This is a genomic window from Bradyrhizobium sp. STM 3562 (genome assembly GCF_045571435.1).
Taxonomy (GTDB): Bacteria; Pseudomonadota; Alphaproteobacteria; order Rhizobiales; family Xanthobacteraceae; genus Bradyrhizobium.
Genome location: NZ_CP120694.1, coordinates 1,135,598 through 1,193,268 on the forward strand (window position 1 = coordinate 1,135,598; position 57,671 = coordinate 1,193,268).

Annotated in this window: 48 protein-coding genes and 3 pseudogenes (2 of these 51 running past the window's edge); 24 read left to right on the forward strand and 27 right to left on the reverse strand. The window is 60.9% G+C overall.

The genetic code is table 11. The annotated features are described in order from the left end of the window. Positions 1 to 400, forward strand: a pseudogene (locus tag P6U23_RS05340) (hypothetical protein) (it extends 37 nt beyond the left edge of the window). Positions 401 to 419: 19 nt separating this feature from the next. Here P6U23_RS05340 and ppk2 read toward each other — a convergent pair. Beyond that, positions 420 to 1,232, reverse strand: coding sequence for a polyphosphate kinase 2 (ppk2, locus tag P6U23_RS05345; RefSeq protein WP_407178530.1), 813 nt, complete (start codon positions 1,230 to 1,232; stop codon positions 420 to 422). Positions 1,233 to 1,235: 3 nt separating this feature from the next. Then, positions 1,236 to 1,688: a hypothetical protein gene (locus P6U23_RS05350; RefSeq protein ID WP_407178531.1), complete on the reverse strand. Its 453-nt coding sequence runs from the start codon at positions 1,686 to 1,688 to the stop codon at positions 1,236 to 1,238. Between the two features lie 242 nt (positions 1,689 to 1,930). On the opposite strand from P6U23_RS05350, the gene P6U23_RS05355 reads away from it, so the two are divergent. Genes P6U23_RS05355 through P6U23_RS05370 form a run of 4 tightly spaced genes read left to right on the forward strand, consistent with a single transcriptional unit; the run spans position 1,931 to position 4,520 of the window. Further along, positions 1,931 to 2,341, forward strand: coding sequence for a hypothetical protein (locus P6U23_RS05355; RefSeq protein ID WP_407178532.1), 411 nt, complete (start codon positions 1,931 to 1,933; stop codon positions 2,339 to 2,341). Positions 2,342 to 2,352: 11 nt separating this feature from the next. After that, positions 2,353 to 2,820: a hypothetical protein gene (locus P6U23_RS05360; RefSeq protein ID WP_407178533.1), complete on the forward strand. Its 468-nt coding sequence runs from the start codon at positions 2,353 to 2,355 to the stop codon at positions 2,818 to 2,820. Beyond that, positions 2,813 to 4,042, forward strand: coding sequence for an HlyD family secretion protein (locus P6U23_RS05365; RefSeq protein WP_407178534.1), 1,230 nt, complete (start codon positions 2,813 to 2,815; stop codon positions 4,040 to 4,042). Before P6U23_RS05360 ends, P6U23_RS05365 begins: the two co-directional genes overlap by 8 nt. 49 nt (positions 4,043 to 4,091) lie before the next feature. Then, positions 4,092 to 4,520, forward strand: a complete 429-nt coding sequence (locus P6U23_RS05370; RefSeq protein ID WP_407178535.1) for a hypothetical protein — start codon at positions 4,092 to 4,094, stop codon at positions 4,518 to 4,520. Between the two features lie 1,025 nt (positions 4,521 to 5,545). On the opposite strand, the gene P6U23_RS05375 is transcribed toward P6U23_RS05370, so the two are convergent. Next, positions 5,546 to 6,445, reverse strand: a complete 900-nt coding sequence (locus P6U23_RS05375; RefSeq protein ID WP_407178536.1) for a LysR family transcriptional regulator — start codon at positions 6,443 to 6,445, stop codon at positions 5,546 to 5,548. A 232-nt stretch (positions 6,446 to 6,677) separates the two neighbouring features. Between P6U23_RS05375 and P6U23_RS05380 the strand changes: the two genes are divergently transcribed. From P6U23_RS05380 to P6U23_RS05405, 6 genes and pseudogenes are all read left to right on the forward strand, one after another. Then, complete coding sequence (locus P6U23_RS05380; RefSeq protein WP_407178537.1) at positions 6,678 to 7,445, forward strand: SDR family NAD(P)-dependent oxidoreductase; 768 nt, start codon at positions 6,678 to 6,680, stop codon at positions 7,443 to 7,445. A 12-nt stretch (positions 7,446 to 7,457) separates the two neighbouring features. After that, the gene (locus P6U23_RS05385; RefSeq protein ID WP_407178538.1) at positions 7,458 to 8,660 is read left to right on the forward strand and encodes an arabinose transporter; all 1,203 of its coding nucleotides are present in this window, start codon (positions 7,458 to 7,460) and stop codon (positions 8,658 to 8,660) included. Beyond that, on the forward strand, positions 8,657 to 9,442 hold the full coding sequence (locus P6U23_RS05390) for a carboxymuconolactone decarboxylase family protein (protein WP_407178539.1): 786 nt from the start codon (positions 8,657 to 8,659) through the stop codon (positions 9,440 to 9,442). The genes P6U23_RS05385 and P6U23_RS05390 overlap by 4 nt, the downstream gene beginning before the upstream one ends. A 13-nt stretch (positions 9,443 to 9,455) precedes the next feature. Next, positions 9,456 to 9,686 (forward strand): tautomerase family protein, encoded by a 231-nt coding sequence (locus tag P6U23_RS05395; RefSeq protein ID WP_407178540.1) that lies wholly within the window; start codon positions 9,456 to 9,458, stop codon positions 9,684 to 9,686. A gap of 120 nt (positions 9,687 to 9,806) precedes the next feature. Further along, positions 9,807 to 10,202 (forward strand): cupin domain-containing protein, encoded by a 396-nt coding sequence (locus tag P6U23_RS05400; RefSeq protein ID WP_407181340.1) that lies wholly within the window; start codon positions 9,807 to 9,809, stop codon positions 10,200 to 10,202. Positions 10,203 to 10,455: 253 nt separating this feature from the next. After that, positions 10,456 to 11,169 (forward strand): annotated as a pseudogene (locus P6U23_RS05405) (dihydrofolate reductase family protein). 113 nt (positions 11,170 to 11,282) lie between these two features. Here P6U23_RS05405 and P6U23_RS05410 read toward each other — a convergent pair. Beyond that, a complete protein-coding gene (locus tag P6U23_RS05410; RefSeq protein WP_407178541.1) occupies positions 11,283 to 12,518 on the reverse strand; it encodes a YeeE/YedE family protein in 1,236 nt (411 codons plus the stop codon). Positions 12,519 to 12,954: 436 nt separating this feature from the next. Between P6U23_RS05410 and P6U23_RS05415 the strand changes: the two genes are divergently transcribed. Both P6U23_RS05415 and P6U23_RS05420 read left to right on the forward strand, forming a co-directional pair. After that, positions 12,955 to 13,899: a complex I NDUFA9 subunit family protein gene (locus P6U23_RS05415; RefSeq protein ID WP_407178542.1), complete on the forward strand. Its 945-nt coding sequence runs from the start codon at positions 12,955 to 12,957 to the stop codon at positions 13,897 to 13,899. 74 nt (positions 13,900 to 13,973) lie between these two features. Next, positions 13,974 to 15,029: an amidohydrolase family protein gene (locus tag P6U23_RS05420; RefSeq protein WP_407178543.1), complete on the forward strand. Its 1,056-nt coding sequence runs from the start codon at positions 13,974 to 13,976 to the stop codon at positions 15,027 to 15,029. On the opposite strand, the gene P6U23_RS05425 is transcribed toward P6U23_RS05420, so the two are convergent. From P6U23_RS05425 to P6U23_RS05440, 4 genes are all read right to left on the reverse strand, one after another. Then, positions 15,011 to 15,832, reverse strand: coding sequence for a phosphosulfolactate synthase (locus tag P6U23_RS05425; RefSeq protein WP_407178544.1), 822 nt, complete (start codon positions 15,830 to 15,832; stop codon positions 15,011 to 15,013). The genes P6U23_RS05420 and P6U23_RS05425 overlap by 19 nt on opposite strands. Before the next feature lie 11 nt (positions 15,833 to 15,843). Next, on the reverse strand, positions 15,844 to 17,232 hold the full coding sequence (locus tag P6U23_RS05430; protein ID WP_407178545.1) for an MmgE/PrpD family protein: 1,389 nt from the start codon (positions 17,230 to 17,232) through the stop codon (positions 15,844 to 15,846). Between the two features lie 377 nt (positions 17,233 to 17,609). Beyond that, positions 17,610 to 18,665: an acyltransferase family protein gene (locus P6U23_RS05435; protein ID WP_407178546.1), complete on the reverse strand. Its 1,056-nt coding sequence runs from the start codon at positions 18,663 to 18,665 to the stop codon at positions 17,610 to 17,612. 10 nt (positions 18,666 to 18,675) lie between these two features. After that, a complete protein-coding gene (locus tag P6U23_RS05440; RefSeq protein ID WP_407178547.1) occupies positions 18,676 to 20,190 on the reverse strand; it encodes a lipopolysaccharide biosynthesis protein in 1,515 nt (504 codons plus the stop codon). 232 nt (positions 20,191 to 20,422) lie between these two features. Between P6U23_RS05440 and P6U23_RS05445 the strand changes: the two genes are divergently transcribed. Next, positions 20,423 to 21,598, forward strand: coding sequence for a class I SAM-dependent methyltransferase (locus P6U23_RS05445; protein WP_407178548.1), 1,176 nt, complete (start codon positions 20,423 to 20,425; stop codon positions 21,596 to 21,598). A 356-nt stretch (positions 21,599 to 21,954) separates the two neighbouring features. Here the strand turns inward: P6U23_RS05445 and P6U23_RS05450 are convergent, their stop codons facing one another. Both P6U23_RS05450 and P6U23_RS05455 read right to left on the reverse strand, forming a co-directional pair. Further along, positions 21,955 to 23,298, reverse strand: coding sequence for an MFS transporter (locus P6U23_RS05450; RefSeq protein ID WP_407178549.1), 1,344 nt, complete (start codon positions 23,296 to 23,298; stop codon positions 21,955 to 21,957). 83 nt (positions 23,299 to 23,381) lie between these two features. Continuing rightward, positions 23,382 to 24,251: a phytanoyl-CoA dioxygenase family protein gene (locus P6U23_RS05455; protein ID WP_407178550.1), complete on the reverse strand. Its 870-nt coding sequence runs from the start codon at positions 24,249 to 24,251 to the stop codon at positions 23,382 to 23,384. A 121-nt stretch (positions 24,252 to 24,372) separates the two neighbouring features. Here P6U23_RS05455 and P6U23_RS05460 point away from each other — a divergent pair, with 121 nt between their 5' ends. Continuing rightward, positions 24,373 to 25,383, forward strand: a complete 1,011-nt coding sequence (locus tag P6U23_RS05460) for a LacI family DNA-binding transcriptional regulator (RefSeq protein WP_407178551.1) — start codon at positions 24,373 to 24,375, stop codon at positions 25,381 to 25,383. A gap of 63 nt (positions 25,384 to 25,446) precedes the next feature. Here the strand turns inward: P6U23_RS05460 and P6U23_RS05465 are convergent, their stop codons facing one another. The 6 genes from P6U23_RS05465 to P6U23_RS05490 all read right to left on the reverse strand — a co-directional run bounded on the left by P6U23_RS05465 (position 25,447) and on the right by P6U23_RS05490 (position 33,671). Further along, positions 25,447 to 26,730, reverse strand: coding sequence for a cystathionine gamma-synthase family protein (locus tag P6U23_RS05465; protein WP_407178552.1), 1,284 nt, complete (start codon positions 26,728 to 26,730; stop codon positions 25,447 to 25,449). A gap of 404 nt (positions 26,731 to 27,134) precedes the next feature. Then, positions 27,135 to 28,247 (reverse strand): ABC transporter permease, encoded by a 1,113-nt coding sequence (locus tag P6U23_RS05470; protein ID WP_407178553.1) that lies wholly within the window; start codon positions 28,245 to 28,247, stop codon positions 27,135 to 27,137. A gap of 2 nt (positions 28,248 to 28,249) precedes the next feature. Continuing rightward, positions 28,250 to 31,036, reverse strand: a complete 2,787-nt coding sequence (rbbA, locus tag P6U23_RS05475; RefSeq protein ID WP_407178554.1) for a ribosome-associated ATPase/putative transporter RbbA — start codon at positions 31,034 to 31,036, stop codon at positions 28,250 to 28,252. Beyond that, on the reverse strand, positions 31,033 to 32,103 hold the full coding sequence (locus P6U23_RS05480; RefSeq protein ID WP_407178555.1) for an HlyD family secretion protein: 1,071 nt from the start codon (positions 32,101 to 32,103) through the stop codon (positions 31,033 to 31,035). Before P6U23_RS05480 ends, rbbA begins: the two co-directional genes overlap by 4 nt. Positions 32,104 to 32,534: 431 nt before the next feature. Then, positions 32,535 to 33,092, reverse strand: coding sequence for an HdeD family acid-resistance protein (locus P6U23_RS05485; RefSeq protein ID WP_407181341.1), 558 nt, complete (start codon positions 33,090 to 33,092; stop codon positions 32,535 to 32,537). Positions 33,093 to 33,440: 348 nt separating this feature from the next. Further along, positions 33,441 to 33,671 (reverse strand): hypothetical protein, encoded by a 231-nt coding sequence (locus P6U23_RS05490; protein WP_407178556.1) that lies wholly within the window; start codon positions 33,669 to 33,671, stop codon positions 33,441 to 33,443. A 434-nt stretch (positions 33,672 to 34,105) separates the two neighbouring features. Between P6U23_RS05490 and P6U23_RS05495 the strand changes: the two are divergent. From P6U23_RS05495 to P6U23_RS05510, 4 genes and pseudogenes are all read left to right on the forward strand, one after another. Next, positions 34,106 to 34,591 (forward strand): annotated as a pseudogene (locus tag P6U23_RS05495) (arginine deiminase family protein); the annotation flags it as partial. A gap of 483 nt (positions 34,592 to 35,074) precedes the next feature. Continuing rightward, a complete protein-coding gene (locus tag P6U23_RS05500; protein ID WP_407178557.1) occupies positions 35,075 to 36,277 on the forward strand; it encodes an ATP-binding protein in 1,203 nt (400 codons plus the stop codon). Positions 36,278 to 36,356: 79 nt separating this feature from the next. After that, on the forward strand, positions 36,357 to 36,986 hold the full coding sequence (locus tag P6U23_RS05505; RefSeq protein WP_407178558.1) for a response regulator: 630 nt from the start codon (positions 36,357 to 36,359) through the stop codon (positions 36,984 to 36,986). Between the two features lie 181 nt (positions 36,987 to 37,167). Continuing rightward, on the forward strand, positions 37,168 to 37,803 hold the full coding sequence (locus tag P6U23_RS05510; RefSeq protein WP_407178559.1) for a response regulator: 636 nt from the start codon (positions 37,168 to 37,170) through the stop codon (positions 37,801 to 37,803). Between the two features lie 65 nt (positions 37,804 to 37,868). On the opposite strand, the gene P6U23_RS05515 is transcribed toward P6U23_RS05510, so the two are convergent. Both P6U23_RS05515 and P6U23_RS05520 read right to left on the reverse strand, forming a co-directional pair. After that, complete coding sequence (locus tag P6U23_RS05515; protein WP_407178560.1) at positions 37,869 to 38,051, reverse strand: hypothetical protein; 183 nt, start codon at positions 38,049 to 38,051, stop codon at positions 37,869 to 37,871. Positions 38,052 to 38,250: 199 nt separating this feature from the next. Further along, positions 38,251 to 39,252 (reverse strand): glycosyltransferase family 4 protein, encoded by a 1,002-nt coding sequence (locus P6U23_RS05520; protein ID WP_407178561.1) that lies wholly within the window; start codon positions 39,250 to 39,252, stop codon positions 38,251 to 38,253. A 165-nt stretch (positions 39,253 to 39,417) separates the two neighbouring features. Between P6U23_RS05520 and P6U23_RS05525 the strand changes: the two genes are divergently transcribed. Together P6U23_RS05525 and P6U23_RS05530 are read left to right on the forward strand one after the other, a co-directional pair. Further along, complete coding sequence (locus P6U23_RS05525; protein WP_407178562.1) at positions 39,418 to 40,341, forward strand: hypothetical protein; 924 nt, start codon at positions 39,418 to 39,420, stop codon at positions 40,339 to 40,341. A 209-nt stretch (positions 40,342 to 40,550) separates the two neighbouring features. Beyond that, positions 40,551 to 41,870: an NAD(P)-binding protein gene (locus P6U23_RS05530; RefSeq protein WP_407178563.1), complete on the forward strand. Its 1,320-nt coding sequence runs from the start codon at positions 40,551 to 40,553 to the stop codon at positions 41,868 to 41,870. Positions 41,871 to 41,905: 35 nt separating this feature from the next. Here P6U23_RS05530 and galE read toward each other — a convergent pair whose 3' ends face one another. From galE to P6U23_RS05575, 9 genes are all read right to left on the reverse strand, one after another. Continuing rightward, positions 41,906 to 42,901, reverse strand: a complete 996-nt coding sequence (galE, locus tag P6U23_RS05535) for a UDP-glucose 4-epimerase GalE (RefSeq protein ID WP_407178564.1) — start codon at positions 42,899 to 42,901, stop codon at positions 41,906 to 41,908. A 287-nt stretch (positions 42,902 to 43,188) separates the two neighbouring features. Further along, positions 43,189 to 43,428: a hypothetical protein gene (locus tag P6U23_RS05540; RefSeq protein WP_407178565.1), complete on the reverse strand. Its 240-nt coding sequence runs from the start codon at positions 43,426 to 43,428 to the stop codon at positions 43,189 to 43,191. A gap of 11 nt (positions 43,429 to 43,439) precedes the next feature. Beyond that, positions 43,440 to 44,111, reverse strand: coding sequence for a sugar transferase (locus tag P6U23_RS05545; RefSeq protein WP_407178566.1), 672 nt, complete (start codon positions 44,109 to 44,111; stop codon positions 43,440 to 43,442). A 440-nt stretch (positions 44,112 to 44,551) separates the two neighbouring features. Beyond that, positions 44,552 to 46,813 carry an AAA family ATPase gene (locus tag P6U23_RS05550; RefSeq protein WP_407178567.1) on the reverse strand — a complete coding sequence of 754 codons (2,262 nt, stop codon included), beginning with the start codon at positions 46,811 to 46,813 and terminating at the stop codon, positions 44,552 to 44,554. Between the two features lie 333 nt (positions 46,814 to 47,146). Next, positions 47,147 to 48,271, reverse strand: coding sequence for a glycosyltransferase (locus P6U23_RS05555; RefSeq protein ID WP_407178568.1), 1,125 nt, complete (start codon positions 48,269 to 48,271; stop codon positions 47,147 to 47,149). Between the two features lie 38 nt (positions 48,272 to 48,309). Beyond that, positions 48,310 to 49,179 carry a glycoside hydrolase family 16 protein gene (locus tag P6U23_RS05560; RefSeq protein WP_407178569.1) on the reverse strand — a complete coding sequence of 290 codons (870 nt, stop codon included), beginning with the start codon at positions 49,177 to 49,179 and terminating at the stop codon, positions 48,310 to 48,312. A 128-nt stretch (positions 49,180 to 49,307) separates the two neighbouring features. After that, the gene (locus P6U23_RS05565; RefSeq protein ID WP_407178570.1) at positions 49,308 to 51,368 is read right to left on the reverse strand and encodes a glycosyltransferase; all 2,061 of its coding nucleotides are present in this window, start codon (positions 51,366 to 51,368) and stop codon (positions 49,308 to 49,310) included. Then, positions 51,365 to 52,771 (reverse strand): hypothetical protein, encoded by a 1,407-nt coding sequence (locus P6U23_RS05570; RefSeq protein ID WP_407178571.1) that lies wholly within the window; start codon positions 52,769 to 52,771, stop codon positions 51,365 to 51,367. The genes P6U23_RS05565 and P6U23_RS05570 overlap by 4 nt, the downstream gene beginning before the upstream one ends. A gap of 171 nt (positions 52,772 to 52,942) precedes the next feature. After that, on the reverse strand, positions 52,943 to 54,724 hold the full coding sequence (locus P6U23_RS05575; RefSeq protein WP_407178572.1) for a hydrolase: 1,782 nt from the start codon (positions 54,722 to 54,724) through the stop codon (positions 52,943 to 52,945). Positions 54,725 to 55,171: 447 nt separating this feature from the next. Here P6U23_RS05575 and P6U23_RS05580 point away from each other — a divergent pair, with 447 nt between their 5' ends. The 3 genes from P6U23_RS05580 to P6U23_RS05590 form a co-directional block, all read left to right on the forward strand. Beyond that, positions 55,172 to 55,990, forward strand: coding sequence for an FkbM family methyltransferase (locus P6U23_RS05580; RefSeq protein WP_407178573.1), 819 nt, complete (start codon positions 55,172 to 55,174; stop codon positions 55,988 to 55,990). A 204-nt stretch (positions 55,991 to 56,194) separates the two neighbouring features. Further along, positions 56,195 to 57,364 (forward strand): glycosyltransferase family 4 protein, encoded by a 1,170-nt coding sequence (locus P6U23_RS05585; protein ID WP_407181342.1) that lies wholly within the window; start codon positions 56,195 to 56,197, stop codon positions 57,362 to 57,364. Between the two features lie 36 nt (positions 57,365 to 57,400). Continuing rightward, a protein-coding gene (locus P6U23_RS05590) for a class I SAM-dependent methyltransferase (RefSeq protein ID WP_407178574.1) crosses the window boundary here: on the forward strand, positions 57,401 to 57,671 show its beginning. 422 nt of this gene lie beyond the right edge of the window; only the first 271 of its 693 coding nucleotides appear in the window; the start codon lies at positions 57,401 to 57,403; its stop codon lies off the right edge, out of view.

Below are 57,671 nucleotides of genomic sequence, written 5' to 3' on the forward strand. Positions count from 1 at the left end.
TCGCAGGATTGCTCGCGTCGGGTCTTGCGACCGCAACGCAGGCCGAGACCGGTGCGGTTCGCGTCGTCTTTACCAAGGGCGGTTTCATCATTGGCGTCGGGGGTGGTGAAGGTGTCCTGATCTTCCGCGGCCACCGTTATCCATTCACGGTATCCGGCATGAGTATCGGTGCCACGATTGGCGCTTCGACTACCCAGTTCACCGGGCGCGCCTTAAACATCCGCAGCCCTGGCGACATCCAGGGCACGTACGTGTGATCGGCGCCGGCGGCGCGCTGGCGGCTGGTGCCGGCGGCGTACAGCTTCAGAACAAGAAAGGCGTCATTCTCCAGTTGCACGGCCCGAAAATCGGCGTGGAGCTGTCAGCCGCAGTCGGCGGTGTCCAGATCGCCCTCCGCTGAAGGGCGGCAGGCGCATCGTTCAATAGCGTTCGGCGACGAATGTCATTCCGCGCAGGGACGCCTTGTCGTCGTAGCGTCCCTTGCTGGATCGTTTGGGCAAACGTACCTGATCGTGCGACAGGCGCTTGAACGGGATCGCCTCTAACAGATGCGCGATGCAATTCAGTCGTGCCCGGCGCTTGTCGTCGGAACGGATGATGTGCCAGGGCGCGTGCTTCGAGCTCGTCGACTTGAACATGAGGTCTCGTGCTCGCGAATAATCATACCAGCGCCGATAGGACTCGGTGTCCATGGGGCTCAGCTTCCATTGCCGCAGCGGGTCATCGATGCGTGCCTTGAAGCGGCGCTCCTGTTCGGCCATGCCCACCTCAAGCCAAAGCTTGATCAGGATAATGCCGCCATCCACGATATATTGCTCGATCTGCGGACACAGGGACAGAAAGCGGTCGTGCTCCTCTGGGCTGCAAAAGCCCATGACATATTCGACGCCGGCTCGGTTGTACCAACTGCGGTCGAAGATCACGATTTCCCCGCCCGCCGGGAAGTGCTGCATGTAGCGTTGCAGAAACATCTGGCTCTTTTCCCGGTCGGAAGGCGCGGGAAGGGCAACGACGCGGAATACCCGCGGGCTGACCTTTTCGGTGATCGCCTTGATCGTGCCGCCCTTCCCGGCGGCATCGCGTCCTTCGAACAGGATGATAATGCGGGCCCTCTTTGCCTTGACCCATTCCTGGAGATGGCAAAGCTGAACCTGAAGCTTCCGGAGCTCCTTCTCGTAGTCCTTCCGCTTCATCTTCGAGACTGTTCGCTCGTCTGGCGACATCTTCAGCATGGATCAACCCCAACTGATTGTGATCGCGATATCTCCGGGCATCCCGCCCGGAAAATCTATGATCTGGTAGCGGATCCGGTATCCGCGCGGCTTCAGGTAGTCGGTCCAGAGCTGGAATATCTCCCTCGGTATCCCGGTCAGGGTTTTCTCCCAGCCCGCCTCCTGCTGATTGATCGCGCGGCCCTTGTCAGTGCAGAGCACATTGGGAAAGCGATAGACCTGAACTTCGGTCAGACCATTCCGAACAGCACGCTGGATCACGTTGGAGGCGAGCTTGACCTTGTCTTCCTCAGATAGGCCGGATGGCTTGCTGAGTTTCTCGATCAGGGCACGCTTCTCCGCTTCGGCCGCGGCGGCAGCCCGCATGACCTGTTCGGCTTTCTCGGCTTCCTTGATAGCCGCCTGCTTCTGAATCTCCTTCGCGCTCGGCAGCAAATCGTCGATTTTCCCTGGCATGGCAGCATCCCTTCTCCGTTGAGTTCGCCATCTCAATCTGCGCGGATGCTAGAGCCGTGCCGGAACCGAACCTTTTGATCCAGATCAAAGCCTGCCTGGAGACAGAGGCGTCGCCTTGGTCCGGAAAGGAAGAGCTTGATGTAGATCAAAGCAGTCGTCGCCAGCCGCACCTCAATCGAGGCTGAGAGGCGGTCTATGAAGATCCGCCCAGTCGGGAAGCACAAGGCGGCTTCGGAGAGACCATGAGAAAGTTTCGCAAAACTGTCGCTGCTGCAACCATCCTGGCCGGCATGGGCTTGGGACAAGCCCGCGCCGTCGATCTCACGGGAGCGTGGGCGACCAACGCCCACGAGTGCAAGAACCTATTCATCCGGAGCGGGAAGGCGAAGGAGATCACGTTCGCTCCAACATCTGAGGTACATGGCGGAGGATTCATCGTCGAGCCAAACCGTCTCGTCGGCAGGTTCGCCAAATGCGCGATCAAGGCCAGGAAGGATGACGGAGAAACGGTCAACATCGTCGCGGGCTGCGCGACCGACATCATGCTCTCCAGCGTCCAATTCGAATTGAAAGTGATTGACGCCAACACGATCACGCGAGTGTTCCCCGGCATGGAGGACATGGCAGTCCACTACTATCGCTGCCAGATCTGAAGGAGGCTCAAATGCACGGAGAGCTGCATCCGCTGACGCCTCACCATTTGCCGTTTTTCATCGCCAGGCCCGGCGAGACGGACTGGCTGATGATCGTCATGGGCATCTTCCTGATCGGCGCCGTGCTGGCCATCGGAAACATCTATTTGCGGCTGCACACTCTGCCAGAACGGCTGGCCCACAAATCGCAAAAGCTGCAGTTCGAGATCGTCGCCGTTCTGGGCCTCCTCGCGCTGTTTACGCATGTCCACCTGTTCTGGATTGCAGGCCTGTTGCTCGCCCTTGTCGATCTGCCTGACTTTGGCACGCCTTTGGGCCGTATCGCGGGCTCGGTCGAGCGAATAGCGGATGCCGCCGACGCCGGTTCTGAGCAAGGCGAACTCAAGGCGGCAGAAAGCGCAACGCAGCCGGGGAAAGTGGAGCCCGGTGTTGCAAAAGAGGCGACTGTCCCCAAGAAGGAGGTCCCAAGCCATGCTTGAGTTGCTCCTCTGCTCACTCTTCACGCTGCTTCCGGATTACCTTTACCGCCGCTATGTGCAGGGAAAGCGGCTCGGCAAGGAGATCACGCTCTATTCCGTCTGGTTCGAGCTGAGATGGGGCATTGTGGGCTGCCTGATGCTCACGATCGCGCTCATCACGATGATCTTCTATTTCCACCCGTCGACGACATCGGCGGCTTTGTTCTTCCGAACCGTCCCGATCGTTCCGGAGATTCCGGGGCGTGTTGCCGAAGTCAATGTCGGCTTCAGCGCGCCCGTTTCCAAGGGCACCGTGCTCTTCAGGCTGGACAGTTCAAAGCAGGAGGCCGCGGTCGAAACAGCGCGGCGCAAGATCGCCGAGGTCGAGGCGCAGTTGGTCGCTGCGAAGGTCGATGTCGCCAAGGCAGAGGCGCAACTGCAGCAAGCAAATAGCGACTATAAGCAGTCCAAGGACGAGCTAGACGTGAAGAGTGAGTTGCAGCGGCGTAATCCAGGCATCGTCCCGCAGCGCGACATCGAGAAGCTTCAGGTTCTGGTCGATGGCAGGCAGGCAGCGATCGATGCGGCGACTGCCGCAAAACGATCCGCTGAAATGCAGGTCTCCACTCTCCTGCCGGCGGAGAAGGCGAGCGCGGAAGCAGCGCTGGCGCAGGCCCAGGTGGAATATGAGAAGACCTTCATTCGCGCCGGCGTCGACGGACGGGTCGAGCAGTTCCTTCTTCGTCCAGGTGACATCGTCAATCCGCTGATGCGGCCCGCTGGCGTTTTGATTCCGGAAGGCGCCGGCCAGACCGCGCTGCAAGCCGGATTCGGGCAGATCGAGGCGCAAGTCTTAAAGCCGGGCATGATCGCTGAGGCGGCCTGCGTGTCGTTGCCGTGGACGATCATCCCGATGGTGATTACCACCGTTCAGGACTACATCTCCACCGGCCAATTCCGGGGCGGCGAGCAGCTTATTGACGCGAGTGCAGCGAAGCCAGGCACCATTCTTGCGGTGCTGGAGCCAATCGAGAAAGGCGGTCTCGATGGCGTGACGGCCGGCAGCACCTGCATCGTCAACGCCTACACCAGCAATCACGAAATCATCGCAGCAAAGGATACTGGCACGCTCAAGGGCATAGGCTTGCATGCCATCGATGCGGTCGGGCTTGTGCACGCCATGTTGCTGCGCATCCAGGCGTTGCTGTTGCCGATCAAGACTCTGGTGTTGAGCGGTCACTAGGCTGCTGTTCGCTGCAAGGCGGCGGCTAGCAAGACGGGAGGACATTCGGATGCGAAGGTATCTGCCAGGCCTGGCGATGCTGCTTGTGCTCGCGCTGACAGCGGCACCGTCCTACGCCAAAACCGGGTCTGTCCGCGTCACCTTTGCGAAGGCCGGGCTGGTCGCCGGAGCTGGCGCAGGGCACGGGGTCCTGGTTTTCGATGGCCGCGAGTATCCGTTCACGGTCTATGGTCTAAGCATGGGCACGACCGTCGGTGCATCCATCACTCGGCTGGTGGGGCGTGCCTCGTATCTGCACCAGTTGAGCGATTTCGAGGGGGCCTATACTGCTGTCGGCACGGGTGGCGCCCTCATCGGCGGTGGGGGTGGCGTCTCCCTGAAGAATGACAAGGGCGTGATCATTTGGCTGCACGGCCCCAAGGTCGGTCTTGAGTTTGCATCAAATCTGAGTGGCGTGAGGATCGAGTTGGAGCAGTAGTCCCAAGATGAATCGTGAGCTGCGGCAAACATCGATCCCAAGCCTGTGATCTGTCAGCAAAAGGAGGAAACCATGTTGCGGTATGCTCTTGTGGCTCTGGCTGCACTCGCCCTGGTGGGCGCAAGCTTGATTCCAGACGAGGCGCTGGCTCGTCGTGGCGGAGGCGGCTTCCGCGGTGGAGGATTTCACGGCGCCCGGGTCGGGGCCGTTCACGGCGGACGTATGCATGTTGCGGGGCGCGGTTATGGATATCGTCCAATCCCTGGCCGCCCGATAGCGCGCACCGCGGTCCGCAGAGGAGCCTACCGCACGGCTGTGCGGCGTGGAGCGTACGGTGCAGCCGCCGTCGGAGCCGCAGCGGCCGGCGCCGCTTATTACGGAGCCTACGGTAGCTACTACAACAATGGATGCTACCGCGACAGCTACGGCAATTTGGTCTGCCCAAATCAATACCATTATTGATGCGCCTTGGGCGCAGAGATCAAGGTCGCACGACCATCTGCCCCGGCCTGGCTGGCCGGGGCAGAGCTCAGCAAGTCTCCAGATTACAAAGTTATTTCAACAACATACGAGTTCGCAGTTTTGTCCTGAATGGCGCGCCCGACACAATTCGAACATGTGGCCTCCACCTTTGCAGGGCTATCGATCGCAAGAATCGGGTGTTGCGAGCCCCGGATTGAACAGTCACGTTCGAAGCATAGCTCGATCGCGCACAAAGGGCGGCCTTTGGCGGACTACCAAGGGGGCACCAGGTCAGTTACCCTGCGCGCCGATAAGAAAACAGGGCCTCCGAAAATAGTGGGTGTCGCGATGTAGCGCTCCCCCGCTACCACGGGCCACAATTTTCCTGCGCCAACTACGATCCTCTAGGGTTTTGTGGTCCTGATGGTAGCGGTTCGGTGCGAATTGCATTGGCCGGTGAGAAGGCCGAAGAGCTGCCGTTCGGGCGGATCCGTCTTTCGGTCCGTCCGTCGTTGCTGCTGTTATGGCTGCGATGCGGCAGCCGGATCGCGAGCTTACCCGAGTCACCGTCCTCTGTAGCGAAGCGTGTCCACCAGGAGCGTGAAAGCCGGGGAGGGCTGCCGCCGGCTCGGGTAGTACAGGTGGTACCCGGAGAACGGCGGGCACCAGTCCGCGAGCACCCGTATAAGGCGGCCTTGCGAGAGGTAAGGCTGAACGTGGCCTTCCATCAGATAGGCTAGACCGAAACCCTTCAGCGCGGCGTCGAGCAGCGCGCCGGCCCCGTTGAAAACCAGTTGCCCATCGACACGGACGTGGAGATCGCGGCCGTTCTTCTCGAATTCCCACACGTACAAACTGCCGCCGTGCGTAGGCAGGCGCAGGTTGATGCAGTTGTGTTCTGTCAGGTCCTGTGGTTTGCGAGGCCTCTTGCGGCCCTCGAAATAGGACGGTGCGCCGACAACAGCCATGCGAAGGTCCGGCCCTACTCTCACCGCAATCATGTCCTTCGCGACCAATTCGCCGGGACGGATCCCCGCATCGTACTGGGCGGCGACGATGTTCGTGAGGCCATAGTCAATCAGCACTTCGACCTTGATGTCCGGGTAGTTCGGAAGAATCTTCGCAAGGGCCGGCATGAGAATGGCTTGAGCCGCGTATTCCGTCGCCGTGATCCGGATGGTGCCGGCGGGCTTCTCCCGCAGTTCGCTCAGGGCCGCCAGCTCGGCGTCCATCTCCTCGATCTTCGGACCGATGTTCAGGAACAGCCGCTCGCCCGCCTGAGTTGGGGTGACGCTACGCGTAGTCCGGTTCAGAAGCCTCACGCCGATGCGCTCTTCGAGGTTGCGGATGATCTGGCTGAGTGCCGACTGCGTCATGCCGAGCTTGGCCGCTGCGCGCGTGAAGCTGCGTTCCCTTGCCACTGCCAGAAAGGCCAGGAGATCGCTCGCGTCTTCCCGATGCATTTGATTAGCATTCCTAATGACTGCATTCGAAATTTATCACCTAGTTGGGCGAGGGCGGAAGTCTTAGGTAGGGGTCAAGTCCGTGGTGGTGACAGGGGCGCCGCAGCGGGTTGGCGAGGCCGCAGGGCGCCCTCTTTCCGCGCGAGCTGCAATCGCCGTAGTCGGGGCGCGGCGCGCGGAACGGCTACGGCATCGGCTCACGCCAATTCGGACAGGCGAAGAGGAGAGATCGATGGCCCGAATCTTCATCACCGGCAGCACCGATGGGCTCGGCCGTGCCGCGGCGCGGTCACTTCTCAATGACGGCCATGAGGTCGTCCTGCATGCACGATCGAGCGAGCGCGCCTCGACGCTGGCCGACCTCGCGCCCCAAGCCGCCGGGGTCGTCATCGGCGATCTGCGCAGCGCTGCGGAGACCCGCGATATCGCGGGCCAGGTCAACGCGATCGGTCGGATGGACGCGGTTATCCACAATGCGGGTATCTACGCGGCAGCTAACCGCGGATCGACGCCCGAAGGGCATGCCTGCATCTTGGCAGTGAACACGCTGGCGCCGTTCATGCTGACCGCTCTGATGGAGCGACCCGACCGTCTGGTCTATCTCAGCAGTGGTCTCCATCGCGGAGGTGAAGGTTCTCTACGCGATCTTGACTGGACCAGGCGCCCCTGGGATCCCGCTCGCGCCTATGCCGAAAGCAAGCTGCACGTTGTTGCTCTCGCTTTCTTCCTTGCCCGGCGCTGGCCGGAGGTCCTCAGCAACGCGGTCGATCCCGGCTGGGTGCGCACCCGCATGGGAGGCGCGAGCGCTCCGGTCGACATCGACACAGGACAGCGCACGCAGAGCTGGCTCGCCGTCAGCACACAGCGAGCAGCCATGGTCAGCGGCCGCTACTGGCATCATCAAAAGGAGGAGGCCCCGGCGGCCGAAGCCGCGGACACGACTTTTCAGAGCGAGTTGATCGCTCGCCTTCAAGAACTGACCGGCGTGGCACTTCCCTGAGGGCTGAACGCAATGTCCGCGGTTCTGGAGAACGAGACGAGATCGACCGTTGCCCCGATGCTGCTGCCGATCATGGGAGTGGTCTTCGTCGCCTTTCTCGTCATTGGCTTCGCCTTGCCCGTTCTTCCGCTTCACGTGCACGATGGCTTGGCATTCGGCACGTTCGTGGTCGGGCTCGTCGCTGGCAGTCAGTTCGCAGCCTCGTTGATCTCGCGACCTTGGGCGGGCCACTACTCGGATAGCCGCGGAGCGAAGCGCGGAGTGATCGTAGGCCTGTTGGCGGCCGCGGCCGCCGGGTTACTTTACCTGCTGTCGCTCAGTTTCAGCGAGGCTCCGCTGACCTCCGTCGCAATACTTTTGCTCGGGCGCGCTTTGCTCGGTGGGGCGGAGAGCTTCATCATCACGGCCGCCGTAAGTTGGGGACTGGCCCTGGTCGATCCTCGAAGCACGGGCAAGGTCATCGCCTGGGTCGGCCTGGCAATGTTCGCAGCCTTCGCGATCGGCGCACCGTCCGGCTCCGCGCTGTATACCGCCTACGGCTTCGCGGCGATCGCATTGGGCACCGCTGCCGCTCCGGTGTTTGCCCTTTTTGTCGTTGCGCCCCTCCCGACGGTCGCTCCGGTGCATCACGCCCGTTTCTCGTTCGCCAAAGTGGTCGGTGTCGTGTGGCTACCGGGGTTGGGCTCGGCACTCGGCAGCGTCGGCTTCGGCGCGGTGACCACGTTTGTCGCGTTGCTGTTCGCAAGCCGAGGTTGGGCCAACGGATGGCTCGCCTACTCGGCGTACGCCGTCGCTTTCATCCTGGCGCGGGTATTCTTCAGTCATTTGCCCGATGCAATCGGCGGGGCAAAGGTCGCGCTGGTCTGCGCGCTGATAGAAGCCATAGGCCAGGCGCTGATCTGGTTGGCCGCCCGGCCCGAAATGGCCTTGGCGGGGGCCGCGCTCACCGGCTTCGGCTTCTCGCTGGTCTACCCCGGCTTCGGCGTCGAAGCGGTGCGCCGCGTGCCGGCGCAGAGCCGGGGCCTCGCCATGGGAGCGTACACTGCGTTTCTCGATCTGGCCCAGGGACTGGCGAGTCCCGCGCTTGGATTGATTGCGAGCGGAGCGAGGCTGAACGTCGTGTTTCTTGCCAGCGCGGTGACCGTGCTCTGCGCTGCGTTCGTCGCGATGTGGCTGATGGTGCAACCGGCGAATGTGGAAGGACAGCCGCGATGAGACTGCCCGTAGCGACCTTGTTTTGGTTCTGCCTGATCGTCGGCGGCGCGGCCGCTGCGGAACGGGCGCCCACCGAAGGAGCAAATCCCATGTCGAAATCGGAAAACATCCGCGCCGTCGCGCCGTCGCTTGAGAAATATGCGCAGGACGTCGTTCTGGGCGATCTCTGGAAGCGAGGCGGTCTTTCGCCTAGAGACCGCAGCATCGTCACCGTCGCGGCTCTCATCGCTCGCGATCAGACCATCGAGCTGCCGTTCTATCTCGGTCTCGCGCTCGACAACGGGGTGAAGCCGGCCGAGATCTCCGAGATCATCACGCACCTCGCGTTCTACACCGGCTGGGCCAACGCGATGGATACGATCCCGGCGGCGAGGGATGTCTTCAAGAGCCGCAACGTCGAGGCCGATCAGCTCCCGCCGGTCACTGGACCGCAGCTTCCGCTCGACGAGGCGGCGGAGAAGCAGCGCGCCGCGCGCGTCGGAGAGCAGTTCGCCCAGATCACGCCAAGCCTCGTCCAATACACGACCGACGTGTTGTTCCGGGACCTCTGGCTGAGACCGGCCCTGGCTCCTCGGGACCGCAGTCTGGTCACTGTGAGCGCTCTCGTCGCGACGGGACAGGTCGCGCAGATCACCTACCACCTGAACAGGGCGATGGACAACGGATTGACGCGGGAAGAGGCTGGCGAGGTGCTCGGCCATCTCGCCTTCTATGCCGGTTGGCCCAACGCCTTCTCGGCCGCACCCATCTTCAAGGAAGTGATCGAAAAACGCCCACGCTAGAGGAGCGAAGCCCATGCCGCACGTCATCGTCAAGCTTTACTCCGGTAAATCCGAGCGACAGAAGCAAATGCTCGCCCAAGCGATCACCGACGCGGTGACGAAGACGCTCAATTACGGCGAGGAGTCCGTCTCCGTCGGTATCGAAGATGTCGAGCCGAAAGACTGGACCGAGCGGGTCTACGGGCCCGACATCATTGGCAAGCCCGACACCATCTATAAGAAGCCGGGATACGACCCGCGCTGAACCGAGGACCCGATGATCACACGCAGAAGCGTGCTCATCGGCGGCGGCGCCGCCGCTTTGATTGCAGTTGATCGGACGCGGGCGCAGACGTTCGAACCAGCGAAGGAGCTTCACATGGACATCGACATCAAGAGGAACGGATCTCGGCCCTCCCAGAAAGGTCCGGAGGACTGGTTCACCGGAACGGTCCGCATCGACCCGCTGTTCCAGGCGTCGGAACCGGCTCGCGTGGGTGCCGCCCAGGTCACCTTCGAGCCGGGTGCCCGCACGGCCTGGCACGCGCATCCGCTCGGGCAGACCCTGATCGTCACCGCCGGCCTCGGATGGGTGCAGCGCGAGGGCGGACCGATCGAGGAGATCCGTCCTGGCGACGTCGTGTGGTTTCCGCCGGGGCTGAAGCATTGGCACGGCGCTTCGCCGACCACGGCCATGACCCACATCGCCATCCAAGAATCGCTAGGGGGCAAGAACGTGGACTGGATGGAGAAGGTCAGCGACGAGCAATACCGGACGTAATCAGGTTGCTCGGTGTGATGGCCGGGCAGCTTGGCCCGAGGCTTTGCTCGGATGCGACCGCCTTCGTTGTCGGCCATGCCATGGTGATCGGTGGCGGCCAGAGAGCGCGGTGACGTACGCGCCTAAGCGGCGGCCAAGAAGCTCGCTTCAACGAGGCAGGGGCTGAAGAGGTCTCGGCTCCTGGTTGAGAAGGTCGGCACGAAGCGATATCGAGTGTAACGGTCCGGCGCAGAGATTCCGAGAAGGAGTTCGCATGAAACCGCATGTCATTTGCCTTATGGCTTGCAGCGTCGACGGTCGGACACTCCCAAGCCGCTGGCGTCCCAAGGGCGCGGCCGGAGATGTATTCGAACGCGTGCACGAAGAGCTCGCCGGCGATGCCTGGCTCATCGGCCGCGTCACCGGCCAGGAGTTCGCGAAGGGCAAGCCTTATCCCGCTTCGGCGAAGGAAAGCTTTCCGCGAGAGTCCTGATTCGCACGGCGCGACGCCAAGGCCTACGGTGTCGTGCTCGACGCGCACGGCAAGATCGCTTGGGGCCGTTCCGATATCGGCGGCGATCCGATCGTGGTCGTCCTTTCCGAGTCGGTGTCGGACGCGCACCTGGCGGCTCTGCGCGGTGAGGGAGTGTCCTATATCTTTGCCGGAAAATCCCAACTCGACCTTTCCCTCACGCTGGACATTCTCAATCGCGAACTCGGCGTGAAGCGCCTGCTCCTGGAAGGCGGAGGCGGAACGAACGGAGCCTTTCTGCGGGCGGGACTGGTCGACGAACTCAATCTGCTCCTCTGTCCCGCCGTGGACGGCGCGAAGGGCGCACCAAGCCTATTCGATTCCACAGAGGAGGAGGCCGATCGGCGGGCTCCAGTTTCTGCCCTGGTGCTGGAGAGCAACCAAGCTCTGGAGGGTGGTGTAGTGCTCCTGAGATACCGGATCGAAAACGCGCCATCCCAAGCGGCCGGTCAATAGGCTCCAGCAGGGGGCCCGCGCTCGTTGGTCGCGCGACAGCCGGTCCGCACTGAGGCGCTTATCGGCACCTCGCTGTTCGGCGGAGTCAAAAGGTCTTGTCGGCGAAACGGCCGCTATCCACTTCGCTCAACCGACAACCCGAACAGCGGACGCAATCGCGTCCCGAGAATGCTGCCGGCGAATGCCGCGGCTAACCACAGCCAGCCGTGCAGGCTTCCGGAGACGATGCCGCTGAAGTAAGCGCCGATATTGCAGCCGTAGGCGAGGCGGGCACCGTAGCCAAGCAGGAGGCCTCCGATGACAGCGGACAGGAGTGAGCGCACCGGGATGCGCCAGCTCGGCGCAAACTTCCCGGCGATGCCAGCCGCCGTGAGTGCGCCCAGGATGATACCGAAGTCCATCACTGATGTCACATCGCGGAATATGCTCTGATGCAGTGCCGCCGCTCGGGCTGGGTTCTGCCAATAACCCCAGGATGCGACATCGGCTCCTGTCAGCGCGAATAGCTTCGAGCCCCATAGCGCGAACGCCGAGGTTACCCCCCACGGCCTTCCAGCAAGATAGAGCGTCGCGAAGTTGCCCAGTGCGAGAGCGACGGCACCTGCGGCGAGCGGCCAGGGCCCACGCAGGGCGCGCCGCCAGCCACGATGGCCTGGTGCGGCACCAGCCAGCAGTGTGCCGTGTCGGCGCTTCTCGACCACCGAGGTGGCGATCGCGATCGCGCCAAAGACCGCCAGACTGATCGCCAGTGCTGGCGCCCAGCCAAGCGTCTCAATGAGCGAAATGGAGCCGATGTTCGGCTGCGCCGACCACCAGGGCAGATGCAATGCGCCAATAGCGGAACCTATGATGAAACAGCCAAGCGTGACGAACATCCGCGTATTGCCGCCACCGGCAGTGTAAAGGGTTCCCGATGCGCAGCCTCCACCGAGCTGCATGCCGATGCCGAATAGGAAAGCACCGACGAGCACCGACGCCCCAACGGCGCCGTACTCGCCGTGGACAGCTTGTCCGAACAGCGATCCGTGCGCGAGCGTTGGAAAGAACAGCACGACCGCGATCGCGAGCATGAGCATCTGTGCGCGCAGCCCTGCGCCGCGCCCATCGGCGATGAAGACCCGCCATGCCGAGGTAAAGCCGAATAGCGCGTGATAAAGGACAAGTCCGAGAAAGCCGCCCAACACGAACAGGGCCCCCAGCCGCCAAGAGTAGGCATCCGCAAGAGCAACAGCACCTGAGGCCAGAGCAGCCAGCCCGACCATCACCACGGCCTTGTTAATCGAATTCGGCTCTGAGATGCGTGGGTGATCGGGCGCGAGCAGTCTTGCGTCGACGGAGAGGTCGGTCATCAAAGTCCCAAGAATTTAAGGGTGGCGACCAAGATCTAGAGACAGTCCTGTCGACCGCAATTGGACGCGACCAGAAAAGAAGTTCATTCCCTTTGGATTGCTCTCTGTGAAACGTGTATCCTTTGATCGGGAGCAAGAATAAAATGGCAAGGAATGGTGCGTATCCACTCTCAGGCTCCAGCGCACCTGTCGACTTCCGAAACGAGTCCGACCGGTCCCGCAGGGCCGTCTTGCCGTAGCCTGGTCTCGCCCAGCAGCAAGGTCTCGGCGGGCCAAGGAAGCGGCGGCGCGCTGTAACGTCGGGTTCTGGAACTTGACATCCGGGGAACACCTCACCCTTCGTGGAAGTTGACGCTGTGATCAGCAGTTGACGCCCAGGTCCGAGTTCGCCCTTTTGACCCTGGGAAGCTTCGACGTGTAGCGGTCAATTTGAGTCATGCCAGCAGCGACCAATCGCACGATTGCCGTGTTCGGGGGAACTGGCTTCCTTGGACGTCGCATCGTTCGACACCTGCGCTCCAGCGAATTTCGCGTTCGGATTGTATCCAGGCATGCAGACCAAGCGCAGCGCTCGTTTGGGTCTGATGACCCCAAGCTCCAATTTGCTCAAGCCGACATCCAGCACGAGCGGTCAGTCGCCGATGCACTTGCTGGCGCTTACGGGACCGTGAATGCGGTCAGCCTTTATGTCGAGCAGGGGCGAATGACTTTCCATTCCATTCATGTCGATTCCGCGCGACGGGTAGCCGCTCAAGCTCGGCTGGCCGGGGTCCAGCGGCTCGTTCATATTTCGGGAATTGGCGCCAATAACCGCTCGTCGTCGCGGTACATCCGAATGCGAGGCGAAGGGGAATTAGCGATTCGGGCTGCATTCGCGGACGCCATTCTTGTCCGTCCGGCGGTCATGTTCGGAGAGGACGACGCGTTCGTCGCGACTATCCTCGAACTCCTCCGCAAGCTTCCGATCTATCCGATGTTCGGCCGCGGCCAGACCAGGTTGCAGCCGGTCGACGCGGAAGATGTCGCGGAAGCGATTACTCAGCTCTTTCTGCGCTCCGAAGTGCATTCGAGGCTATTCGAGCTTGGTGGTCCCCGCGTCTACTCTTACGAGGAATTACTCCGGGCTGTCGCCCGCGAGGCCGGCCTCTCGCCTATGCTTGTTCCGATTCCATTTGCTGCCTGGCACGGTCTGGCTTGGATCTCGGAAATGCTTCCGCGCCCACGTCTCGCTCGCAATCAGGTCGAGCTCATGCAGATCGACACCGTCGCGTCGCCCGAGATCGCTGGATTTGCTGAGCTTGGGATCCCGCCGCATTCGATCGAGGAAACGGTCCAAAAGCTCTTGTTGAAACGAGACGCACGCCCCGGGCAAATTGCTTAGGGAGAGCTTCCGGAAAATCGCCACCATTCGCGTCGAGCATCGGCGTCATCCCGCGACATCGGAGCATCAAGGCCATGCGCACCATCACGCTCGAAGAGCATTTCGCGACGCCAGGCTTCCTCGACGGCCCAGGCCGCGACCTCAAGGAACAGGCGCGCCAGGTCGGCAGCCGTGCCGAGCGGCTGATGCGCGACTTGTGCGACATCGGCGAGGCGCGGATTGCCCAGATGGATGCCGCCGGCATCGACATGCAGGTCATCTCGCTGACCGCGCCGGGTATCGAGCAATTGGAAGCCGCCGAGGCGGTGGCGCTCGCGCGCGAGGCCAACGATGTGCTGGCCGAAGCGATTGCCAAACAACCGACAAGACTGTCCGGCTTCGCTGCGCTGCCGATTGCAGTCCCCGATCAGGCCGCCAAAGAGCTCGAACGCCGTTTCAGCCACCAGGCCTTCGCGGGCGCCGTGATCAACGGTCATCAGCGTGGCCGCTACCTCGACGACAAATTTTTCTGGCCGGTGCTGGAGGCCGCCGAGTCGCTCGGTGCGCCGATCTATCTGCATCCAACCAGGCCGCCGAAGCCGGTGATCGATGCCTCCTTCGGTGGCTTCGCGCCGCTCGTCACCGAGATGCTCGCCGGGCCAGGTTTCGGCTGGCACATCGAAACTGCGGTGCATGTGCTGCGCATGGTTCTGGGCGGCGTATTCGACCGCTTCCCCGAGCTGCAGATCGTGATCGGCCATATGGGCGAGGGCCTGCCGTTCTTCATGCAACGGGTCGATGTGATGCCGGTCGAGCTCACTCGGCTCAAGCGCGCGGTCAGCGAATATCTGCGCGAGAATCTGCACTACACCTTTGCCGGCTTTAACTTTGCGCCGACATTCCTCGATCTGCTGCTCGAGATCGGGGTCAGCCGCATCATGTTCTCAGCCGACTATCCTTATGGCTCGATGGCAAAGGCCCGCGCGTTTCTGGAACAAATTCCAGTTCCGCGGCCGACCGCGCGCGGATCGCGCACGGCAACGCCGAAAAGCTGTTCAGGCTGTGAGCGTGCATACGATCCATCATTTATGTTGCACCCATCGCCGATCCGCCGCCAAATCCGTCCGCACAATCAACCCGGCAGGTTCTGAATTCGACCCCAGGTGCTCTTGGTGCCCCAGATGCCCGAGCGCAGTGCTTCAAGCTGCACAATCTGGCTGTGGTCGATGAACAGGTTGATGTTGTTGCCATAGTTCTTGACGTACCATTCGAATACCGCGGGCTCCGCAGCTTCGAACATGACCTTCTCCAGCCCCAACTGATCGACGATTCGCGCCACCACATCGGTACGCCAGCTCCTGACGTTCTCGGTAATCCCCTCGCTTTCGATCATGATCATATCGGCTCCGGCGTCGATGGTCCGCCTTGCCTGCGTGATCAGCCAGCCCACATCCTTGGTGCCCTCGCTCTCCAGCTCCTCGGCCGCGGTCGCGCCGCCGGCACCGAACTGAATGCCGAGCTCGGGCTTGGCTTTCAGCCCGGCCGCCTTGACCTTCTCGATGAGGCGCAGCAGGGCATCGGTAGGCAAGCTGACGAAGCCGGCCGACAATTCGATCACATCGAACTGCAGCGCCTTTGCCTCGCAGATATAGCGATCGACAGCATCCGCTCCGAAACGCAGCACGTTCTCGATCCAGCCGCCGGTGGAGACGTAGACGTCGTGGTCGTGCGCGATTCTGTTGATGTCCTTGACTGCAGCCGGTGGCATCAGGGCAAAGGATCCGCCGGCAAACTTCAGACCGTCGATCCAGAAGCCGAGGGTTTCCAGCAAGTCTTCCAGATGGCGCGGACCGTAGGCGCTGTAGTAGGGACCACGGATCTCAGTGAGGCCGGTCTTGCGCGGCTTGTCGGGACGCGCAGCGCGGGGAACAAAGGAAAAGGTCGTGTCTGCCATGGCAGTTCTCCTCAGATCTGTTCGCCTCCGACGGCCGGCAGACGGATGGCGCCGAGAAGCGATGCGAGGGCGGCAACCGGACGCTCTTCCAGCGTTGCGATCACCTCGGCCAATGCGTCGCGTTCGGAGGGGTCTGTAAGTGCGGACGTCACGCAATCGAACTTGCGGCGCGCCGTGGCCCAATCGAAGGGTCTGGTATGAAAGCCGTGATAATCGTCCCGCCGCGCACGAAGTACGATTCCGTCCTGCCGCTCCACTTCGAGCTCGGCGGGAAGCCGCTGCGGGAATTGCGCCGATAGGTGCGGATCAGGCGTGACCGTCACCTTGCGCAGCAATCCCTGGACATCGTCGGCAGCAATCCGTTCGGGTGCGAATTGCGCCGGCTGCACTTGCCCGTCGATCAGCGCGACGGCCAGCATGTAGGGCAGGCTGTGATCGGCCTCCTCCTTGGTTCGCACGAGTCGCTTGTCACCCTCTTCCCCGCCGCCAATGATGCGATGAGCTACCGCAAAGATCTTGAGGCGGATTGCGGCGACAGCGGAAGCGTCAAAGCCCGGGCGAGCACGTATGTCGAGCGCCGCGTCGATTGCCGATTGGGCGTGGATCTCGGCATTGTGCTGCTTCACGATGCTTCGGCGCACGCCTTCCAGATTCTCTTCTCGCCAGTCGATCTGGAAAGGGCCGGCGATCACCTCCTTAAATCCACTAACGCCCTCGAACACAGCTTCGGGTCCCGTGATACCGCGGCTCGCGAGCAGCGCGGCGAGTGTCGCCGACATCCCGACATTCGGATAGGCGAGCCCCTTCCAATTGGACAGGGCGCCGGTGCGCGTGACCCGCAGCGCATTGTTGGCAGTACCGCTGATGGCGATCGCGTTCGCGATCGGCGCGCGCGGCAGACCGAGCGCCTTGGCGGCACCCGCAGCGGCCGCGTAGGCCCCTTGCGTGGTATGGTCAAAGCCCTTTTCGCGGACCGGAGCGAGATCGCTCAATCGGATGTGAATCTGGTAGGCGACCGCGAGCGCGGTGAGAAATTCGGCCCCGCTCGCCTCCCGCATCTCGGCCGTCGCCAGGACAGCGCCGAGATTATCGGATGGATGGCACGTCTCACCAGAAGCGATATAGCTGTCCATGAAATCGAGGTAACGGCTAAGAGCGCCATTGTAGAACGCTGCGCGGTCCGGCGCGGTGCGGCCGCCGCCAATGAGCGTCGAATGAGGGCAGCCGCCAAGCTCGTCGACGAGGTTGCGGATCGTTGCGATCGGTAGAGCGTTCAGGGCACCGATGGCCACCCCGACTGTATCAAGAACACGGATCTTCAATTGCTCCAGCGCCTGCTCACTCAAGTCCCCGAGCCGGGCACGTTCCACAAACCTCGCGAGTTCCAATGCTTCGGTCATAAACCAGCGTATCCGGCCAGTCGCAACTGGTGTCGGGCTCTGCAGGTCAACCGCTTTACGACCCGTGGATGCCACCTGCCGCTCAAGTGATGGCTGATCAGAAAATCAGGTCGGAACGCGAGCCAAGGTGGCCGTACCGTATGCGGTACAGGATTTTCGAGCGGGCGACCTACATCCACCAGCGTCAATGTGGGGCATGGCCGAAGGTTTCACGCCCGAGTATGGTTTCCTCTGCCAGCCACACGACCGACCTGCCATCCCCCGGGGAAGTCCGGCGCTGGTGACACTCCGATCCGCAGGGGACGTCGCGGGCGGGCCCACACGATGGCGGCCTTCGCAACCACGGGCCAGTAGTTCGACCTGATCTCGTTGAGGGCTCAGGCCGGAGTGCGAGCGGATGTTGCGGTCTGGGTCGGCGCGACGGCAGCGGGTTTGCCTTTCGCCAATGGCGCAAGGCCCAAGGCTGCCAGCAGATGCAGTCGCGCCAGCACCGCATGAGCCACCAACGGAAGGATGACGCCGGCAGCGGTACCGGCGAACAGGTAAACCCAGGGCTGCGGCGGCACATGCAGCTTGAGCATGACGATGCGCAGGCCCGAGCCCGCAAGGATGTGGAGGACGTAGATCGTCATGGACGTTACGCCGACCACGGCAAGCCAGCGATGACGGCTGTCATCGAGCAATTTGCAGAGGGCCACGGTCCCGCCGATCCCGAGCACACAGGCCGGCAGGGACGCCAGCCCATTGGGATCCATGTCCGACAGATTGCCACCCATCGGCACCGCACCTGCGAAGGCGAGCACGATGAGTGCGAGCACGGACCACCCAGAAGGTCGCCAGGCCGTCGCGGCGCGCGCGCCGCAAAGCCCGGCGACATAAAAAACGAAGTGATGCAATGTGAGCGGCAGACCCGCCTGGACCGGCAAAAGCAGGAACCCTGCAAGGGCGATGAACGCGATCGCGATCATCGCCTTTCGCGAGGGGACAAGGGCCGCCACCACGTGACAGATCATCAGCGCGTAAAGAAACCAGAACTGTGCGATTGGGCGATACCAGATCGCGGCAAGATCGCTCGGGAAGATCGGAATATTGGCATCACGCGACAGCAGCATGGTCGTGCCGCCCTGGACGAGCGACCACAGCACATATGGATAGGCGATCGTCCAAGCCTTGCCCTCCAGGAAAGATCGCGCGCCGCGCCGAAGGCTGTGCTGAACGTTCAATCCCGCAAGGAAGAAGAACAGCGGCATGTGGAAGGTATAGAGCGTGTAGTCCATCCACTGCGCGACAGGCCCGTCAGGAAAAACATTTGCGCGCACCAGTCCGCCCAGGACGTGACCATACACCACCAGGATAATGCCGATGCCGCGCGCGAAATCGATCCATCGCGTCCGCGTGGCATCTGCCGCCGGCCCCGGGTCGCCCGATGCCATGGAACTAAGCCTAGACGGTTGCATGGCGGCTTGATTGCCTCGCACTCAATGTGCCGGGCCTGACCATCTGTGCTGCTCGTTGAGCATTCCTGATTATTCTGCGGCCCGGCCGAGTGGCGCATAAAGCGAGACCCGCACCCGAATAAGCCGTCAGCAATCCGATGGTCAGCGCGATCAACGGATGCAGCGCGAGCCGGTGAACTTGGTACGACGCTCCATAGAGGAGCGCCGTCGACACAATGATGGAGAGACCAATAGGAAACAGCATGTTGAGAAAGTGCGACAATGAAACCGGTCCGTGGCGAGTTGCGCCCCACAGTGTCAAGCCATGTATCGGGATCGAAAAGATCGCGGCCGACACCGCCACCCCTACCGGGCCCCAAAGCAAACCGAGCACAAGGGACAGCACCGACAGGAGCTGTCCGATGAGACCATAACGAAGCATCTGGTCCGTGCGGCCCTGGCTTACAAACAACCACGACGCGGCCGTTCCCGCCGGAGCCAGCAAGCCCGCCACCGAAAACCATCTGACGATGTCCGAAGCGGCGATCCACTCTCTGCCGTACAGCACCTGGACGGCGTAATCAGACATGAACGCGAGGCACACGAGGCCGGGCGTGAGAAAGAGAATGAGCGCCTCCGAAAATTGAAGATGCGCCTGGCGGTACTGGCCAGGGTCGGCGTACAGCCGGGCCAACGATGTCTCCGCAATCCGGGACAGTGGAGTGAGGAACTGGACGGCTGACATGCTGACAAGCTTGTAGCCCCGGTCGAACAGCCCGACTTCCAGCGCTCCGAACAATCGGCCGATGAGCAGCGGACTGAGACTCGTCGCCGCGAACGAGGCGATTGAGAGCCCCGTGAGATGCGCGCCGAACCTCATGAGGGGCAACGCTTTGGCCAGCGCATGCGGCCGCGCCGGACGAAACGGTGACAGAGTCCAAGCGAGCAGGCCGGCAGTAAGCGCATGCACCATTTGTCCGATGACGATCGCCCAGTAACCGAAATTCAGGTGCGCTGCAGAGATCGAGGCGATGGCGTTTGCCAGAACGGGCGCGATGTCGATGAGCAGGATCGGAACCGGTTGCATGCGCCTGTGCATCAACGCCACTTGTTGAAAAGACAGGCTGTTGACAATCATTACCAGTGAGAGTGCAGCCAGCACCTCGGCGACCCTGTGATCGTTGTAAAAGCCGGCAAGAGCCGGAGCAAGCAACAGCAGCACCAAGGCCAGGACGCAGCCGAGCGCGAAATTGATCCAAAAAATGTTGTTGCTGTCATCCGCGCTCAAGGATGGGCTCTGTATCACTGCTTGCGAAAGGCCGAGATCGTTGAATAAGCAGCACAGGCCGAAAATCGGCGCGCACATGGCGACAATGCCAAAGTCGGCAGGGCCAAGCAGGCGAGCAAGGACGACCTGTGATCCCAGGAGCAACAACGACTTTGCGAACTGAACGGCGACGCTGGACACCGCCCAGCGGGAGGCGACTGCCATAACGTCTGTGGGTCTTGCGGCGGCGGTCATCGTCGGTGCTTGTCTTCTTCGCTAGCCGGCGGGACGAAATGCAGCGGCTGTGGCTCTATACGATAGGACCGGATTAGCAGGAAAAGAGCGGCGGCAACGACGATATGGCGGAGATTGGTTAATCCAGATGTTAACTAAAGGGAAAGTATCTGCTTTCGCCGGCGGCGGTATGGCGATAGTCGAATGAGACCCGGTCATCTGGTGAACAACCGGTTCTTTATCGGAGCCCAAAGTGGTTGAGACTATCACTTGCTCGTCGCCTCAAGCTTTGACCGACCAGCATGCCTTCGGGACAGAGCGTGACGAGCCCGAATGTCCGGCGTGCAAGTCGCGGTCGCTGGCGTCGTTGCGAACAGTCTCCGCTCGCGAAGCGGCTCAGTTTTTCGCACCAGAGCGCGCGGATGCCGAAAGCCACGAACGGATCTTTGCGTGCGTGACCTCCCTTTGGGGCGGGCAGACCTGCCATATCATGAGCTGCAAGGATTGCGGCTTTGGGTTTGCTTGGCCTTTCGTGGCTGGAAACGCAGAGTTCTATAACTTCACCGGAGCCGCAGGCGTTTACCCCAGGTCCAAATGGGAATTTGCGCGGACCGCGGCTGAGCTCGAACGTCTGAACAGACCCGGGGCAAAGGTGCTGGAGGTGGGCGCCGGGAATGGATACTTCCTCGATCTGATCTGTCCCAGCCTCGTTCGCGCGGAGGACGTGACGGCGCTTGAGTACAATGAAAAATCGATTCCGATCCTGAGAGGTAAAGGATATCGGGCGCTTTCGGTCGATCTCCGGGACAAGGCCTTGGACGACTGTCGCGCGTCCTTCGATTTCATTTTTCTGTTCCAGATCGTCGAGCATCTTGATGGTCTCGACGAGTTGTTCGGTCGAATCCGCTCATTACTGAAAGCGGGTGGCTCGGCATTTTGCGCCGTGCCGAACTCCGCTCGAATTGAATACCAGGAAGCAAACCGGTCCGTCCCGGACCTTCCGCCCAACCATATCGGCCGATGGACGCCACAGGCTTTCGAGGCGGTTTGCCGACGTAACGGTTTGACGGCCCGATCGGCCGAACTAGAGCCGTTAAGCTGGGGCGAATTCCTGTCGCACGACATTTCCTACAGTCATATCCGGCGCACCCAGCTAGATCCGGACGGCATCATGGCTCGGGTTCGAAGTCTGCCGCGCGGCCGGACACGGCGGCTCATGGAGGCCACGCTCGCCGCGCTGTTCATCCCCACTCGGTTATCGGCCTGGCGCCACGTCTACAGAAATCGCGAAAAACTGGGGGCTTCCCTATGGGTCCGGTTGGACCGATGTGAACGGCCAGACATCGCCGAAATGCAGGACGCGGCGCTGGTCCCGGCCGGAATCCAGGACGTGCGGTTCGAGAAGCGGCATTCCACCGCGGCTGCCTGAGGCGTACCGCCCCAAAAGAGTTTACCTCGCCAACACGCGCTTTGCCGCGTGAAATGCTGTTATACCTGAGGAGCGCTACCGCCCGGCGCTCCAAGACGACTTTTCGCGACCACCTCGGCCCGGCCAATCACAGTATGATCTGTATGATCTGTTCGGCTGGCGCATGACGGCGGCTTATTCGCGCAAGCTGGCGCCGCAGGCTTGCTGGGGACAGGACGCGAATCCCGCAGATGCGCAATGCTCGAGGCGCCAGCCCATTCTGGCGCCCGCATTCCATTGCGGAGGTGCGAACTTCGATGCACGACGTAACGAGCCCAAGTGAAGAGCCCAAGTGAAGGGCCCAAGTGAAGTCCGCCTCAGGCTCGCGCGGGCATGATCGCGGGCAGTTCGTCACCGGCGGTGTCGGAGGCGATGTTCTCCTGATAGGTCTCCGGGCCGATCCAGATCGCCGCCACGGTGCAAGCGGCAAGGAACATTGCGTAGCAGGCGACCGGCCACCACGTTCCGTAGGCCGCCACCAGTGCGGCCGCCACGAACGGCGCCGGGCCGCCCGAAAGCAGCGAGCCGAGTTCGCGCGCAAAGGCGAAGCCGGCGAAGCGACGCTGCGGCGGGAACAATTCGGCGAAGTAGGCCGCCTGTGGTCCGAACATTGCTGCCGTTACCACGGCACGGGCGAGGATGAAGGCGAGCGCGATCATGATCCACTGCTTGGTGCCGACCATCCAGAAGAACGGAAAAGCGAGCGCGACACCCGCGAGCGCGCCGAACATGTAGACCGGCTTTCGCCCGATCCGGTCCGACAAGGCAGCAAAACCGAGGATTGCGAACAGCTCGATCGTGAATGCCAGCATCAACGCGCTCAGCGCATCCGACTTCGGCACGCCCACCGTGCTGATGACATAGCTCAGCCCGAACACGGGGAAGAAGTAGCCGAGCCCGTTCTCGGCCATGCGGGCGCCCAGCACGACCAGGAAGTTGCGCGGGTGTTGACGCAGCGCCTCCATCGCCGGATTGCTCTCCACCTTGCCGCGCGCGACCACGGCCTCGGTATAGATCGGCGTTTCGCTCACGCGCAGGCGGACGAAGATGCCGACGAGAATCAAGAGGAAGCTTGCCAGGAAGGGCAGGCGCCAGCCCCAGTCCATCAGGTCTTGGCGCGGCAGCATCGTCACCAGGGCGAAAGCGCCGGCGGCGAGCAGATTGCCAACCGAGACGCCGAGTGGCGCGAAGCCACCCCAGAAGCCGCGGTGTCTCGGCGGCGCATTCTCGACGAGATAGATGACCGCGCCGCCATATTCGGCGCCGGCGCCGATGCCCTGGATGACGCGCATCGCGACCAGCAGGATCGGTGCCCAGACGCCGATCTTGGCGTAAGTCGGCAGCAAGCCGATCGCGGTGGTGCCGATGCCGATCATCAGAAGGGTTGCGACCAGCACCGGCTTGCGGCCATAGCGGTCGCCAAGAATCCCGAACAGAAGACCGCCGAGCGGCCGGACCACGAAGCCGACGCCGAAGGTGAGAAACGATAGCAAGGTGCCGACGGTTGGATCGCTCTTCGGAAAGAACAGATCGCCGAACACCAGCGCGGCGGCCGTTCCGTAGAGAAAGAAGTCGTACCATTCGAGAGCGGATCCGACGCTCGCAGCAAGGATCACACGCAAGCGCGATTTACCGGCTCCGCCGGTTGCCATCTTGGTCATTCGTTTTCCCCGGAATGTTGTTTGTTATGTTGTCTTGAAAGCAGTGATGCCCGCGGCGTCACCCGCGGGCATCGTCGTTTTGGTTACGCGGCACGCGTAAAGTAGGACTTCTTCGCCGCCGACTGGGTCTCGTAAATCGAGCCTTGTCGCTTCGCTGGAGGAAGCGGCATCCGCACAGGGACGTCGGTGAGCCGCGGCGTGATCACCGAAGGCCCTGCGAGTAGGCGACTGTCGAATTCGGCAAAATCCTTCACGCCCATCAGTGGCCAGGCGTCGCTGGCGGCGACTTCGTAAAGCAGGAGATTGCGCGGCCTGTTCGACGTGTTCGTTGCGGAGCCATGGAGCGCCCGCACGTGGTGGAATGACATGCTGCCCGCCTTGCCCATGCAGGGCACCGCGCGCTTGATCTCGTCCTGGATCAGATCGGGATCGATCAAACCCGCGAAGCAGCCGTCCTCGCCGTGATGGTTCCACACCTCGCGGGTGTGGGTACCCGGCGTCACCAGCATCGGGCCATTCTCGAGATCGCAATCGTCGAGCAGCACGCCGATCGCGAGCACATCGTCATTGGTGTGGGGATAGAAAGCCCAGTCCTGATGCCACTCGACCGGCGAGCCATATTGCGCGGATTTCATGTTCAGCTTCGAGCCGTGCAGGCGCAGCCCGGGGCCGATCAGCTTGGCGAGAATGGAGATCACGGCCGGGCTGCGGACGATCTCATCGAAAATCGGGTGCACCTTATGCGGCGCCTTGATGCGGCGGACCCGCGGGTTCTCCGGCGTGTGACCAGGCTCGAGATCGTAGACATCGGTGTGCTCGGTGACTTCGGCCGCGCCGGCGACGAGCTCGGCGAGCACGGCACGCACCCTTCCGAGCGTGTTCCTGTCAAGCACGTCGGGGACGACGATCACCCCATCGCGCCTATAGGCCTGTACCAAGTCGTCCGAAATCATGCGGCTTCTCCCCTTTTGCATTAGCAGTTTTGAGCAGTTTTGTTGATGTTAGCGCTAACATTTAGCATGTTAGCGCTAACATGGTGGATAGGCAAGCCGGAATCGTGCAAGGCTTTTGCGCATGAGTTCCGAATTACCCAAGGCTGAGACGAGCACGGCGTCCGTCCCTCCGACCCTTTCAGCGGTCGGCAAGCGTGCCGGTGTCTCTTCGATCACCGTCAGCCGCGTGCTGCGGGCGCCGGATTTGGTAGCGCCGGAGACCCGCGCGCGTGTCGAGGAGGCGATGCGGGAGCTCGGCTATGTACCGAACCTGGTCGCGGGCGCGCTCGCGAGTTCGCGCACCAATTCGGTCGGAGTGCTGGTGCCCACAATCGCCAACTCCATCTTTGCCGACACGGTGCAGGGACTCTCCGACGAGCTCGAGCCGCTTGGTTTCTCCGTGATCCTTGCGCAGTCGCGCTACGACGCCGCGCGCGAGGACCGCATGCTGGCGGCGCTGCTGTCGCGGCGGCCGGAGGCGATCATCATGGTCGGCTCGCCCGCGACGGAGGAAGGCAGTCGCCTGCTGCGCCACGCGCGTATTCCGATCGTCGAGACGTGGGATCTGCCGGCAACTCCGATCGACGCCGTTGCCGGTTTCGACAATTACAAGGCCGGCGTTGCCGTCGCGAAGCACCTGGTCGCGCAGGGGCGCAAGCAGCTCGCCTTCATCGGCGGCGACGATCCGCGCGCGACGCGGCGCTGGCTCGGCTTCAGGACCGAGATCGTGGCGAGCGGTCTGCCGGAGCCACGCCGCTTGATCTTGGAGCGCAACGCCTCGGGCAGCGTGGCGGCCCACGCGCATCTGCCTGATGTCGACGCGGTGTTCGCCGCCAACGATGCCCATGCCATCGGCTTCATGGCCGGACTGCGCAAGGCCGGCCTGTTGTGCGACGGTCCGGCGTCGCAGCAGCCGGTTGCGGTCATCGGTCTCGGTGACCTTGAAATGGGCCGGCTGTTCTCGCCGGCGCTAAGCACGATCAGCGTCCATGGCGATGCGATCGGCCGAACGGCGGCGACGCTCACTGTCGAGCGCGGCGGAGAACGGAAAGTCGATCTCGGCTTCGAGCTCGTGCTGCGCGACAGCGGCTGATCCGTAACCTCGAATGCCGCAGCATCGGCCAGCTCTTCCAACTCGGCTGGCGCGCGGGTGCAACTATGCCTCGTTCAACGCCTGCGCGATGTCCGCGATCAGATCGGACGGATGTTCTATGCCGATCGATAGCCGGATCGTTGAGTCGAGGACGCCTATTTTCTGGCGGATGTCCGCGGGAACGCCGGAGTGGGTCATGCTCGCCGGCAGGCTCGCAAGCGACTCGGTGCCGCCCAGGCTCACCGCGAGCTTGAAGATCTGCAGCGCGTTCAGGAATTTGAATGCGGCCGCCTGTCCGCCAACGATGTCGAACGAGAACGTCGAGCCCGCGCCGGTGCATTGCCTCGCGAACAGACGTCCCGCCGGGGAGGCGTCTTCGTGATGACCAAGATAATGCACTTTGGCGACCTTGGCGTGGTCGCGCAGGTAATCTGCGACGATCCGCGCATTTGTGTCGGCTTTTTCCATGCGCAGCCCCAGAGTCTCCAGCGACCGGCTGATCATCCAGCAGGAGTGGGGGTCCAGTTGGGTGCCAATGGCGCCTCGCAATGCCTTGATGGTCTTGATGATCGATTTTGAACCGAGCGCAGCACCGGCGATCAGGTCTGAATGACCGCCCACATATTTGGTCAGCGAGTACAACGAAATGTCGGCGCCGTGTTCAATCGGCTGCTGAAATACGGGCCCAAGCAGCGTGTTGTCGCACGCGACGATCGGAGCGTGTCCCTGGGACTGGCCGATCATATCGGCGACGCGGCGGATCATTGCGATATCGACGAGGCCGTTGGTGGGATTGGCCGGCGTTTCAATGAAGATCATCGCGACCCGCCCTTTGCGCATGGCATCCTCCGCCGCGAGGCTGACCGCGGTTTCGTCGATGCCGTCAGTAAAGCCCACGGCGCCGATGGAGAGGCCGGCAAGCGTGTTCGCAAGCAGAGTTTCTGTTCCGCCATAAAGTGGTTGAGAGTGCAAAATGACGTCGCCGGGACGAACGAATGCGAGGATCGTCGTCGCGATCGCCGACATGCCGGATGAGAACAGCGCACAACTCTCGGCACGCTCGTACACAGAGAGCCTGTCCTCGACGATCTCGCTGTTGGGGTGATTGAACCGCGAATAAACTAGGCCCGCACCCATTCCCTCAGGAGGCTCTCGCCGGCCCGAGACGAAATCGAAAAAGTCCTGACCGTCTTCGGCGGACCTGAAGACGAAGGTCGAGGTCAGGAAAACTGGCGGCTTGATGGCTCCTTCCGATAATTGCGGATCATAACCGTAGCCGAGCATCAGCGTTTCCGGATGCAGCATGTGATTGCCGATGTGGGTCTTCGATGGGAACGGTTTCACCATAGCCTGTCTCGTTGTATGAATTCAAATGCTTGCCCTGCGCGGGGATTCCTCCGCGAGGGCGATGCCGGCCGAGGGCGATAGATGCGACAGCATCGAACGCCCGCCCTCCATATCGACCGCGCCTTGGGGCGATCACCTTAGCAAAGATGGGGAAGAACCCCGAAGACAATGCGGCTCGCACCGCACGGAATGGTGATCCAATGATGATCCGGTCCCGGCAAGCGGCGTCGCTTGGCGTTCGGTTGGGGCCGGCGGCCGGGTTGGGGCTGGGACGGATGCACCGGTCGGCGTCGGGTTTGGACTGGCTGGGGTTGGCGCCTTGTCCCCGTGAACGTGTGCTGGTGAGACATCGCGCCGGAGGAACGGAGGCACAAGCCTGGTTCGGGCTAGGCGGGCTTGCTTCGTTACCGCAAGAAGCTTCTGAATCGTTGGAGCGACAGAAAGAACAGAATCGCGCCGATCACGAGCAGCGCGCCGATCTGCGGCCAGACGACGGCCAGCCCGGCGCCACGGAACAGCACGGCTTGCGCAAGAATGACGAAGTGCGTGTTCGGCGCTGCCAGCATGATGTTCTGGATGATCTCCGGCATGCTCTCCCGTGGTGTCGTGGCCCCCGACAGCATCTGCAGCGGCATCAGGACGAGCATCAGCAGAAGGCCGAACTGCGGCATGGTTCCACCAATCGTCGCCAGGAAAATGCCCATGCTGGTCGTGGCGAAGAGATAGAGTGCCGTACCGAACAGGAACAGCGGGACCGAGCCTCCAATCGGGACCGACAACAGTCCCTGCACGATGAACACCAGCGACACGCTGGCGGCCAGCAGAACCACGAGACCCATCGACCAGATCTTGCTCGCCATGATCTCGAATGGCGTAACCGGCATCACGAGCAGGTGTTCGATGGTGCCATACTCGCGCTCGCGAATGAGCGCGGCTCCGGTCAGAATGATCGACAGCATCGTGATGGAGGAGATCACGTTGTTGATGGAGCCGAACCAGCCCTTATTGAGCTCGGGGTTGAAACGTGCCCGCAGCGCCAGATCGATGGGGAGAGGGGCGGCTGAGCGATAGCGAGCAAGAAATTCGCTGACCTCGTCGCCCACGATCGTCTGGATATAGCCGCTCCCGGTGAAGGCCTGCGACATGCGGGTCGCATCCACGTTGAGCTGGATGGCCGGCGATCTCCTGGCCAGAAGGTCGCGTTGGAAATTCGGCGGAATGTTGAGCGCGAAGGTGTCGAGTCCCGCATCCATGCGGGGGTTCACCTCCGACTGTGAAATCAGGCGCGGTATCGTGAAATAGGGCGGATTGAATGCGGTGATGATGCGCGTCGAGGCCGGCGACTTGTCCTCGTCGACGATGGCGAGCGCGGCCCGATTCAAGGTCTCTGGCTGCGCACGGGACGCCGTATATATCGAGACCGTGAAGGCATAGACGATCAGGATCAGCATCATCGGATTGCGCAAAAGGCCCCACAATTCCTTGATGCCGAGCTGAAGGATGTTGGCGGCGCGCATGGCTACCTCGCCTGTTTCCTCAATAGCGCCACGCCCAGACCAAGTAGCACTGGGACGGTCACGAGCAGCGCAACAAAGGGACCCGTCAGGTCACCGAAGTCGAGCCCTTTCGAGAAGGTGCCGCGCGTGATCGTGACGAAATGAGCGGTCGGGTAGATTCGTCCAATGACGGCACCGGCTCCCTGAAGGGACGACACCGGATCGACCAGCCCCGAATATTGGGTGGCCGGGATCATGGTCAGGAGCGCGGTCGCGAAGATCGCGGCGATCTGACTGGTTATGAACGCCGAAATCACGAGTCCCATCGCGGTGGTAATAATGACATAGAGAAGCGCAGCGGCTGTAAAGGCGAAGAAGCTGCCGGTGAACGGGACGCGGAAGATGAATACGGCGAAGGCGGTCAACAGGAAGAAATTCAGCATGGCCAGCGCCGCATACGGAATCTGCTTGCCGACCAGAAACTCCAGCCGTGTCACGGGCGTCACGTAGAAATTGATGATCGATCCCAATTCTTTCTCCCGCACGACGCTCAGCGTCGCCAATATCGCCGGTATGATCAGCAGGAGAACCGGGATGACGGCGGGAGCCATGGCCACGATGCTCTTGAGATCCGGGTTGTAGCGGAAACGAACCTCGAGCTGGAAATCGCCTGTGGTCGCGGCGTTGCCGTAGAGCTGCCGGGCACGCTGCGCCAGCCAGGTTGCGTGCATCGCCTGCACGTAACTCCTCACGGTTTCCGCGCGCGAGGGCATCGCACCATCGATCCACGCCCCGATCTGAACGTTGCGACCGTGTGCCGCATCGCGCGCGAATCCCGGCGGAACCTCCAGCGCGAGACTGAGTTCGCCGTTGCGCATACGGCGATCGAGATCGTCATAATTTGTAATCGGAGGCAGTTCCGTGAAATAGCGCGATCCGGAGATCTGCAAGATGTAGTCGCGGCTTATCGTCGTGTCGTCGTGATCCATGACGGCGAACGAAAGATTCTCGACATCCATATTGAGGCCGTAGCCCAGCACAAACATCATGATGAGGCTGCCGAGAATGGCCAGCGTGGCCCGGATCGGATCGCGTCGCAGCTCGAGCGCTTCCCTATGGGTATAGGCGAACATGCGCCGCAGGTCGAAGAAGCGCATGAGCCGGCCGTGTGCGGCGCCATCCTTACCGGGCGGCTCAGCCTCGACTGCTGCTGCCGGTGCGGCGCTCGGCGGCTTGGTATCCGTCGCGCCGATAGCGTCTTGCAGATAGGCGACGAAGGCCTCTTCGAGGCTACCGCCGCCGCGCTGTTCGGCAAGTTTCTCCGGTACATCGCTCACAAGCACCTTGCCCGCGTGCATGAGAGAGATACGGTCGCAGCGCTCGGCCTCGTTCATGAAATGTGTCGACACGAAGATCGTGACATTGTCCTTGCGGGAGAGGTCGGACAGGCTCTGCCAAAAGCCGTCGCGTGCCACCGGATCGACGCCGGACGTGGGCTCGTCGAGGATCAAGATGTCGGGCGCATGGATCATCGCTACCGCCAGCGAAAGACGCTGGCGGACGCCAAGCGGCAGCGCATCGGGCAGCATATCCATGGAATCTGCGAGCTCGAACCGCTGCGCCATCTCCTGGACGCGACCTTCGATCGTGTCGGGGGCGAGCCGAAAGAGGCGCGCATGCAGTTCAAGGTTCTGCCGGATTGTCAACTCGGAATAGAGCGAGAAGGCCTGCGACATGTAGCCGACGCGGCGCCGCACATCCATGTCCTTGGGATCGACCTCGTGACCGAACAATCTTGCGGTGCCTTCGCTGGCGGGCAACAGCCCGGTCAGCACCTTCATGGTCGTCGTCTTGCCGCAACCGTTCGAGCCGAGAAAGCCGAAGATCTCTCCGCGGGAAATGCGGAAACTCACATTGTCGACCGCGGTAAAATCGCCGAACCTTACGGTGAGGTGCTCGGCTTCGATGGCGACGTCGTCGGCGCGTCCGCTTGGGCGAGGCGGGATCACCACCTCCCTGTGGCCCCGGCGCTGCTCCTCCGGAAGCAGGCCGATAAAGGCGGCGTCGAGGTTGGTCGTACCCGTCTGCCGCAGCAAGTCCGCGGGCGCGCCCGTCGCGAGCACGTGGCCTTCGTCCATTGCGACCAGCCAGTCGAAGCGAGCTGCCTCCTCCATATAGGCGGTTGCGACGATAACACTCATGCCGGGATGGCTGCCGCGGATCACGTCGATCAGTTCCCAGAACTGGCGGCGCGAGAGCGGGTCGACACCGGTCGTCGGCTCGTCCAGGATCAGCAGGTCGGGATCATGGATCAACGCGCCGCAAAGGCTGAGCTTCTGTTTCATGCCGCCCGAGAGCTTGCCCGCCGGTCGGTCCGCAAAAGGGGCGAGGCCCGTGCTTATGAGAAGCTCGTCGATCCTGTTTTCTCGCTCGTGCTTGTCATGGCCGAAGAGGCGGCCGAAGAAGTCCACATTCTCGAAAACGGAGAGCGTTGGATACAGATTCTTGCCGAGCCCCTGCGGCATATAGGCGATCTGCGGACAGGTCAGCCTGCGGTGCGCGGCGTCGGCCATATCGCCGCCGAGCACATGGACCCGTCCTTCCTGAACCGCACGGGCGCCGGCGATGAGGGACAGCAGGCTGGACTTGCCGACACCGTCGGGTCCGATCAGCCCGACCATGCGTCCGCCTGGCATATCGAGCGTGATGGCATCGAGCGCGCGCGTCTTGCCGTAGGACAGCCCCACCGCTTCAAGGCGCACCACGGGCGCAGGATCCTGCAAATGACCGACGGTCGGCGACCGGTTCATTTGACCAGGGTCTCGGTCAGAAATGCCGGCCATTCGGCGTTCGAATCGATGCGGACAAAGGCCCTGCCCGGAAGGCCAGTTTTGACCTGCTCGGTATATCTCTGCAGCAAGTCTGGCGAGATATGCGCTCTGATTCGGAACATGAGCTTCTGACGCTCCTCTTCCGTTTCCACCGTCTTCGGCGTGAATTGCGCAACGTTGGCGACGAAGCTGGCCTTGGCGGGAATGACCCATTGCGGTGCGGCGTCCAGGATAATCCGGACATCCGCGCCGATGGCGACGCGCCCCGCCTGCGCCGTCGGCAGGAAAAAGGTCATGTAGACGTCACCAAGATCGACCACGTTGAGCACGCGTCCGCCGGCGGCAAGAACTTCTCCGGGTTGGGCCACGCGGAACTGCACACGGCCGTCGCGCGGCGCCGTCAACGTGCTGTCGTTGATGTCGGCCTCGATGCTCTCGATCGTGGCCTTCGCCGCGTCGATGGCTGCCTCGGCGTCGACGACCTGTGCCTGGGCCGAACTGATGGCCGCCTCCGACGCAGCGAGCTGAGCTTCCGCCGCGGACACTGCGGCCTTCGCTCCCTCGGCCGCCGCCCGATCGTCGTCGAAGGTCTGCTGGGAAACCGCGTTGGTCCTTATCAACTGGCTCGAACGCTGGAATTTCCGTTCCGCCGTGTCCAATTCGGCATTGCGCTGCGTGACCACGGCAACGGCGGATTTCTTCTCGGCCTCTCGCTGGGTCACGACGCTCTTGGCCGTATCGACGCTGATGCTGGCGCGGCGCAACTGTGCCTTGGCCTGACGGAGTTGAGCCTGCAACTGTGTCGTGTCCATGCGCGCCAAAACCTGCCCTGTCCTGACGAAGTCACCCTCCCTGACCAGTATGTCCTGGATGCGTCCAGCCGTCTTGCTTGCGATGTCGATTTCGGTTGCTTCGATGCGGCCGTTGCCACTGGCAATTCCCGGCGGGAGATTATCTCTGCCGAATTTCTGCCAGGCGTAGTAACCGCCTGCTGCAAGAACCAGCACGAGGAGAGCGGTCAGCCAGCGTTTTCGCCCGATCGTCATGGTTTAGATTTTCGCTTCCCGAAAGGGTTTTCGCTACAACAAGGCGGCCCTCGCTCGCGCGTAAGGTGCGGGCGAGGGCCGGACGTTTGATCCGCCGGGCTCTTGTTCTCATATGATCTCATCCGGAACGCCTGCTGCCCATCACCGCCACCCGCAACGACGGCGACCGCGATGCCACCAGCATACCCAGCGTCGCCTGCGGCGAACTGGTGGTGGTGGTCGGCCCCAGCCCGGACGCGGCGGTCCCCACTGTGCTTGCGTGGCGAGCGAGGACTGCTCGACTTGCTGCAGATCGGGCGCGACTGGCATTGCGTCTGCACTGTCAATGAGACTGACGCTCAATGCGCCTATAGCTGCGGTCGCAATGGCACCGGGTACGAGACCAAGGAAAGCGCGGCGACTTTGCGCGTTCATGATTTCCTCCTCGTTTGTCACACGACTCCTCGCACCGATTGAAACGCGTACAGCAGCCATGCGAATCCATGAGCAAGCAGATCGGCGCCAAGCAGAAATCCCAGGGCCCAGAGACTGATGTCCGGGAATCCGAACAGAATCAAAAGACCGGCGAGCACGCCGAACGCGCCTGAGATCAGCATCATCCATCCGCCTTGTCGCCAGTAGGCAAAACTGAGGATGCCTCGGATGAGGCCCGACGCCAGCAGCAGCGCCCCGAGCAGATAAGTCAATATCAGTGCGCCTGCGGTCGGCTCGCTCAGCAGCACCAACCCAAAGGCCAGATAGATCGCGCCCTGAAGGATCTGCCAGAGGAACCCGCCCCATCCCTTGGTCCAGAACGCATGGACAATCTCGAAGGCGCCCGCGGCGATGACCGTAAGTCCGATCAGCTTGACGCTGATCATGGTCGCGAACGTCACGTCGCTGAGCGCGAAGATGCCGGCGGCGATCATGACGATGCCAAGAAGGCTACAGATCCAGAGTGGCGGTGGACGCAGGGTCACAAGGCCGGAGCTGGTGCCGTAGACCGTCATGCTGTCCTCCCGAATACGCGCGATAACGATTGCACGGCGCTCGGCGAAAACCCTGGGAGCTTCGAAGGAACTTCCTGGATGGTAGCCTTCGACGTTCAAGGACGACATCGGGCGAAACCCTGAGCGAAAGCGAGGAATGTTCCGATCGGGAGCAGAACGCGGCCGCTTATCTGTCGAGAGGCATGACCGCCACCTTGCATCTGTTCGGGCGGACTGAATACGGCGCGCGTCGGATCATCGCACGATCGCACGGCTGTTTCCCGAAGAAGCGGATTGGTCACTCCTGCCGCCAGATTGATCCCGATCGCGCTCGATCGACAACGGCTGCGTGACTTTTCACCTCACGGTTTACGTACGAACTCGCCGACTGCCATAGTGCGGATGTTTTCCGCCACGAAAACGCCAGTACCGGTGTTTGGGCACGGCCGTATTGGTATTGGGCGTATTGGCGGCAGGAGCGGCGCTCTTCGGCTTGGAGATGTTGGCGTCATTCGTCTGCGCCACGGACTTGGGTGAGAGCGCCGCGACCAGCAACAGTACCGCCGCAATGAGAGCTCCGCCTAAAGCATTGATCCTCATTCTTTCCTCCTTCGGTTAACGACTATTCCCGACGTCAATTCGCAGCTTCCAAATCGCTGTTTCCTTGCGCTGCTGCCCAGCGAATCAAATTGAAATGGCTCCGATCGCGAAAGGCGTAGACTCCGGCACATCCGGCGATCAAGGTCGCGGGTAAACACGCCAGCTTCGATAGGCTTGAATATCCGCTGCTTCCGTTCGCGTTTCGCGAGCAGGAACAGCAATGTTTCCATTCGACATCGGTGCCATCACAGTTCACGATCTTCCCGCAAGCGGTCGGCGGGCCCAGCAAAAGCGCGGACACGGGATTTCCGCGTCCCGATCAAGGCAAAGCTTATCGGCGGCTTTCCTGCTCGGACATCCGGATTTGTGTGTAGGAAGTAGCTGCAGCAAATCGCATGGCGCGGACCGTGCCATGCTCGGAGCACGCGGCGAATGTCCGCAAGGGGGCGGCCGACCGCGTCATCGTCGCTGCCATGCCCAAGCTGCGCGCAGCGATGCATCTCGACACCGTGTTCACATTTGCCGATCGTGATCGTGTTCTGATCTATCCCGATATCGTCAACAACATCACTGCTTTCTCCTATCGGCCGGCCGACAATGCGGCCGGCATAGAGCTGCGAAAGGACGATAAGCCGTTCGTGGACGTGGTTGCGGAGGCTCTTGGTCTGAAGAAGCTGCGGGTCGTCGAGACAGGCGGCAACGCGTATATGCGCGAGCGAACGCAATGGGACAGCGGGGCGAATCTTGTTTGTGCGTCCCCTGGGGTCGCCTTTGCATATGACAGGAACACTTACACAAACACCCTGCTGCGCAAGGAGGGGATTGAGGTGATCACGATCGTCGGCGCCGAACTCGGCCCCGGCCGCGGTGGTGGCCACTGCATGACCTGCCCCATCATTCGCGATCCCGTGGATTACTAGTCGGAGCGAAGAGCGCGCCGTCGGGCCAACAGCCCGCGTCAGGTGCAACGGCAAAGAGCAGGTCCAGCACGAGTGGCGGGAGCAGCCGCTAGCCGCGTTATTCCGCCCGTCGTTCGTTCAGATCGGCGCGTGCCGCACATGGATCCGCACACGACCGCATTTTCGCTGCGCGCGCGAACTTTTCCAAAAATCTGGGAGCTACCCAATCGAGCCTTGCCGCGTGTTCCAGCGGAACGACGAGTGTCCACTGCCAGGAGCTTGCGTTCCGCGCGTCCGACGGAACTGAACGGGAACAGCAATGCCGGCGTCAATGACTTCGGTCGAACTCTGCATGAGACGGTCGCTACGTGCCGGCATGAATCAGTCGCAGGCTCAGGTTGTGACCGCAGAGACGAATTTATGTTGGTGTGGCTCTACCTGAGGGTGTTATAATTCTACCTGCCCCGACACGCGTGCAGAGTCACAGGAGAAAGGGGGCGCGCCGTGAAGCCACGCAACTCTTCCGCTTACGGACTCAATCGGATCAACGCCCAACAATGTGCAGGGATCGGTTTGTACGAAGCGAGTGATCGGCTGTACTGGACGCACGCTGCGGATTGTCTGTTTACCGTGCGCCCGTCATCGCGAGGGCGATTTGTCTACGAAGCCATCAACCCGGCGCTCGAAACTCTCCTCGGAATGTCGTCCGAAGAGATCCGCGAGACGGAAATCCGTGACTGCCTGTGCAGGGAGGATGCGAGGTCCATCAGGGATGTCCTCGACGGCTGTTTGGACAAAGGCACCGAAGTCCGAATCCGGCAGCACCTCTCGTTTGGCCATCAGCTCCGAGACGTCGAAACCGTCGTCAGTCCGATCTACGATCCCACGACAGGCAAGATTGTCAGGTTGATCGGCTGTCACCGGACATTGAGCGAAAGCGACCGTGAGTGTGATTCCGAGCTTTACGCGGACACGGATGCCAAGTTGCTTTCTATTCAGGAGGGCATACAGCAGCGGATCGCATCCGACCTTCATGATTCAACTTGTCAGCATTTGATCGCTGCCAGCCTGAGCGTCATGCGAATTCGAGCCATTCTGCGCGATCCAGCCGGTGCGGACAGGGTTTGCGACGAAATTGACACGTCGATCGATCGGGCGCTCAAGGAAATTCGGGCTTTTGCCTATTTGCTGCATCCCCAGGATCTGACGGTGGATGGGATAAAAGCAACGATCGAACAATATGCCGGCAGCTTCGCGGCGCGCACTTCGTTGAAGGTTGCGACTGAGATCTCATCCGAGATTGATCGGCTGCCTCACGAGAAGCAGCACTCATTGCTGCGAATTGTTCAAGAGGCGCTCACGAACGTCTTTCGACATGCCAAAGCAACGGAGGTCGAGATCAAGATCGACGCGAAGAGCGGTCAGTTCCGGTTGAAAATAAGCGACAACGGGCGCGGAATGCCTGTTAGCCGGGCGCGGCGCGGCGCCAGAGCGACGTACCCCGGCGTCGGCATTCCCGCCATGCAAGTCAGGTTGCGGCAACTGGGAGGCCGGCTTGAGATTCAATCCGCGCCGGAAGCCGGGCGTCCAGGGACCACATTGTGCGCCGTGTTTCCCGATGAATCTGCCAGGAAGCAACGAAGCCGATTCCAAAACCGGGTTCGTCATAACGGAGCACACCAGCACGTCGTGATGCAGGGGAGCTGATCGCCGGTGGCCGCGGTGATACGTGAAAATCCGCACCGCGTCCAAGACAGGACCGCGTAACGAGTAGGAGAGTCCCGAGATGAAACGGATTCTTATCGCCGATGATCATGAAGCCGTGCGGACGGGATTGCGAGCGGTTCTCGAGCAACATGTCGATTGGTCCGTGGTGGCCGAGGCGGACGACGGCAATAAGGCGCTTTCGGCGGCAATCGAGAATCGCCCCGATGTCGCGATCGTCGATTTCTCCATGCCGCGCATGACGGGAGTCGAAGTTGCGCGGCGGATCAGAGAATATCCGCTGCAGACCGAAGTGCTGATTTTCACCGTGCACAGCTCCAGTTTGCTTGCACAGCAGGCGTTTCAGGCGGGCGCCCGGGCCTTCCTGGCGAAGTCGGATGCGAACAGACTGTTGCTGGGAGCGGTTGAGTCCCTGTTGGCGCATAAGCCGTTCTGGACCGACAGGTTCTCGGGCGAGTCGAATGGCGGATCGAGCAGGGCCGGGAATGGCCACCAAGCGCTGTCGCCGCGCGAGCAACTTGTCGTGAAACTGGTGGCTGAGGGTTACAGCAACAAGAGCATCAGCGCGATCCTCAACCTCAGCGTAAAGACGACGGAGGCGCACCGGGCCTCGGCGATGCGCAAGCTGGACCTGAACTCGACGGCCGGCTTGGTCCGATATGCGGTTCGCGCCAAGCTGGTGGAAGCATGACAGCGCCACTGACCGAAGGGGGGCTGGTCGGCTGGCTGGCGCACTGGCGTCGGTACAATCACCACGAATTATAGGGGTTTAACAGGATAAATCTTCGGAAGGCGATCAGCATTAATAGGCCGGTCTTGCTGGCGGTTGTCGCCCCGACCCCAAAGGGGGAAAGCATTCCAGGAACGGCGCTGTGAAACGCATCTTGATTGCGGACGATCATGAAGTCGTGCGTTCCGGGCTTCGCGCGATTGTCGAGTCTCATGCCAACTGGGTTGTTGCCGGAGAAGCCGCCAACGGTGAGCAGACGGTTGCGCTGGTGTTGCAAACCAAGCCCGACATCGCGATCGTCGACTATTCGATGCCGATTATGAACGGCTTGGAGGTCAGTCGTCGCATCAGGTCGCTTCGTCCGCGCACGGAAGTGCTCATTCTAACGATGAACGAGAATGAGGAGATTCTGACCGAAGCCGTTCTGGCCGGGGTCCGTGGATTTCTGTTCAAATCGGATGCCAAGAAGCATCTCATTTCCGCGATCGAGGAATTGCTCGGCCATCGGCCGTACTTTACCAGCGCATTGCTGGAGAAATTGCTCCACGATTATCAGCACAACAAGCAAAACAAGTCCAAGATGCTCCTCACATTGCGAGAGCAGAACGTGGTCCAGCTCATTGCGGAGGGGCATACCAACAAGTCGATCGGCTCAATCTTGAATCTTAGCGTGAAGACGGTGGAAACACATCGCGCATCGGTCATGCGCAAGCTTGGGATGTCGTCGACCGCTGAACTCGTACGCTATGCCATCCGTAAGAAATTGATCGCGCCTTAACGTGCGCGCGAGCGAGTCTGGCCTCAGCCCGACGCCCAAGACAGCCGATCAAGAACAACCCGCGATCATGACAGTTGATCCTGGCCTGTGGCATTCTCCTCCCCTGCGCCGATGGTATTTCTGCCGATCGCAAGGCGCCGCTCGTAATGTCTGGCCAGATCAAGCAGGCGCTTCTTGATGAGGGGATCGGCATTCTCGGCAAGGGCGCGCACGGTCCTCGCCCGTTCCCGGCAAAAATCGTCATCCATCTCGGTTTCCTGGGAGCCAGTCTAGAATGGAGGGACTGTATATCGGCTGCCTCGAATAGCGTGTGATTAGGATCACAAAGTCCTGGAAGACCGAAGATGCATGAGCGTCCCGGCAGATGTCGGGGGAGACAGTGGCTCCGAATTTCGCAAATGGCCCTGATCGCAGGAACACGCAGGCTACGGAGACGAGGTGAGAACGTCAGGCGCATACCCCGCAGGCCTCAGCGTAGACCGACAGCGTTTCTTTGGTCGCCCGTAGACATGTGAGCCATTCAAGATTGCGACTGGCGTTGGCACGCCAGGTCTGCCGCAGATCGGCGTCTTCAATCAGATGGGTCAATGCCTCGGCCAAGCGAGCCGGGGAATGCGCAGGGACCAGAATGCCTGCCGAGCCGCGGTCCAGGACCTCCGGAATGCCTCCCGTTTCGGTCGCGATGATGGCGCAGCCCGCTTGTCGCGCCTCTGCCAGCACCAGGCCAAAACCCTCGCGGTGAGACGCGAGAACGAATATGTCCGCGCTTCGAAGGTGGGATGCTGGATCCGCCAGCGAACCGCAGAAAGTGATGCGGTCCGCACAAGAACTCGCGAGCGCCTGACGCTCGAATTTGGAGCGTTCGGGGCCGGCCCCCACGATGTAAAGATGGGCTTCGCGCGACTTGGCTGCCACCATGGAAAAGGCCGCGATCAAGTCACCTAGACCCTTGAAGGTCACCAATTCTGCAATCGTGATCACTGCCGGACGCTTGAGGGCGACGTCCCTGGACGACGCAGATTCGCGCGGCGACCCCAAAGGTCCGTTGAGCACGACACGGATCTTCCGCGAAGGTATTCCGCGCGCACGCATCTCGGCAGCGAGATAGTTGCTGGCGCAAATCGAGATATCTCCAACCGACATCAGCGGCGTGCCGAAACGTCCTGAACTGTGCACGCTCGTAATGAGCTTGAAGCGGGTGCCGCGTTTGAGAGCATAAGCAAACAGCGCGCCCGGGATCATATGAGCGTGCACGATGTCGGGATCGAACTCGCTGACGACACGGCGCAAGTTGCGGTACGTCGAGAAAAGGTGTCGTTTTGAACTCACCTCGATCGAATGAACGGTCACTCCTTCCCGCGTAAGCAACTCACGGAAGGAACCGCCCGCCCCTACAAAGACGACATCGATCCCGATCCGCGATTGCATGCAGGCGAGATCGACGGCCACGTTCACGACGCCGTTGCCGCAATTATTGAAGTGCGGAGCAATATGAACGACTTTCATCGCGTGGGCTGGAAATAGCTTGATTAATCAAACAGTCCGAAAACTATAATATCTCCACATCCACCATTTTGGTTGAAATTTATGTCGATTGGAAGCCTGCTTCCTCACTTGGCGAAAGCGGTCGGACGATCCGTTTTTCGTCGCATTTTCTACTCTCCACATTGGCGCATCGGCTGGCGTTTTGTTGCAGACGATGATGTCTGGAGCCGCGGAGACCTCGGTGGCACGGCCTGGAGTGTCTTGCGCAACGAGCCGTTTCGCTTTTTTGCCGATCCCTTTCCCGCAACATGGGAAGGCAGGACCTGCCTCTTTTTTGAGGACTTTGATCACCGGCGAGGCAAGGGACAGATCTCGGCGGTGGCATTTGATTCCCGCGGGCCGGTGGGTGACATCATGCCCGTTTTGAGAGAGCCGTGGCACCTCTCGTTTCCCTACCTATTCCAACACCAGAAAGCGCTCTGGATGCTGCCGGAGAGCTTGGAGAACCGCACGATATCGCTGTACAGGGCTGAGGGCTTTCCGTCGCGATGGGTCAAGGAAGCCGACCTCCTAACGGACATCGAGGCCAGCGATAGTATCATCGTACAAGTCGACGACTGGTTCTGGCTGTTCACGACGGTGGCGAGCGGCGGAGGAGCAATTTCTGATGCCCTGCATCTCTTTCGAGCAAAATCTCTCTTCGGCCCCTGGCTACCCCATGTCGGAAATCCGGTGCTGATCGATGGTAAATCCGCCCGCTCGGCGGGGCCGGCGGTACTCCGAAACGGAGTACTGTGGCGAGTGGTCCAGGATTGCGAGCGACGCTACGGCGCCGCGCTCGGGCTTGCCAGGGTCACTCGTATCGATGACGCCGGATTTGAGCAGGTGGTCGAACGGGTGATCAGGCCTGATCGTCACTGGCCAGGGTGGCGGTTGCACACTCTTAGCCGCGCGGGCTCCCTCGAGTGCATCGATGGTTCAGCGATTGCCTTACGCAAACATGCACTTATCGGACAGAGTACGCATTCGGCCGAACATGGGCGGAGCGAGTGAAATACGGAACTGGAGCAGGAAGCCAGTGCGACATCGTCGGTGCCGGGCTAGCCTTTCCCGAGCATGTTAGCTTGCGTCGGCCGCGGATCACAAAGTAGTATTCATCAACTGCTTTTCATCCTACAATTTTTATTCGTTCTCACTTTCGTTGTCCGCCATCTTCGTTTTCGAGCCAAACGATCTCCCTGGGGAGGATGCATCCTAGCGCCATGATCGCTGACAGCGTTGACCTCGATCGCTTCGATGCAATCGTCTTGGGCGCTGGGATCAGCGGTCTTGTTGCGACCTCGATTTTACTTCAGCAGGGAGCTCAGAACGTACTCGTGGTCGACGAGTACTCTCACTGCGGCGGGAATCACATCGACTGCCAAATTGGTGACTATACATTCGATGTTGGCAGCTACATTTTCCAGGATGACTCGCCGTTATTGGCGCACTTTCCCGAACTGCTGCCGCTCTACGTTCCGATAAACCCGTCCTGGGGCCGACTCACTCCATATGGAATCGTTACTCACTATCCCATTTCAATTAGGGATGACCTTTTCCTTGCCGGACCCGTCGAGTGGTTCCGCATCCTGTCTTCCGTCCTTCTTGCCCGATTAATTCCTCGCCAAATGGCCAACGCGAGGGATTTTGCGACCTTTTGGATCGGGGCCAGGTTGTTTGATCGCTCCGGCCTCGAACATTATGTGGACCGCTTCTATGGGGTCCCCGCCGAGAAAGTCGACATCAAATTCGCAGAGAAGCGCATGCTATGGATCAAGGAGCACGCAACCTTGCGTAACCTTGTCCGAAAATTGATGTCTCCTCCCAAGCCTCCGACCAATCGGCAGCTTGCCCGGCCAAGAGAGGGATTTGCTTATCTTTATCAGCGCGCGATGGAGCGGCTGGAGCGGCAGGGCGCGAAATTCCTCCTCGGCACCAAGCTCGATCGCATTCGCAAGGAAGATGACCGTTTCGCCATCGTCGCGGGGAATCGCGAGGTTGCGTGCCGGCGTCTTGTATCCACCATCCCTCTCACCAGTACCCAGAGGCTTTGTGGAATTGCAGCGGAAGATGACCTTCATACGGTGACGCTCATAAGCCTGTTTTTCAGCTTTTCGGGCATACGTGGCTTCGACCAATCGATCTTGTACAATTTTTCAAACCAAGGGGCGTGGAAGCGTCTAACCGTTCATTCGGATTTTTATGGAAGGTGCCGCGGCCGGGAATTCTTTGCCGTGGAGGTCAACGCCGATGGCGTCGGTGGCGATGTGGCCGAAGCCGAGCGCGACTTCAGAGAGCATGTTGCCAGGAACGGCTTGTTTGCGGGGGATCTGCACCTCGAGGGCTCCCACACGCTCGAGAATGCTTATCCGATTTACACGAAGAATGCCGATGAGCGTGCACGAAAAGCTATTGCCGAACTGCGCGCGTTCGGGATCGAGTCAATCGGTCGTCAAGGCGGCTTTGACTATCAGCCGACCGCGCGCGATTCGACGGTAAAGGCCGAAGCAGCACTCCGCAGCGGCAACTATTCGGCCCAGTAGGGTTTGTCGCGCCCGGCCACGGCAGCCAATTTTATTCAGCCTATGCGCGGATGGGCCTTTTGGTGCCAGGCCCAGGCGGAGCGAACGATGGTCCTCAGATCCGAGCGAGCGGGCAAGAAGTCGAGCGTTCTACGCGCGCGCGACGGATCAGCGACGAGTTCGGCCGGATCACCGGGGCGACGTGGCATAATGGTCCGCGGCACCTCGCGGCCGGTCTCTGCGGCAATCGCTGCCAGCACTTGCCGGACCGAGAAGCCGGATCCAGTCCCGAGATTGAAGCTGCCTCCCTTGTGGCCTTTGAGCAGAAGCCGTAGCGCACTCACATGAGCATCGGCGAGATCTGTGACGTGAATGTAGTCACGGATCGCGGTGCCGTCCGGCGTCGGGTAGTCGTCGCCGAATATCGCGAACTCGGCCAGGTGCCCTTGGAGCGCCATCATGGCGCGAGGGATCAAATGAGTCTCCGCCTTTCGGTGTTCTCCTATCGCGCCGGACTCGTCAGCGCCGCATGCGTTGAAATAGCGCAGGCAGAATGCAGTCAGGTCGTAAGCAGACTGGTAATCAGCCAGCAGCCGCTCGACCATCCATTTCGAGGCGCCATAAGGATTGATCGGCTTGCATTCCCGCGCCTCGCTCACCAGGCCGCTCGGGACCTCTCCATACACGGCCCCCGTGCTCGATACGACCAGCCGGTTGCAGCCAGCCTCACGCATCGCCGCCAGCAGCGTCAGCGTACCGGCGAGGTTGTTCTGATAATATTTTTGCGGGTCGGCGACTGATTCGCCGACGAGACTGAAGGCCGCGAAGTGCATCACCGCCACGATTTGGTGATGCCGCAGGGTTTCCGTGACCTTTGCCTGGTCGCGGATGTCGCCGTGTACGAACGGGCCCCAACGCACGAACTCGCGGTGTCCGGTTTCGAGGCTGTCGTAGCAGACAGGGGAAAAGCCAGCCTCTGCGAGCGCTTTACAGGCGTGCGCTCCGATGTATCCGGCTCCTCCGGTTACAAGGACAGCGGGTTGTCCGGACATGCTCTTAGACCTCGAGCTGGATCTGACTGGGCATCAGCTCGTTTCAGCGCCGTGAGCCAACTTGAGCTGTGGGCTGATGAGCCAATCTTCTGATGGCGCCGATCTGCCCGCGCAAGCGACCGCAATTGCCGCAAAAGACAGGAGTATCGTCCAATGCTCCTTCGGCGCAGTCGAACGTCACCGCCACGGTCTTGCAGTTCGAACAAATTGGCTCGAAAGCTGCGCGACCGCTAGATGGAGAATGGACGCTCATCGTTAATTCTCTCCCTTGACGAATGGCTTTCAGCTCAGAAAGCCAGCAGCCGTTTAACCACTACGACAAGGCCCCAGCCTATGAAGCCGAGCCAGCCTGCCATCGCAGACACGATGAGGCCGGCCAGCAGATACATGATGATCTTTTGATCGTTTGGTCTGAACGAAGACTTGGAGTCTCGTGCACTCGGTTGCGCTTGCATATGCGAGTGCGCGAGCACGCGGCTTTGACCAGAGGTGTTCAACCCCGTTCCTCCTTTGACGTAATTGAGCATGACGGAGCCGATCAATAGGCGCCGTCGGAGAATAAGGCGGGGATCGTGACGATCAGGATCTTGGTGTCGAGGGCGAGGGACCAGTTCTCCGCATAGAACGTGTCATACTCGACGCGCTTGGCATACGTGGTCGTGCTGCGGCCGCTCACCTGCCAAAGTCCCGTGATTCCAGGTCGACACGCGAGATAGGCGGGGACCGCGCCCGCATAGCGAGCCAGTTCCTCTTCGGTGACGGGACGGGGACCGATAATGCTCATGTCACCGCGCAGCACATTGAAGAGCTGCGGCAGTTCATCAAGGCTCGATTTCCGCAACAACGCCCCGATCATCGTGACACGCGGATCGCAGCGCAGCTTGTGACTCGCTTCCCACTCGGCAGCGGCGGTTGGATCGGAATCGAGCAGCCGCTGCAGCCGTTCGGCTGCGTCCGGTCGCATTGTCCGGAATTTCAGGCACTCGAAAGTCTTCCCGTTGAAGCCGACACGGCGATGACGAAAGAGCGCGGGCCCCGGAGAAGAGAGGACCGTGGCAGCGAAACAAATCACCAGGAGTGGCGCCAATAAAAAAATTCCTAACAGCGCCAAAAGAATATCAATCAATCTCTTAGGTACTGACCCAATCGGATGTGGCGTATCCGCCGAAATAAAACGCAATATGCCACGAGTATCGACCAAATCGGCCATAGCGGTACTCCACAGGCAAAATTACAAACAAATTTACGCCCCGCCCAGCACGCCAAAAAATTTTAACGTCTTCCTCAATTACAGGTTAGTGCGCGGTGCACAATTTACACAAGTTTAAATTTTTAGCAAGCGACCGCGGTTTTCCGGTCAGTGCAACCGAAAACATCACGTATGTTAACCCTAGCAGAAATTCGACATAATGTTGAATTGGCCGCGTCATGATTCTGTCGTGCCTGCAGCCAATTTGCTTAATTTGAAGGCGTCCGACGCGGGCATAATTGGCGCACTGCCAAAAAGCTCAGTGTGCGGCCGCATAAATATTCCGTGAGGAATTGAGAGGCCACAATTTGCGGTTGAGTGCTGCAATCCAGACCTGATTCTCGCCGCGCAAGGGCCTGCCGATGACCGTGAGAGGCCAGGTCGAAAGCACCAGATTATCGTTAATTGCGGGCAGTGGCGCTTATTTCATCGGCGCCAGTCACCTCTTCCATGTAGTAGGCGTAGCGGCGGTCTGAATGGCCCTCGAAGCGGTGCATGAACGTCTCGTCGGCCTTGTTAAGAACAGCCCCGAGCAGCCGTTCGGAGACAAGCGGAGACGAGCGGACCGCGTTCAATATTTCATTGGTGGACGTGTTGCCCCATTCCACGACCAGAACGAACGCGTCGAAAAGATGCGCGGTTGCCTTGACGTCTACCACGGGCAGGACTGAGGGCAGGTCGCAAATGACATAGTCATAGTAACCGGCAGCCTTCTTCAGCAAGTTCCTCATGGCCGGCGCATTCAGCGTATCGGCGCTGTTGGGAGCCCTGAGCGCGCTGGGAGATGGCAATACGTCAAACTTGAACTTCGGGTCTGCGACCACGACATCCGCGAAGTCCAAGCCATCCCCGATGATGTTGATCAGTCCCGGTCCGTCATTATGGCCGAGCACGCGAGACAGGGACGATCTGCGCAAGTCGGCATCGATGAGCAGAGTGCGCGCGCCGGCCTTTGCCAGGAAAGCCGCGAACGCAGCCGCTATCGTCGTTTTGCCCTCACCGGGAAGCGCCGACGTGATGCCTATCACCTTGGCTCCAGCCGGGTGAAGATCGATTGCGACTTTGATATACCGTAACGCTTCAGCAGTTGCCGAGAATGGCGGGGCCTCGCTGATCTGGGTAAGCGCGTTCGAATTTTTTCCCCACGCTTTGCCGATCGGCTTGCTTATCGCCGGCAACACCGCGAGACAGCTCGTGCCGAGCAGCTTTTCCAGTTGATCACGGGTATGTATCTGGCGGTTGAGCAATTGCTCGCGGGCGATCGCAGACATCACCCCTAGCCCCAGTCCGCAGAGGGCCGCAAACGCGAGAGTTATGGCGATCTTCGGCGAACTCGGGGCGCGCGGAACAGGCGCATCGGTCACGACGCGGGCTTCGGTCGAAGGAAATGACTGCTGCTGCACGGATTGCGTGAATCTCGACAGGAACGTCTCGTAAATTCCGCGGTAGGTATTGGCACCAGTTTCCAGCTCGCGCAGACGAACCTGTGCCTGCCTCGTCGCGCCGGACTTCTGGAAGACCTCAAGCATCCGCTTGTCGATGGCTTCTTCCTGGCTCTTGGCGATTTGGAGCTCGCTCTTGTAGCTCTCCGCTATGCGGGAAATCTCGTCCCAGATCGAGTTCTGTAGCGCGGCCATTTCCGCGCGCAGGTTTTTGACCGCAATGTGAGTGGCGCCATACTTGGCGCTCCATTCCGCCTGTTTGTTCTGGTCATCGAGGAATTGCTGCCGCAGCTTTGTGATGACGGGGCTGCTCAACGCGTCCGTGACGACCGGGTCGGGAATGCTGAAATCATCGGTGTTGTTTGGGCGCTGCTCGAGAACACGCTGGATACGCTCGAGCTTTGCTTTGGCCTGGCTGGTGTCGGCGCGAGCCTTGGCCAGGGCAATCCCAAGCTGGTCCAGCTCGACGTCGCTCGCCAGCTTGCCGTCCACGCCAATGATGATGCTGTTCTCGGCCTTGAAGTCCTGAACCGCCTTGTACGCGTCGCTGGCCTGCTGGCGGAGCTCGCCAATCCGTTTCTCGAGCCATTCACTCGCCCGTCGGGTCTGTTCATACTTCGCTTGCAACTGGTCCTCGATATAGGCCTCGGCAAACGTGTTCGCGATCTTGGCGGCTTTTTCCGGGTCGAGGGATGTGTACGTAATCTGCTCGACGTAACTGCGCCCCAATCGGGTTACGCGCAGATTTTCCTTGATCACGGAAAGTGCGCGCCGCATGAGTTCGTCGTTTGATGGCGTCTGCTCGGGCCCGCGCCTGAATAGGGCGAGAATGCGGGCCTTGATTCCGTGCCCAGACCCGACGAACTCCGGATCTTGGGTCAGATTAAGCTGACGAACGACATTCGTGGCGACTCTTTCAGATCTGGTCGTCTCGAGTTCGGTTTCCACGGTGGCATCATCGACAGTGCGCGTTTCCGCGGACATGTCACTGTGGGTCCAAGTAATCTTCTTGGTGTCGATGATCATGTCCGTTTGCGCGGTGTATTTGCGAGGCGCGGTCGCGACGTAGGCTGCGCCGATAGCCAACGATAAAGCAGTCGCCAGCGCGATGACTCGCCATTCGCGGCTTAGGAAATCGCGCAGATGCACGAGAGATCGTGTTCCGAGATCGGGCGCGTCGGCAGCGGCTGTGAAGGATCGAAACCCACCGGCAATGTTCATGCACGGCCCTCAACTCGAGTTTATAAACAAGTATAAGTCAATAAGCCTAACATACTTTCGGAGACCGTCAGCGGTATCTTACGGTCCAATTTGACGGCAGGATGTCAGACGATAGCGCGAATTCACCCTTTGGTCGATCCGCCAAGATCAATCAGCGAAGAACCTTAGTTTGCTGCAAGAGCTTGTTCAAGACCACGAATTCGGCCCAGACGCGACAAGGCTTGGTGGCCCAGCCTGACTGAGCACATATTTGCGGCGGCTCTGCTCAAGAAGTGCACGCGCGCGTGATCGGAAATCGGGCTCAATTGGTCCTCCCTGCTGTCGTTCGACCGGTCAGATGCTGGCGAGCTTCGGCTCGGCGGCATCGGACCGTTGGGCGAGCAGGGAATCGATGTGGGTGCGCATCTTGCGAAAGAACTGTTCGCGGCCGAATTGTCTGGCGTGGGCTGCTATCCTTTCCGAGTTGATATCCATGTGAGCGAGGCTCCTGACGGCCTTTATGACCGCCTCGACCGTTTGCTTTTCAAAGAACACGCCGGTGTGGCCTTTTGCTACGGTCTCCTTCGCACCCCCGCGTCCGAACGCAACAACAGGACGCCCGCTCGCCATCGCCTCGACCGGCACCATTCCAAAGTCTTCCTCACCGGGAAAAATCAGAGCGCGGCATCGGGCGTAGTGCTCTTTGAGCACGTCAAACGGCTGCGGTCCCAATACCGAAACGGTGGGACCTGCGAGGCGACGCAGCTCTCCCAGCATTTCGCCGCCCCCGATCACGACGAGCTTCATTTTGAGTTCATTGAAGGCCTGCACGGCAAGGTCTGGTCGCTTGTAGGAAACCAGCTCGCCAGCCATGAGATAGTACTCGCCGATTTCGGATGAGGCCGCTGTCGAGAACGCCTCCGTATCGACCGGGGGGTAAATGACGGTCGAGGCTGCGCCATAATAGCGGCGGATGCGGTCCGCGACGGTGGCGGAATTCGCCACGAAGCTGTCGACGCGCGCGGCCGAAGCGACATCCCACATCCGCAGGTAATGCGTGAGAGTGGGCATCATGCATCGTGCCAGGAGGCCAGCGTCTGCTCGATAGTCATGATACATGTTCCAGATGTAGCGCATGGGCGTGTGGCAATAGCAGACATGGACCGCGCTGGACGGGGCAATGATGCCTTTGGCTGGGCCTGATTCGCTGCTGATGATGAGATCGTAGTCCCGGAGATCGAGCTGCTCGAGAGCCAGTGGCATCAGGGGCAGATAGGTCTTGTACATACGCGCAGCGCGCGGCAGCCGATTGATGAAGGTGGGAATGACGCGGTGGCGGCGGATCCGTTCCGAGACCATCTCCGGAACATAGACGTGCGTGTAGATGTCGGCCTGCGGATACATTTCGCAGAGAGCTTCGATCACCTTCTCGCCGCCTCGCATGCCGACGAGCCAGTAATGAACGATGGCGACTTTCATGACATTGCTTTCATGCGTATGGCCTCGGTCCGAAAGGGTCAGGGTTTGTTCGGGACATCCGGCGGCAAAGCAGCAGGCCCCGGAGGACACCCTTCCGGAGGCCCGGCGTCGCGCCCGTAGACATGGACATAGTCGACGAGCAGCGTGGACGGATTGGGTGTCTTATCGATCGGCCAGCCGCTTCCAAGCGCCAGATTTACCACGGGGTACAGCGGCCCATCGAGTTCGGGAGGCGTTGGCTGGCTCCAGACAGGTTTGCGGTCGAGAAAGAACACGATCGCCTGCGGCGAGACATCGACGCCGTATGTGTGAAAGTCTTGCACCAGTGAGCCGTCCGGTACGTTGATCTTCTCGGCATTGCCGCGGTGCTTTTGCGGGTCCTTGTACCAAATGTGCAGGACGGACTGATAAACGGACGTGAACTGGCCATAATATTCGATAACGTCGAGTTCGACGTTGCCGTCAGAGACGTTCGCGGGCTTGAGCGCGGCAAGCCAGAATGCAGGCCACGTGCCTGGACCCGGCGGAATCTTCATCCGCGCTTCGAAATAGCCGTAACGCGTCCCGCTGCCGGCGCCGGATGCATCGGCCGCGGCGATCAGGCCCGACGTCCACCGGCCCTCCCGATCTTTCCGAGCCGTGATTGAGAGCATTCCGTTCTCAACCTTGAACGGCCCTCCCAGTCCCGGATCGGCGAACCTCGCGTCGCCGAAATCGCCACCCCAGGGCGTGTGGGCTGTCCATCGCGCGGGACCGATCCGGCTGGATGCGATGCTGAAGTCGTTGAAATCCTCAAGCAGCACAGGATGAAGCTGGCAGGATTGGGCGGTCTCGGCTTGAGCCGCATGCGCGGCAGAAATGCTCAACGCAACGAGGCACGCGTGTATTCCGGGGATCGAGCTGTTCATCCGACGCTCCTCATGACAACCAGGTATGACATGGCCGGGCGCTGGATCGGCGCGAGTCATCTCTCGCTCGCCTGCTCCTGTCGCCTCGGCACGACCGTTGAGGCGGATCCCAAGATCCGTCCGCGATCCTAGCTAACACCATCGCCTCTGCCTTCCGATGGAGACAGCGCAGTCCGGGCAGATGTCCGTTTCTCTCGAACGACAGGCATGATGGCGGCCGCGCGCTCCGGTTCGATATGCCCCCTCAGCACGTCGGCGAAACCTCGGAGATTTCCTCTGAGCCGACCTCGTCGATCAATGAAGGGCTCGGGCTTGGGCGCGCGCATCAGATTTTTGGCCACATTCCCGAAGATGTGCCTTGCGACCTGTGCGCCGGTCATCGTGCCCTTGCGCAGCAGGTAAATCGGGTTCACGATTTGCGAGTAACCGAGCCGATCGCCTGCGACCCTTCCGCCCTTCACTCCCATGTGGACTCCGCGCGCGCTCGAGCATTTGATGAGCCTTCCGCCGCGCTTTGCGACAGATCCTCCGAAGTCGCGATCCTCCTGCCAGCCGTACAGCACGAGCCGTTCGTCGAATCGCAGGCCGGCAATGGCCGATCGACGGAAAGCCATGTTGCAGCCATACGGGCTGAAGGGCTCGATCCGAGATGGAGAGACCGGATGCTTTTCGGTCGCGAGAATCTCCAGCGCATCTTCAAAGCTTAGACCCGGTCCCAGGATGCCGTCGGCGACAACATGTCCGGTGAAACCGGCCACGTCGGGTTCGTCGCGAAAGGCTCGCGCGGCAGCCTCCAGCCAACCCGCGTCGGCCACGAAATCATCGTCAAAGAAGGCCACGAGGTCCACTGAAGAATCCAGCGCGGCCAATCCCGTGTTTCGTTGAGTCGGAAGCCCCGGTGCCCCCAGCACAACGGTGACGCCGGGCAGGTCGGCGGCGGTGCCCGCATCTTCCGGGACGACGCATGACACGATGACGGCAGCCGGTTTCAGCGTCTGGGTCTTGAGCAGGTGAGCGAGCGTAGCTGTAACGATCTCGCCGCGCCCCCGCGTTGCGATCACCACGGCGATGCTGGGCAAAGGCCGATCTTCAGCGGCCTGTGGTGGACGATAGGTTCTTGGCGCGCGCATGAGGTCGAGATATCCCGCGGCGGTCTTGTTCCAGGAGAACATTTGGACTCGCTCGCGGCCGCGTCCGGCGAGATCGTTCCGCAGCTCTGCCGATGTTGCGAGCCGGCGCACCTGGCGGACCCAGTTGGCGGGATCGTCTGGGGCGGCCAGAAGGGTCGCGTCCCCGCAGACTTCGGCCATGCTTGCACGGTCGGACGAGACGACAGGGCAGCCCCGCGCCATCGCCTCGACGATCGGAAGCCCGAATCCCTCGGTCCAGGAGGGAAACAGCAGACAAAGCGCGTGATCCATCAGATAGGCTATGTCGTGGTCGGTGACATAGCCCAGCATCTTCACACTTGGCGCAGCGGACAGTTTCTCCGCGGCGTAGATCCCGGCGCCTCCGCCCGCGACGATCACGTCAAGCCCCATCGCGGCAAGTTCGGGAGCGATGTCGAGAACCAACTGCAGGTTCTTGTGCCGAGCGCGCGAGCCCAGCGCGAATACGAAGCGGCGTCCCGCTTCTGACACGATCGAGGGCGCCGCGCGTGCAAGCGCGGGATCCCAAGCGAGGGCATGTTCATGGCCGTCGGGAAGAACGACGATGTCCGCGGCGCGGATCGGCAGATGCCGCGCGATCTGGCGAGCGGAATCGGCCGAGACGGTTGTGATCCTCGCCGCTCGCCGCGCAAGCAGCGGCTGCAGCAGACGGTATGTCGTACGAAAGGCCGTGCCGTAGCTTTCGGGTGCGGCAAAGACGTTGGTGTCGTGGATACAGACGACCTGATCCGCCTTGATGGCCGGCGCCGTATTGCAGAGGTTGAGCAGACGTCCCGGCCACCGTGCGGGAAGCACGAGCTGCTCCCAGAGATGCCCGTTCAGCGGTCCTGCGGTGATGAGCGGCATCGCCCGCAGTCCCGGATCGCGAGCCGAAACGGGCGCAATGATTGGCGCTTGCTCGGCAGTATCGGCAAGGGCTTCGTTCATTGCCGCAATCACGTTCATTGCGTAGCGCTGAACGCCCGTCACCGGTTGGGTCAAATAGCGGCCGTTCACGCCGAAGCTTGCCGGGGAGCTCATGCTCTTAATCCTACTGGTCGATGGGCCGCCACTTCGATTTCCTGAAATTCGCGCTCGGGTTCGGCGCAAGCGAGCCCGGCAAGGACATAGAACAGCAGCCCCTGTTCGATACTCGGGGCCGCGAGAGTATCTCCGATGATGAGTGCCAAGCAGGCATTGCGGGCGGCCATGCGAACGTCCGCGGGAAACGAGCCTCGTAGGCCTCGTCGTCGCAGCAGCGCTGATGCTACGAAGAGCAGATAAAAAGCGGTTCCAAGCACGCCAACGCTCGATATGAGCGCGACAGGGAAGCTTGACGTGCGTACCGTGCCGAGCCCGACGCCGATCCCGAGTGAATCAAAAAAATTCTGGATCGCGTAAGCATTCCAGGAGCTGCGCTCGATTCCGGAATCCGACGACGATTTACTGAAGATCAACAGATCGAAATAGTTGCGTATCGTTTCCGCGGCCGCGTCGTTGAGAAGCACGGCAAGCGTCACGGCGGCAATGACAATTGGCGCGCACAGCGCGATGGCCGAGCTGAGCGGGCGGCTTGGGTGAAAGCCGCCACGCAGCATCAACGTCAGGTACAGCATCAGGACGACCACCGGCGTGCCTGCAAGCCCGGTTGACGACGTAGAGAGCACGACGAGGACCAGCGAGGCCATTGCGAGAGGGCCGGTCCATGGCGAATATCGGCCGCAGAGCCATAGCGTGCCGGTGAAGGCAAGCGCGCCGAGCGTTGCGCGGGCAAAGGCGGATGCTTCCGGATAGGAGCCGACAATACGTTTCAAGCCGTACACCTCGTCATCCAAGTGGAGCGTGTACTGGGCGTTGCGAATGAAATCCAACAGGGCCTGTGTCCCTGTCGTGTAGGTGCCGATGTCCAGCACTGCGAGCAGAACGTTCCCCGCGGCAAAGGCCAGTACCGCCGAAGTCACCGTGCGAAAGCCGGCCTGCGTGGATGCGATCGCGACCGTCAGTGCGAAAGAAATGAGATCGGCGATCATGTAGACGGACTGGGTAAAGTTGCTGGACACCGGGCCAAGGGGCACCGTCGTGCCGGTGTTGGCATATTCCGAGGTCCCCAACGGGACGATCTGCGGACCGCCTGCGAGCAGACGCGGGATCACGATCGCACTCGTCACCCCATAGACCACCAGGCACAAAAGCCAGAAGCCGGGTTGGCCGGAGCGAACGGCGGCAACCGCCGCAGCAGTTTCGGACGGCCGCGCGAGCATTGAGGCGAGCGCAAAGCCCAGAAGCAGATGTGCCGGCTGTATGTTTGCTCCGCCGATCAAAATGGCCGCAGCGGCCCCAAACAGAGCAGCGACGATCACACTGGCAAACGCGGCGCGATATCCGAGCCGCATCGCCAGCAGGCCGACCAAGATCGTCAGGAACCCGATCGGCTCTATGCTCATCGGACATGCTCCGCGAGTTCTCGTCTCAAGCCGTGCAATCGTGATCGTCTCATTTGATCATCATGGCCGCGGAATACGGCTTCGCTGTGCTGGCCGTGCTACGAAGAGCAGGGGACATACCGGGTTGAACTTGCTTCCAATTCGCACAAGAGCGCTCCACCTGCGTGCCCGTTAACGCTGGCGAGCGAACATTCCCCGCAGGGAATAAGCAGACTCGAGCATTGGCAGGAGAGCGTATCTCAGCACCGGAAATTCGCGCGCTATGGCGCCCTCGCGCCACAATTGGGTTCGAACCGATGCCAGCCTGCTCAGCCACGGCCTCGGCGATGCCGCCGACAGGACGCGAAGCATATCGGAGCGGCCAAAATCGACGGACCGGCCGCCAACTTCCAGGCATCGCAACTCGTCAGATGTCGGTCGCGTGATCGCCCTTTTCAGGCAGAACCAGGCCGCTTCCGCGTCCCGCAAGGCGATGGCGCCGCCACCGATCGCAAGGCTGTCAACGTAGCTGAGTGCGCCGGAGAGAAGGCTGTTGCCCCGGCTGGGATCTATTGAACCGTATCCGATTTCACCGCAGTTGGCCGTCACCGCGTCCGGTCCGTCCTCCGCGAAGGTGCGAACAGACGGAATTCTCGGCTCGAACAAGCTTTCGATCAGATGCCAATAGCGCAAAACGCAGGAATGCACATTGAAGGGACTGTAATAGTTCTGCTCGACCAGGAGGCCGGCAACCTTCGGGAAGTGCTCTTCGCCGTGGCCTTTGTAATTCGCGCGGGCGAACTGAATGGTCTCGATCCGAAGCGCCGGGAAGGCATGGGCCAGCAGTCGCTGTGTACTGCCGTAGAGACCGGTATCGCAGAACACGATGCGCGCGGCGTCACCACGCAGCTTGGCAAAATGCCGAACGAACAATGCGTTCTGCTGCTCAATGTCGGCCAGTACCTCGCTCCCCGACCTGCCGAACAGCAGCATTGGGAAGCGCTTCGGCGCGAACGGCTGCTGCCATTCCGGCGAAAGTTGATATGTTCTCCCACCCAAGGCCTTTGCGACGTCCGCAAACGAGCCTCCTCGAAATTCGCGTCCCAGTTCTTCAAGTGCCGAGCTGCTCTGGACCAGCAGCGCGGCGCGGGCCGCGATCAGCCGCGAGATCATGATGTTTTCGCGTGCGATCGAGAGAGGCAAACCGAGTCTTGCCAACACGCGTTCGAAGACCTCTCTTATCCCGATCCCGCCTCTCGCACAGAACAGCAAGCTTGCCCGGTCGCACGTCTCGACCTGCGCGGCGTATAGCCAAATACGCAGGCAGAACTGAGTTACGATCGGTCCGAGAACGGACTTCCCGAAATCGAATGCGTTCTCCACTTTGGGAACAGCCGCTCTCGCAACGCGTGCTCGTCGTGCCCCGATGCGCCGGGCTTCGGTCAGGGCCGCATCCGCCATTCGTCGGTAGCGACGATAAGGAGGACGAGGCACGTGAACGACGGAAATCCCGCGGGCCGACGGCGTCCGCACGTCGGCTTGCAGATCATCCCCGATATGCAGGATCCTGTCGAAGCGCGTGTTCTCCATCTCCGCCACGGTGAGGAATAGGTCGCCATCTCGCTTCGTGCGCCCGTGATCGGCGCTGCTGTAGACGCGGTCGACCAGGTCCGGCCCGTGGAAGTGCCGTATGAGTTCCGCGAGCGCCTGGGCGGAAAGCGTGGTGTCACTGACCGCGACGATCTTTGCGCCGGCGTTACGGCGCGCGCGCAAGATCGCAGCCAGTGGCCTATTGGCGACGAGAGAGGCTTTCTCGACCTGCAGCTCAATGCTCAGGCGTTCGTCGAGCAATGAGCTGGGAAGGCCCAGCACATCCAATTGCCGGACAATGATGTCGGTCAGCCGTACCTCGCCCGCTCCGCGAATGTCCAGTGCTCGAAATGCAAGCCGCTGGGCATCCAGTCTGGCGCTCATGAGCAGGTCATGATCAATTCGCCAGCCGCGAGAAGCGAGCAGCTTGCCGAATAGACGCTCACCTCGCGCAATTCGTGAGCGCTCTGAACGAAGCCGGCGTAGCAAAAGTGTGTCAAATACGTCGGTGGAGATCAAATCGGCTCCAACCGCCAAATCAGAAAATATATTGAGTGTCATGGTAGCCGCGGAAGCTCCACTCTCCTATGACTTACAATTCTCCACTCAGATGTGTGCCTGCTTCTCCCTTCCGAACACCCGAGAATTAACCCCAAGCCTATAGAAATCAAAAATGACCGATTGCCTAGTTCCAGTGGTTCTAATAGCATTTTGCGTGCCAGTCGCATAGGTCTTTGCGGCCACTGGAAAATTGCACCAAGCCTATACTTAATTGTCACGTCAGTGTCATGCCGGTCGCTCCCGAGACTGGCTCGACCGGGGAGATTAGGAATGCTTCAGCTCACGAAGCGCGGCATTTCAGCTCTTGCTTATGGAGCGCATAAGGCCGCGGAGAGCACCTCTCTGCGCAGAATGCTTTTCAACTCGATCCGCCTGAAGCGAGTGGAAACGGAGCGCTTCAGTCAGATGGGGGAGTTTCGGTTCCTTGCTTATTGCTTCCTGAACCGGCATCAATCGCGATCGCAAATCCTGCAGGATCTGTGGGTGGCTCATGAACTCGGCGAAAGGCGAGGCGGCTTCTTCGTCGAGTTCGGGGCTACGAACGGATATGTGAACAGCAATACGTGGTTGCTCGAGAAAGAATATGGCTGGCAAGGCATTCTGGCGGAGCCCAATCCGTTTTGGCACTCGGCACTCGCTGAGAACCGCAATTCGGCTATCGATCACCGCTGCGTAAGTTCGGCCTCGGGCAGGAAAGTTCGATTCTTGACGACGGATGCCGTCGACCCCGAGCTAAGTGGAGTAGCGGAATTTGCAGGCGGCGACCATTTTGCGGACGTGCGTTCCGGTGGAGCAGAGATCGACGTCGAGACCGTATCGCTCAATCAGCTCCTCTTGGACCACCATGCCCCCACCAGGATCGACTATATGTCGATCGACACCGAGGGAAGCGAATACGACATTTTGAAGAATTTCGACTTTTCGCGCCATGTCATCGAGCTGATTTCGGTCGAGCAGAATAGGAAAACCGAAGCCGCCATTGCCGCGCTGTTGGCCCGCCAGGGATACCAACGCGTGTTTGAGGAGTTTTCGCAATGGGATGGTTGGTATGTGCGCTCCGAGCGCCGCTTGTCCGATGGAAATATTTGAAGCGAGCCCGATGGCATGGCGGCCCTTCATGAGATTTCAGGCAATGCGCGAGCGCATTTCGATTTGAAGACGAAGTCGGCGGAAGTTCTTTTTCCGAATTAGCTCTCATGGTCGAGGGCTTCCACCAGAGGAAGAGTAGTGCATTCTTTGGCTCGATCGGCGGACGTATCGGCGGATAGCGGAGGAGAATCCCTCAACGTAGCGATGCTGCTGAGTTGCGGCTCGTTCGAGGGCTTCTTCGGCGGGATTCAAGGCCAGACGCGGGCAAGCTATCTGGCGAGCTATCGAAATGATTGGGCGTGGTACTATGCCCGAGGTCTGCTTGAGAACGGCGTTAGGCCGGTCATCTACATTCCCGCGCTGCGCGAAAGCGGAAGGCATGAGACAGACGCCGGAATTGCGGTTCGCTTTCTTCCGCTCCATCCCTCCTACAGGCTGATCGAACAGGTATGGGTGAAGCGGTTGAGCCGGCTCACGCGGTGGTCATTGTACGCGGAAGAGCGCCTCAACACCGTGGCGTTCATGCGACCTCTTCGCGAGGCGATGATCGCGGACAAGATCGATCTGCTCTACATCCAGGAGTATTGGAGCGGAAGGTTTGACCATCTCGTGCATCGCGTCGGAGTGCCTGTGGTCGGCGCCGATCACGGCGGCCTGTCGGATCGCGTTGTGAAGCTCTTCAAACGGAGCGCGTTCAGGAGAGCAGGGCTTTGCTACGGCCAAACCGAGGATGAATGCCGCATCGTCCGTCGCTATGGGGGGCGGCCGAAGCTGCAGCCCAACGGATGCAACGTCTCCGAGTTTTTTCCGGATTCCGCGGCGAAGCGCGGCAAGACCGTCCTCACGGTGGCGCGACTGACGAACAAGCAGAAGCGTACCAGTGACCTGATCCGGGCGATGGCCGAACTGCCGCAGGAGTGGAGCCTGGATATCGTCGGGACCGGACCCGATAAAGACATGTTGCAGCGGCTCGCGAGCGACCTGCATTTGGCAGGCCGCGTGAGATTTCATGGGTTTTTGGGACGCTCCGAGGTGCGCGATCTTCTTCGTCGCTGCGGCGTATACGCGATGCCTTCCTCCAACGAAGCCGTGGCTTTGGCGGTGTTGGAGGCGATGGCGTGCGGCGCAGCGGTGGTGCTCAGCCGCATTCGAGCGTTCGAACAACTCGTCACGGACGGTGCAAATGGCAGGCTTGTTCCGGTCGGCGACGTCAAGTCATTGGCTGCCGGAATCCTGGATGCGTGGGCGCATCGGGAGCGGCTCGGAGAAGCCGCGGTGGAAACTGTGCGAAGCCGCTACGACACGCGAATACTGTACTCGGATTTGGCGGACTCGCTCCGACAATCCGTTCTTGAGCATCACGCTGGCAATTGATCGAGTTGAGTCTCGGCTTACCGAAGAGGACGAGAGATGAAGGAGATGTACGAGGGCGAGGCCTATGCGGAGAAGAATCCGACCTGGCATGAGGAAGACTCGCCCTGGAAAGCCGGTCATATCGAGCGGATGATCAAGCGCAACAACCTTCCGCACGAACGGATCTGCGAGGTGGGCTGTGGCACCGGTGAAATCCTGCTGAACCTTGCAAAGGCGTTCCCCGCCGCTCGTCTCTCAGGTTACGAAATCTCTCCGGTGGCGTTCGATCGGGCAACGCGAAAAGAGACGCCGAATACGAAGTTCTATT

Bases quoted from the DNA above. Each gene is read 5' to 3' on its own strand.
- P6U23_RS05555 (WP_407178568.1), bottom strand. From the start codon at position 48,271: ATGAAAGTCGCCATCGTTCATTACTGGCTCGTCGGCATGCGAGGCGGC.
- P6U23_RS05570 (WP_407178571.1), bottom strand. From the start codon at position 52,771: ATGAGCATAGAGCCGATCGGGTTCCTGACGATCTTGGTCGGCCTGCTG.
- P6U23_RS05420 (WP_407178543.1), top strand. From the start codon at position 13,974: ATGCGCACCATCACGCTCGAAGAGCATTTCGCGACGCCAGGCTTCCTC.
- P6U23_RS05415 (WP_407178542.1), top strand. From the start codon at position 12,955: ATGCCAGCAGCGACCAATCGCACGATTGCCGTGTTCGGGGGAACTGGC.
- galE (WP_407178564.1), bottom strand. From the start codon at position 42,901: ATGTCCGGACAACCCGCTGTCCTTGTAACCGGAGGAGCCGGATACATC.
- P6U23_RS05440 (WP_407178547.1), bottom strand. From the start codon at position 20,190: ATGACCGCCGCCGCAAGACCCACAGACGTTATGGCAGTCGCCTCCCGC.
- P6U23_RS05530 (WP_407178563.1), top strand. From the start codon at position 40,551: ATGATCGCTGACAGCGTTGACCTCGATCGCTTCGATGCAATCGTCTTG.
- P6U23_RS05550 (WP_407178567.1), bottom strand. From the start codon at position 46,813: ATGAACATTGCCGGTGGGTTTCGATCCTTCACAGCCGCTGCCGACGCG.
- P6U23_RS05395 (WP_407178540.1), top strand. From the start codon at position 9,456: ATGCCGCACGTCATCGTCAAGCTTTACTCCGGTAAATCCGAGCGACAG.
- P6U23_RS05370 (WP_407178535.1), top strand. From the start codon at position 4,092: ATGCGAAGGTATCTGCCAGGCCTGGCGATGCTGCTTGTGCTCGCGCTG.
- P6U23_RS05560 (WP_407178569.1), bottom strand. From the start codon at position 49,179: ATGAACAGCTCGATCCCCGGAATACACGCGTGCCTCGTTGCGTTGAGC.
- P6U23_RS05375 (WP_407178536.1), bottom strand. From the start codon at position 6,445: ATGCATCGGGAAGACGCGAGCGATCTCCTGGCCTTTCTGGCAGTGGCA.
- P6U23_RS05365 (WP_407178534.1), top strand. From the start codon at position 2,813: ATGCTTGAGTTGCTCCTCTGCTCACTCTTCACGCTGCTTCCGGATTAC.
- P6U23_RS05360 (WP_407178533.1), top strand. From the start codon at position 2,353: ATGCACGGAGAGCTGCATCCGCTGACGCCTCACCATTTGCCGTTTTTC.
- P6U23_RS05585 (WP_407181342.1), top strand. From the start codon at position 56,195: ATGCTGCTGAGTTGCGGCTCGTTCGAGGGCTTCTTCGGCGGGATTCAA.
- P6U23_RS05380 (WP_407178537.1), top strand. From the start codon at position 6,678: ATGGCCCGAATCTTCATCACCGGCAGCACCGATGGGCTCGGCCGTGCC.
- P6U23_RS05450 (WP_407178549.1), bottom strand. From the start codon at position 23,298: ATGACCAAGATGGCAACCGGCGGAGCCGGTAAATCGCGCTTGCGTGTG.
- rbbA (WP_407178554.1), bottom strand. From the start codon at position 31,036: ATGAACCGGTCGCCGACCGTCGGTCATTTGCAGGATCCTGCGCCCGTG.
- P6U23_RS05385 (WP_407178538.1), top strand. From the start codon at position 7,458: ATGTCCGCGGTTCTGGAGAACGAGACGAGATCGACCGTTGCCCCGATG.
- P6U23_RS05350 (WP_407178531.1), bottom strand. From the start codon at position 1,688: ATGCCAGGGAAAATCGACGATTTGCTGCCGAGCGCGAAGGAGATTCAG.
- P6U23_RS05465 (WP_407178552.1), bottom strand. From the start codon at position 26,730: ATGGTGAAACCGTTCCCATCGAAGACCCACATCGGCAATCACATGCTG.
- P6U23_RS05425 (WP_407178544.1), bottom strand. From the start codon at position 15,832: ATGGCAGACACGACCTTTTCCTTTGTTCCCCGCGCTGCGCGTCCCGAC.
- P6U23_RS05545 (WP_407178566.1), bottom strand. From the start codon at position 44,111: ATGGCCGATTTGGTCGATACTCGTGGCATATTGCGTTTTATTTCGGCG.
- P6U23_RS05575 (WP_407178572.1), bottom strand. From the start codon at position 54,724: ATGAGCGCCAGACTGGATGCCCAGCGGCTTGCATTTCGAGCACTGGAC.
- P6U23_RS05485 (WP_407181341.1), bottom strand. From the start codon at position 33,092: ATGACGGTCTACGGCACCAGCTCCGGCCTTGTGACCCTGCGTCCACCG.
- P6U23_RS05390 (WP_407178539.1), top strand. From the start codon at position 8,657: ATGAGACTGCCCGTAGCGACCTTGTTTTGGTTCTGCCTGATCGTCGGC.
- ppk2 (WP_407178530.1), bottom strand. From the start codon at position 1,232: ATGCTGAAGATGTCGCCAGACGAGCGAACAGTCTCGAAGATGAAGCGG.
- P6U23_RS05515 (WP_407178560.1), bottom strand. From the start codon at position 38,051: ATGGATGACGATTTTTGCCGGGAACGGGCGAGGACCGTGCGCGCCCTT.
- P6U23_RS05355 (WP_407178532.1), top strand. From the start codon at position 1,931: ATGAGAAAGTTTCGCAAAACTGTCGCTGCTGCAACCATCCTGGCCGGC.
- P6U23_RS05490 (WP_407178556.1), bottom strand. From the start codon at position 33,671: ATGAGGATCAATGCTTTAGGCGGAGCTCTCATTGCGGCGGTACTGTTG.
- P6U23_RS05505 (WP_407178558.1), top strand. From the start codon at position 36,357: ATGAAACGGATTCTTATCGCCGATGATCATGAAGCCGTGCGGACGGGA.
- P6U23_RS05435 (WP_407178546.1), bottom strand. From the start codon at position 18,665: ATGGCATCGGGCGACCCGGGGCCGGCGGCAGATGCCACGCGGACGCGA.
- P6U23_RS05470 (WP_407178553.1), bottom strand. From the start codon at position 28,247: ATGCGCGCCGCCAACATCCTTCAGCTCGGCATCAAGGAATTGTGGGGC.
- P6U23_RS05455 (WP_407178550.1), bottom strand. From the start codon at position 24,251: ATGATTTCGGACGACTTGGTACAGGCCTATAGGCGCGATGGGGTGATC.
- P6U23_RS05460 (WP_407178551.1), top strand. From the start codon at position 24,373: ATGAGTTCCGAATTACCCAAGGCTGAGACGAGCACGGCGTCCGTCCCT.
- P6U23_RS05410 (WP_407178541.1), bottom strand. From the start codon at position 12,518: ATGACCGACCTCTCCGTCGACGCAAGACTGCTCGCGCCCGATCACCCA.
- P6U23_RS05480 (WP_407178555.1), bottom strand. From the start codon at position 32,103: ATGACGATCGGGCGAAAACGCTGGCTGACCGCTCTCCTCGTGCTGGTT.
- P6U23_RS05580 (WP_407178573.1), top strand. From the start codon at position 55,172: ATGCTTCAGCTCACGAAGCGCGGCATTTCAGCTCTTGCTTATGGAGCG.
- P6U23_RS05430 (WP_407178545.1), bottom strand. From the start codon at position 17,232: ATGACCGAAGCATTGGAACTCGCGAGGTTTGTGGAACGTGCCCGGCTC.
- P6U23_RS05540 (WP_407178565.1), bottom strand. From the start codon at position 43,428: ATGCTCAATTACGTCAAAGGAGGAACGGGGTTGAACACCTCTGGTCAA.
- P6U23_RS05565 (WP_407178570.1), bottom strand. From the start codon at position 51,368: ATGAGCTCCCCGGCAAGCTTCGGCGTGAACGGCCGCTATTTGACCCAA.